This is a genomic window from Listeria farberi (assembly GCF_014229295.1).
Taxonomy (GTDB): Bacteria; Bacillota; Bacilli; order Lactobacillales; family Listeriaceae; genus Listeria; species Listeria farberi.
The window spans coordinates 54,281-111,951 of sequence record NZ_JAARZL010000004.1; the positions used below are offsets into that span (position 1 = coordinate 54,281).

A 57,671-nucleotide genomic window follows, 5' to 3' on the forward strand; every position below is an offset into this window, starting at 1 on the left:
AAATGAATAAAAAAAGTGGATTTTTTGTGGCTTTTTATTAGGAGAGTAAGGTGCATTTCGGTATACTGGTTTTAAAATATAAATTTGCGAAAATAGTGTATAATTCATTTAAGAGAAAAAGTTCACAAATAGTTTTCGTGAGGAGGGTTTTGTTTTGACAAAAACTTTACAAGACAGAATGGTATTACCAGGGAATGAGACAATTCCTTATATTGGGCTTGGCGTTTTTCAAGTAACTGAGCAAGAATTTATCGCTGGCGCTGTAGAGAAGGCCATTGAAGTTGGTTATCGGTTGTTTGATACAGCGGCAGTTTACAATAATGAAGCCATTGTTGGGCAGGCGATTGCAAGTAGTGCAGTCTCGCGAGAAGAATTATTTATTAGTTCGAAAGTGTGGAACGGGGATCTTGGCTATGATGAAACCTTATTTGCTTTTGAACGTACGCTTCGAAATTTGAAGTTGGATTATTTGGATTTGTATTTAATTCACTGGCCAGTAGCGGGTAAATACCGAGATTCATGGCGAGCTATGGAGCGACTTCATGATGAAAAACTTATTAAATCTATTGGGGTTGCGAATTTTAAACAACATCATTTAAGTGATTTATTGGTTGCCGCAAATGAAAAACCAGTTTTAAACCAGGTGGAAACGCATCCACTTTTACCGCAAAATGACCTTCGGAAATATTTGGCGGAACAGAATATCGCGCATGCTGCCTGGTCACCGCTCGCTAAAGGAATATTAATGCAAAATCCGGTTATTACAGAAATTGCGAAAAAACACCAAGCTTCTGTTGACCAAGTGATTTTACAGTGGCATTTGAACCGAAATACGATTATTTTCCCTAAATCGATTACGTCTAGCCGCATTGAAGAAAATTCGCGACTTTCATACTTCCAGCTGGATGCAAGTGATATGGAAAAGGTCGACCGACTAGAAACAGGTAAACGAGTTGGGCCAGACCCAGATGATTTAGAATACTTTTTAAGCAGTATTGAACGAGAACGTGCTTATTTAACAGGTAGGGAAACCGAATGACGACTATTCAAACGTTATTTCGTGCTAATCGTTCTGTAGTAGATGCCAAGCCAATGGAAGCATACATGAAAAACCAATTCTCATTTTTAGGAATTAGAGCCGCTGAACGAAAAAAATTAGTAGCTGATTTTTTAAGAGGAAATGGTATGCCGGATGATTTACTGGGACTTGTTGTGGAATTGTTTGCAGAAGAAGAGCGTGAATTTCAATACGCGGCAATTGATTTATTAAGTCGCTATGGGAAAAAGCAAGCCAGTGAAGCAATTGAAATCTATGAGCAATTAATTACGACGAAACCATGGTGGGATACGGTGGATGGCTTAGCTGGAACGGTTGTAAGTAATCATTTTAAACTATATCCCGATTTAATCCCTATCTATAATGAGGCGTGGATAAACGGAGATAATATTTGGCTAGCACGAACGGCCATTTTATTTCAATTAAAATATAAAGAAGAAACAGATGTAGATCTCTTATTCTCCAATTGTGAGAAATGGTTCGGTTCCAAAGAATTTTTTATTCAAAAAGCAATTGGATGGGCGCTTAGACAATATGCAAAAGTAGATAGTGAGGCAGTTCGCGACTTTGTAAACAGCCATACACTTGCACCACTTAGTCGCAGAGAAGCGCTTAAACATATTGGGGAGGCGTGAAATGTTACATCATGTGGAAATCTATGTAGCTAATATCGAAAAAAGCCGGCTATTTTGGTCTGAGCTGTTAGAAGAGCTTTCTTATGAATTAAATCAAACGTGGGATGAAGGATTTAGCTATAAATTTGGAGAGACGTATTTAGTCTTTGTGCAAGCCGAGGAACCATTTCTAGCAGAGGGTTATCATCGTAAGCGAATTGGGCTTAACCATTTAGCTTTTCACGGTGGTACAAAGGAACGCGTGGATGCCTTTCGAGCTAAATTAAAAGCAAAAGGAATCAAGCTTCTATACGAAGACAAGTTTCCTTTTGCTGGTAGTAAAAATCATTATGCTGTGTTTTTTGAAGATCCGGATGGTTTGAAAGTAGAGATTTGTACAGAAGTCACAATTTAATATTGTGGCTTTTTAAAATACCCAATCATCTCCAGCAGGTGCGGAAAAATTCATTTCTTTACCTTTGAAAGGATGATTAAGATGTAATTTCTCTGCGTGTAACATAATTCGATTTGCACGACTTGAACCACCGTAAAGTGTATCGCCAATGATTGGATGACCGATTCCGCTTAAGTGAACACGGATTTGGTGCGTCCGGCCAGTTTCAATTTGGCATTCTACAAGAGATGTGTTATTTTCATTGTTATTTTCTAGAACTTTGACGTGAGTCACGGCTGGTTGACCATAAGGACTGATTTGACGTCTTGATCCGTGATGTCGGTCTTCACCAATAGGTTTATTAATCGTCTGCATCACAAGTCCCCACGTGCCATCAACTGCAGCAAGATAAGTCCGGTGAATCGCTCTATTTTCCATTTGCCACGATAATCCAGCGATAGCTAACTTGTTTTTAGCAAAAAGGACTAAACCAGAAGTTGTTTGGTCAAGCCGGTGAACAGCTAAGGCATTTGCTTCTTGTCCTGTTTTTTCTAAATAATATTGCACTGCATTTGCGCACGTATTTGTTTCGTAGCTGTCATTTGCGTGAGTTTTCATCCCGGTAGGTTTATTAACTACTAGTAAGAAGGCATCTTCATAAATAATTTCTAAGTCATACTCGTAAACCGGGATTTTATCGTGCAAGATAATTGGTAAAGAAAGACTTGCGCCCACAAAAAGCGGGGTATTCCAGTCGTCTAGCGGTTTATTATTTAGTAAAACATCCTGAGACATTCTAATTTCATGTCGTGCTTTTTTTCCAAGGTGAAATTTTTCTTGCAAAATAGCTGTTAGAGTAAGACCTTCCCAGTCTTCTAAAATAGGTAAAGTTAAATGCGTCATATAAGTTTCATCCGTTCTAATTTATTTTTGTTCTTTTCGAAATTGGTTTGGCGATAAAGCTGTATGTCTTTTAAAAGTAGTAGAAAAATGGGAGGAATTAGGAAAGCCAGACATTTTTCCGATAAGTTCAATAGATAAGGTTGTGTTTTGGAGCTGATTTTTTGCATAGTCCATGCGAATATTGTCTAAATAAGTAATCGGTGTAATGTTAGTAATCCTTTTAAATGTCCGGTGCAGATGATAGGGACTACCATGACAATCTTCGGCAATAATTTGTAAAGTTAGTGGGTTTGCAAAATTTTCTTCAATATAAGCCTTGATGTTACCTACCCATTCTGCATCGGGCAAATTCTTCCCTCCAGATTTGCATCGTTTGCAAGGGCGATAACCATGAGTAATTGCTTCTTCTTTACTATGAAAGATAACAATATTTTCTTTTTTAGGTAAACGTGACTTACAAGAAGGAAAACAAAATATTTTCGTAGACTTTACACCATAGAAAAAACTACCATCAGCAGCGTGGTCATTCGTTGAAATTGCTTGCCATCTTTTTTTAGTTAAGTAATAATCTGTCAATGTAATCACCTCAACTTCTTCTTAATCATAAACGTTATAAAGTAAAATTGCGAGAAAAACTTTTCTAATCTTGCTATTATGGCAAGAATGCATAGGAAAAACAATCTGGTAAGCGTATAATTAATAATTGAAAGAGGTGAGGGAAATGGAGAAGTTCTATGATGATTCCATCCAGATTGCTGGAGAAAAAATTTATTTCGCCGCGACTGATAAAGGTTTGTTTTATGTTGGGAAAAATGAGGAAAACTTGCAATCAGCGACACATGACCCAGAGAAAATGAGGAAATATAAAGCAGAATTACTTGCTTATTTAAATGGAGAAAGTATTAATTTCACTTCCCCTATTGATTTATCCGGAACAGCATTACAATTAGAAGTTTTTGAAGCTTTAAAAAAGATTCCCTACGGAGAAACTAGGACATACACAGAAATAGCTGCACAAATTAACCGTCCAAAAGCAGTACGAGCAGTAGGAACAGCTATTGGAAAAAACCCTTTGCTTGTGGTTATCCCGTGCCACCGAGTCATCGGGAAAACCGGAAAACTAACAGGTTATAGTGGCGGTATTCCAATGAAACAAGCGTTATTAAATTTAGAAAAAACGAACGTAAATCAATTCCCTTTTTAAAAAGGGAATTGATTTATTTTTACATCTACTGTACTATTATAGCTAGTACAATTAGTTCTCTTTAGTTGAAAGACATGAAAGCGGGGGGAGAGATGTTTATTATTAATACAAAAAGTCAACTACCAATTTATGAACAAATCGTCCAAAAAATTAAAGAACAAGTTGTCAAGGGCGTACTTCAAGAAGGTGAAAAAATCCTCTCTATACGTGAGTTTGCCAGCAGAATAGGAGTGAATCCAAATACTGTGAGTAAAGCATATCAAGAATTAGAACGTCAAGAAGTAATCGTCACGGTTAAAGGAAAAGGAACATTTATTGCGGACCAAACGGAAAAAAATAGTTCGCCAAAAAAGTTAGCGGAAACTAAACTAAAGCTAAAAGAAATAATTTTAGATTTAGTTTACCTTGGAATTAATGTGGAAGAAATACATAAATTATCTGTTGAATACAGTCAAGACATCATTGGAGGTGACAAAAGGTGAGAGTTGATTCGCTAAGTAAAAAAATTGATGGAAAGCTTTTGCTTGATAAGATAACATTTGAAGTCAAGCCTGGTGAGATTGTTGGTATTGTCGGACGAAACGGCATAGGAAAAACAACCCTTTTTCGGACAATGATGGGCTTTTACATTCCAGATGAAGGAGACGTTTACTTAGATGAACCAATAAGTAAACACCCCGAATTAAAACAAAAAATATTTATGCTACAAGATAACTTAGGCTGCTGGGATGGCTATAAAATTCCCACGATAAAAAAATTCTATCAAAAAACGTATCCATTATTTGATGGAACTAAATTTGATTTACTAATGAAGCAAGTCAACCTTGCCACGGATGTTAAGTTTCAAACTTATTCTAAAGGAATGAAAGCACTTTTTGGTTTAGTTTTAGCGCTTTGTATTGGTGCAGATTTTATTTTGCTTGACGAACCTATGGAAGGCATAGATGTTATCGCTCAAAAGAAAATTACTGGGATTTTATTAGAAGAAGTAGAACAGCGGAAATTAGGTATTGTAATATCTTCACACCGCCTAAATGACTTAGAACCAATTGCCGATTATATCCATATTTTACAAGGAAATCGTATTAAAGAATCCTATCATCTAGAAACATTACGTGAACAAGCAGTCAAAATACAAATTGCGTTTGAAAATAAAAAATTACCGACTATTTTGCTTGAAAATGGTAAAGTAATTAATAAATATGGTCGAGTTTATACAATTTTATTCCAAGATATGAATACAGAATTATATACTGCTATAAAACGAGAAAAACCAATTTTCATGGATGAACTTGCGGTTACGTTAGAAGACTTGTTTGTTTATCATTTAGAGGAACAAGGGGGAGAAGAATAATGAGCACAGGGCTTCTCTATAAAGAATGGCGTCAAAACGCTTGGATCTTTTTATTTATAATTATTGCTTTTATTGGTTCTGAAGCAATGACAGCTACTAATTCAGTAGATATGTTTAATCAAAATTATAAGTATTATCAGTCGGAAGAGTTTCAAAAAGCGAATGTAGATGACCAACAACTAACGCCAAACGAAATTAAAAATGATTTAAGTTTAACTCCCTATGATTTTGAAGGGAATTTAGCATTATTTATTTATGTGTTTTTGTTTTTAGGATTAAAGCTGACAGTATTTGAAAAAAATAAACAAATGGATTATTTTACGTTTGGCTTACCTTATTCTAAAAAACAGATATTTTGGCATAAATTACTTATTCCGGCATTACTCATCTTTATTGCAGCTCCCATTATTATTTGCTTAAGATTTTTGTATGTATATCAGCAAATCCCGAATGTATATTTGCCGAGTATTTCGGATTCTGGTATGTATATTACCTCTTTTTTACTGTTATTTTTGTTCTCTTTCACAGTAGCAATAGCTGTTGGAAATCTTGTTGGAGAAATAATCGCTGCTGGTATCGTGGTTTTAGGTTCAGTGATGAGCTTTTTCTATATGTTTCCAGGTGCAACAACTAATTTGATAGTGGGTTTTAAAGCCTATTTAGAGGGCAAATCATTAGTTGATGTGGATGGTGGAGCAGTTATGCTTTTTTCAGCCCTACCAACTTCCTTTTTAAGTGGGAGTTTGATTATGGGCGAATTCATTGTACTGGTTGGCTTATCTATTTTAATGTTACTCATTGGCTGGTATGCGGTAAAAACGGCTTCTCTTGAAAACAATGGTAAATTCTTAATGAATAATAAATTACGTATGCCGATACTCATTATTGGTTCTATTTATACAACAATATGTTTGGGAGGACATTACGCTACCTTTAATTATGAAAACCTAATAACAACCACACAAGTTGTGACTTTGATTATTAAAATGATTTTGATTTTCATTATTACTGCAATAGCTTTCTGGTTTTTAATGTACAAATGGAAAACATTAAAAAAATCATAAAAAAAGTACCGAGGTAGAAACTTCCTACCTCGGTATTTTTTAAATATAATCACGTGCAAATTTTTTCTTTCTGGCAAATACGATTAATAAAAGAACTAATCCAAATAATGCGATACCAGCATTTAGTAAGAAAATAGCGGCAATATCGATTCTAGAAATAGCAGCAGCGACGAGCGGAATAACAAATACGGCAATACCTTCAGCGATAGTATAAAGACTAGTAACAAAACCTTTACCACGTGCAGAAACTTCAGCAAGCAAAGTTAACCCTAATTGGATAATGCCGCCAGCAGAGAAATAACCGAGTAAGAAAGCACCCACTAGACATACAATTTCAGTTGGGAATGCAAAAAGCGAAAAGGAAACTAACATTGTCATCGTTACATATGTTATTAAAATGTAAAGTGTTTTAACCCCACGATTTCCTAGAATAAATGTTACGCATACGCATAATATAGCGCCAACACTAGCATAGCTAACAAGTAATCTAGAAGCATTATCAGTCATATGAATAACTTCAGAACCATATTTTGCTATCCATTGACTCATAATATAAAGAAGCGTTTGAGCTACAAATCCAAAGAGAATCAAACAAATTTCATCAATACTAAAACGAAAGGTTTTTTTCTGTTCTTCCATTATTTCTTTCTCAAAATCGAGGGGCTTTCCAACTGTCATTGGTGGAAAAGTCCGAGTTAAAGTATACAGTAAATTAATAAGTAAAATCACAATTAACACGATAAAGCTCCAGCCGTACCATAAGTTATTTGCTAAAATAAAAGCAATCATAAATGGTAAGAGAAACTGCCCAGCTTGCACAAAAGCCTTTACAACAATGTTAGCTGATGCTGCTTTTTTAGGATAGGCTTCCATTAATGCAGGGTAAGTACCTGTATCAAGGAAAGAGTTTGCAATTCCTGCTGAAATACCGAATGCATAAGCTACGATAGTATTTGGACTTAACAGAATACCGCCTAAAAAGATAATATAGAAAAATACGCCGAGAATAACGGATAATTTACGCCCGAATTTATCTGATAGCTTTCCTGATATAAAAACAGCGAGTAATTTACCAATCCCAAAAGAAGATACCACACCAGCAGCACCAGCTAAATCTGTATGCCATTTTTGAGATAAAAAATCAATATTCTGTGCAATGATGATTAATGCCATACCATGAACGAAGTAGTTCATATAAAGCCCTAGTGAAGTAGATAAATACTTGTTTTTCATAGTCTACTCTCCTTTATGTAGTTACTTTGGAAGACCTTTTCATGAGAAATGCCCTTACTTTTAAAACTTTAGTATAGATAAAACTCATAAGTTTGTGCTTTAATTCACAAATTATATGTAGGTTCAACTGAACACATGAATGCTCAGTTGAAGGGTTTTTTATGGAGTTGTAATTTTAGATTCATTTTTATAACGCATATTGACGAAAATCGCTAGCAATATCCCTATAACTGTTATCGCTACATTGAATAATAACACATATTTCGGACCTTCGATACCTCCAGCTTTGGTAATATAGCTGGCAATATTTAAAACGATATAGTTTGCTAGACTGGATGAAATCATAACAATCGAAGTGATTTTTCCTTTGTTCGTAGGGAAAAATTCGTTGGCAGTTGATACAGCAAGTTGAAGAACTCCGCCGGCAGCCGCGTATCCAATAACAAATCCACCAATTAAGCATATAGTTGGCGTTTGTACGATGTAAATGATTAATAACATTAAAGTAGCAATTGCTGGATACAGGATGAGAATTCGTACTGGTAAAATAAATTTTTTCACGAGAACCGCGGTAATTAAAATAGCGCACATAGTTCCTAGTGAATAGAAAGATTGAATTTTACTCGGATCAGCCATGCCGTATAATTTTCCTAGTTCTTGGTTACAGTTTAACCAAAGTTGGAAAGTGGATGTACATGTGAAACCAATACCGATAATAGCCCAACTGGTTGCGTTGAATTTCATTTTTTCAGGCTTTACTTTTTCACCGCCTACATTATTATTCATTGGAGGGAAGGGCATAAATGCGATGATTAAACCGTCGATAACAATTAATGCCATCGTAATAATAAATAGTGTGCGGAATGACATATTCGCCGCCGCTACCATACCAATAGCAAAAGGTAATACGAATTGCCCGATAGAAATAGAGAACTTAGTAAACATATTGGCAATAGCGCCATTTTTAGTAAAAATTTCTAGCACTGATGGTGTTACAGCAGTGTCTAAGAATGAATTCGCCGCTCCTCCGATAAAAGCGAAAGCGTAAGCGATATACATATTTGGTGCAAATGCAAGACCGATGAAATAAACTGCGTATAAACCCACACCGATTAATGCGGAAGGTTTACGCCCGAATTTATCTGAAAAAGGTCCGGAAATTGGTAATGTAAGTAAACGTCCTAGGCCGAGAGCTGCGATAACAGCAATGACCATACTGACATCAAAGGTACCGTCAGAAAGCTTATCTGCTCCCCATACTCCGGCGAAATCTTGTTTGTATTGGCCAAGAATGGATACCCCAATACCGTGAATAAAATAAGTGAAATAAAGTGCTATTGCTGTTGGATAAAATCTTTTTGCGTTCATTTTTTTCTCCTCTCGAAATCCTGATGAATTTATTAATTAAAATATAAATCTTTTACTTCTGAAACGGGCATATCTTTACCAGTGAACAGTTTATATGCTTCTGCGCCTTGCCATAAAAGCATGCCTAGTCCGCCTATTGTCTTTGAACCAGCAGCTTCTGCATCTAACAACAGCTTGGTTTTCTTTGGATTGTAAACAACATCGGTGACGATTAAATCTTTTCTAAAAACAGATGTATTTTTGACTGGTGTTTCGTTTTCGTGTGGATGCATCCCAACGAGTGTGGCATTTACTAAAATATTACTAGTTGCTATTTCCTCATATAATTTTTTTGTATCATTTAAGTCAAAAATATGTACGATGCAGTCAGGAACTTCTTGTTTAATAGAAGCAATCGTTTGTTTAGCTTTTTCATAAAAATCATCTTTAATATTAAAAATGGAGATTTCCTTGACCCCATCAAGTGCGCACTGAACTTGGATTGCTGTTGCTGCCCCACCAGCACCGATAATGGTCATTTTTTTGCCAGCCACATCTACACCTGAATCTCGTAAATTACTAGCAAAACCAAGCCCGTCTGTGATATGTCCGGTTAGTTTTCCATCTTCATTTATAATGGTATTTACAGCACCAATCATTCGTGCTGCAGGGGAAAGGTCATCCATGTATTTTAAAACTTCACTTTTACAAGGCATGGTTACGTTAGAGCCACGCAGATTAAAAGTCTTGATAGCAGCAATTGCATCAGCGACTTTACTTACAGGAATATCAAATGCAAGGTACGCATAATCTAAACCAGCTTTTTGAAAACTATAATTATACATGATGGGGGATTTTGAATGGTCTACGGGTGTCCCAATTAAACTTAGAAGTCGAGTTGATCCTGAAATTCTTTTTTCCACGTTCATTTACCTCCAAGCAGGTTTGTACTCGCTGTCCTAACAGCGAGTACAACCATAAATTATAATTGCAATACAGCATCTAACGCTTCTTTTGTTGCGTCTAATGCTCGGCGTGCACGGACTGCATCACCAATAACATAAGTTTCTGGAACAATTTTCTTGATGGATTCCTCAAGTGGGTTGTAAGCTCTTGAGCCCATTGCCAGTACGACTGAGTCAAATCCGTCGATTCGGTATTCTTTTTCGTCAGTTAAGGAGTATGTTACCCCATCTTCAAAGAAACTCGTTACCTTAGCATTAGTAATACTTTTAATTTTATACTCGTCAAAATCGCGCATAAGGAATTTTCGGTGTTCAGAAATAACATCCGCTCCGACTTCATCACGGAGTTCGACAACTGTTACATCATGACCCGCTTCACCTAAAAATGCAGCAGTCTCACTACCGACCATACCTCCGCCAACAACTAGTACTTTTTTGCCACAAGATTCTTTGCCATCAAGTAAGTCGACTGCGTGGATTAAGCCGGAATCTTCAATACCTGGAATTGACAAGACGAGTGGAGTAGCGCCAGTCGCAATAATAACAGCATCTGGGGCTATTTCTTGAATAAGTTCTGGCGTTACAGGTGTACTGGTTTTAATTTCCACATCGAATTGTTCACATTTTTTAATGTAACTGCGAACCATATTAGTTAGGTCGCCTTTTCCTGGGGGATAGGCAGCTAAGCGCATTTGGCCACCAATAATGTCTGACGCTTCGTAGACAGTAACATCATGACCTCTTGAGCCAGCCATCCAACCAGCATAAAGCCCACCAACACCACCACCGACCACAACAACTTTTTTACTAGGTGTTTTTGGTAAATAGGCTTCCGATTCGCGGCCGAGTAGAGGATTTACTAAACAAGTAATAGGTTTTCCAGCATACATGTTAGCGACACAACCTTGAAGGCAAGCGATACAAGGAAGTAATTCGTCTAGTTTTCCAGCAGCAGCTTTATTTGGTGTTTCTGGATCGGCTAACGATTGCCGTCCGAAAGCAACTAAGTCAGCACGACCTTCGCGAACCATTAGTTCAGCATAATGCGGCTCGGTGAAACGCCCAACCGTAATTACTGGGATAGAAACTGCGCGTTTAATTTGTGTTACAAGATCAGAACTAAAACCAGCGTGTAATACGGTGGGAGCCCACATGTATTCATCGCGAATATGAACACTTCGAGAAACATGCAAACCATCTAAACCACAATCTTCTAAATAAGCAGCTACCGTCGCACTATCTTGGACACTTAGTCCGCCGTCCACACCATCCGTACTGTTAATTCGACATAGAATTGCGATGGAATGACCAACACGTTTTCGAATGCTTTCGATGATAAGTCTTGGTAATCTCATTCTATTTTCAAAACAGCCGCCGAATTCATCCACACGCTTATTTGTGCGTCCAGATAGGAAACTACTTACTAAATAACCATGAGCGCAGTGAACTTCCACAGCATCAGCCCCAGCTTTTTTTGCTCGTAAAGCCGCTTCTCCGTAAAGTTCGATTAATTCATAAAGTTCTTCCCGTGAAATAGCTTCCGGTGTATTTCGTCCTTCTGCTGAAGCGATGGCGGAAGCTGCTTTTAAAGGATAACCAGAAACTTTAGAATTTCCTTCAGGTCCAGCGTGTTGTAATTGAACAGAGATTTTGGCACCTGCGTCATGACAAGCATCTATCACTCGTTTAAAACTGGCAATTTGATGATCGCTATAAAGACACGCTTTATTTGCGCCGCCTTTTGCCCGAACATCTACAACTGTCGCTTCAAAAGTAATTAGGCCAAAACCACCAAGCGCACGTTCTTTATAATAAGCTAATGAAGTATCTGTTAAAGTGCCATCTGTATTCGCATAGTTATTACACATTGGAGATACAACAAAACGATTTGGTACTCTCATAGGTCCGATATCAATCGGTGAGAACATCGAATGAAATTTCAAAAAAAACACTTCCCTTTCAAAATTGAATCTTTTAATTAAGTTATTATTTTCACATATCTGTTTGTGTTTTTATTTTGGAGAGATTTCTGGCCATGCTTCGTCTAGTACTTTTTTCGTTGCATTATATACTTTGATAGCAGCATATTCTAAACCAGTTTCTACCATAGAGTCTGATATAACTTCAACGCCCATAACACGAGGATTTACGCCGTGTTCTTTTAAGATTCGAGCAAAACCGACTGTATCGCCGTATCCTTCGTCAGGAGCAAGTCGGTCATGGAGAGATTCTTTCCGAAGTTCTTTGTAAGGTGTTTCATGTACGTCACATAATTGAATGGAAACAATCCGGTCAGCTGGAACATTTTTGATTGATTCTGCTGTTTGGTTTGCTCTAGCCCAGTGCCAAGTGTCGCAGATTAATTGTGCATTATCTCTGCCACATGCTTCAGCTACGCGCCAAGCTGCTGCTAAGTCTGCTACACCACTATATGGCATAAATTCTAAACCGATAATTAATTCTTTAGCTCGGTCACACAGTTCACCAAGTGCTATAATGATTTGTTCTTCAGGGATTTTTTCAAGCAAACCGCAGTTAATATGTTTGACACCGAATAGGCGTGCCATGTGAAAAGTGGTTTGTTCTTTCTTTTGTTGTTCAGCAGTGCGGTCCTCGGCGGTTCCCCACTGAGTTATGTATTCTACTTCTGTTACTTTGATGCTATGCTCATCTAAAATCCGCAACATATCTTCATCAGTTAATCCAGTGGCTAATGCGTCTACATAGTTTTCCGCGCGTAAGCCAATTCCATCAAAACCATTTTGGGCTGCGATTTTCACTCTTTCTGGAAAAGATACCTCCGTTCCGAGTGTGTAAGAGCTAATCGTGATGGGGCATTTTTTTAGGTTGCCATTTGCATTTGTCATAAAAATTATCTCCTCTCTAGAATAAAAATTACAAGAAACTTTGATAATATTTTCACAAACACCAGTAAAAAAATAAAATTCCATTCATTAATAATCGCTGCTGTGATAACGCCTTCAATGTTTGAAATTTCAACTGGACAGTTAACGTATTCTACCGTATATTGGTTTTTAAGGAATAGTTTGTTCTGCTGGTGTAACTACAGTCTAATTGTATTATGACTATTCCATAAAAACAAATTGGTATTATTCTATTAATTGATAGATAAATTGCATAGATAATTTTTAGTAAGGAGAGAAGTCATGAATCTACACCATTTACGTTATTTCGTCACATTGGCGCACATGGAACATTACACAAAAGCAGCTGAAAAATTACTCATTACCCAACCAAGTTTAAGTCATGCAATTTCCTCACTAGAACAAGAGTTAGGTATACCTTTATTTGAAAAAGAGGGTAGAAACATTGGATTAAGTAAGGCTGGGAAGGTATTTCTGGATTATATAGAAGAAGCTTTGGACATGATTGATGCCGGAGTAGCCACTACCCAAAAAGCCGCAAATGGAGAAGGACAAATTGATTTAGCATTTTTGCAAACGCTTGGAACCTCACTCGTGCCTAAACTTGTTCAAGAATTCTTACAAACAGAACCAGAAAAGAAAATTGATTTCGTTTTTCATACGGGTGTTTCGATTGACATTATTCAAGGACTGAAAGAAAAGAAATTCGATATTGGCATATGCTCTAAGCTCGAGAATGAACGGAATATTCATTTTACGCCGATTGCTAAACAAGAATTAGTGCTCATCGTACCAAAAAGTCATCCATTAGCTGAAAAAGATTGGATTGATTTAATTGAAACCGTGTCGTATCCGCATATTGCCTTCTCGAAAAAAAGCGGTTTACGACCAATTATCGATGATTTATTCAGAAAAATTGGTAAGGATTACAAAATAGCCTATGAAATCGAAGTAGATCAAGTAATTGCAGGAATGGTTGCGCAAGGTTTTGGGATAGCCGTTGTTCCTAATATGCCCATATTAAATTATATAGACGTCAAAGTATTGCCAATCAGAAGCCCGAACTGGGAACGTTTCTTTTATTTAGCAGTTGTAAAAAATCAAACTTTAACTCCAGCAGCAGAAAGGTTCAAACAATTTATGTTAAATCATCGCATTTAAAAAAGTAGCTATCCAAGTGAGAGGAGGATAGCTACCTTTATTATTAATCATTTGTTTTTTTGATAATCTCGATATACTCAATATGGTGGGGTTCACCTTGTTTTACGCGGAAAATAAAGCCATCGTAATCAATTTCATCCCCGACTTCCACTTCATAATTTTGCGTTAAGAACCAACCACCAATTGTGTCAACTTCTTCTTCCTCAATTTCAGTACCTAAAATATTATTGACTTCATCAATCAAAAGTTTTGCATCAACAATATAGTGACCGTCTTTGATTTTTCGAATTTCTGGAATTTCGTCAGCATCAAATTCATCGCGAATATCACCCACGATTTCTTCCACAATATCTTCTACCGTAACGAGCCCGGAGGTACCACCATATTCATCAAGTAAAATGGCAATATGAGAACGTTCACGCTGCATACGGAAAAGTAATTCTTTAATAGGAATCGTCTCAATCACTCGGATAATTGGTTTTACGTAAGGATCAATACTAAAGCTTGGACTCGATCCATGTTCGACATATGCTGACAAAATTTCTTTTAAATTAAGTACACCAATGACATGGTCTTTATCGCCATCAATAACTGGGTAGCGTGTATAACGTTCATTTTGCATAATGTCGGACAACTCTCCGATAGTAGAGCCGGTATCAACTGTGACAATCTCAGTCCTTGGAATCATAACCTCTTTCGCCATACGTTCATCAAAATCAAAAATCTTATTCACATAACGGAATTCTGATTGATTAATTTCTCCACTCTTATAACTTTCACCAACGATTATTTTTAACTCATCTTCTGTATGAGCGATTTCATGCTCAGAGGCAGGCTCTAAGCCAAAAAGACGTGCGATGAAAACCGCAGAACCATTTAAAATCCAAATAAATGGGAACATTATTTTATAAAAAATATGCAGCGGACGAGCTACCGCAAGTGCAACTGTTTCTGTTTTATCGATTGCCAATGTTTTCGGTACAAGTTCGCCGACAACTACATGCAAGAAAGTGATAAATAAAAAGGCGATCGTGAAGGAAAGAATCGTAATAGCAGACTGAGGTAATTCCATTAAGCTAAACAATGGATGTAGAGCAGCTTCTACAGTAGATTCCCCTAACCAACCAAGCCCAAGGGAGCTAATTGTTATCCCAAGTTGGCAAGCTGATAAGTAAGCGTTCAAATGATTGTAAATATGTCTAGCGAGGACTGCACGTTTATCTTTCTCCGCAATTAATTGGTCTAAACGGCTCGGTCGCATTTTTACAATTGCAAATTCCGTTGCCACGAAAAACGCCGATATAGCAATAAGTAAAGCTATAATTAAAAATTTAATGGTTAATATCAATAAATCGCCTTGACAGAAATAGTTTCTGCTAAGGCAAACACCTCCTAATTTAATATAAATAAGCTTATGGTAAAACTATCTATATAGAAGAAAAGTCGCCATGGAAGAGAAAACCTCCAATGTGTTGTTGCATACTTTTCATTCTAGTTAGATAATTTATGTGAATTAGTTTCTCTGCCCCATTGAATATTCCCTCCCAGCAAATGATACTTTAATCTAAATTATAGTTGACTTTATGATTATTGACAATGAATATTATTCAAAAAATGGTTCAATATGAACTAACGTAAATGCCCCTTTATACTCATTTCGGATTTTTTGCTCAACAATTTCAGTGATTTCATGGCTTTTTACTACATTTAAATCAGGATCTACCGCGATAGTTGCATCAATCCAAATACGATTCCCATTCATCCGCGCTTTTATATCAATGACTTTTTTAACTTCAGGTACAGAAGCGATCAAATCATGAATTGTTTCGAGCTTGGATACATCGAACCCATCTGTTAATGTATGAGCTGCATCATAAAAAATTTTGACAGCTGTATAAACAATTAAAACGCCAACTAAAAAAGCTGTAACTGAATCGAGCCACGGAACTCCAAGAACTGCTCCAATTATACCAATAAATGCGCCAAAACTAACAAATGCATCTGAACGATTGTCATAAGCGGCTGCCCGTACTGCCTGACTGTCCAACTTTTTTGCAAGTCTGCGGTTATATAAATAAATAGCATACATGAATACACCAGAAAATAATGCTACAATAGCAGTTATCGTTGAAGGAGCAGTAAATTCTTTTTCAATAATATGAACAATAGAACTCCAAATGACTTGAACACCAACAAAAAACATAATAATAGATGCAATTAAGGAACTTATCGTTTCTGTTCGCCGATGTCCATAGGAATGATCTGCATCAGGTGGAATACGTGAAATTCTAAGGCCAATTAAAAGAGCAACTGATGCAATTATATCTGTTGTATTGTTTAATCCATCTGCAAGTAATGCGTCAGAATTTCCAAAATGACCAGCTGCAATTTTTAAAATGGAAAGAAATAGGTAAGCAAATATACTTAAAAAGGCGGCTTTTTCTGCTTTTTTTAAATCATTATATCCGTCCATAATATGTAAATACCCCTTTCTTTTAACATAAAAGTCCCGCCTACAAGTGGCGGGACAATGAAATCTAAGCCTCTATCAATACGTGCTCTAATTTTTTTACAGATAAGGCAATGTTATCGCACACTTCTTGATAACTCGCCCATTTTTTGGGTAACGCTATTTCTTGTTCTGGATCATCAATGTCCCAATAAATAATTTTTTCTTGTATTTCTAATGGGAAACTCGGTGCAGATTCATGTGCAGAATCATAAATTGTAACAATGAGATCAGCATCTGCCAGTAATTTTGAGCTAGGAGAATAAGACAAGCTTTCAGGTGGCTCAATCGCAAACTCATTCAACGCTTCTGCAATAAATGGAGTTGCTTTGGATTTATGCCAAGAACCGCTAATGAATTTGACATTGCTAAGTGAAAGTTTCTTTGCCCAAGCTTCAGCAATGGCACTTCGAATATGCGTTTGTGATAAAAAGTAGATTAGCTTTTGCGTCATATTCCAAATCCTTTCCGGCTTATTAATGAACCCATGTAAAACTTGCTGCCATTACTTGTTGTACACAGTATATAGGTGATTGTTATTACCAAAACACTAGTAATGGTAACAGTAATATCTACCCTTTTTAAAATACGGGAAACATCAAAATGAAGAAATTGTAAAAAAGAAGTAAATAAATATGTAGGAAATATGGATTATTACAAAATTATTACAAAAATCGGTCTAAAGTTGGTGGCATAAAATTGTGTTTTAACGTAAAATACGTGTATAACTGTGTTTACAGTTTTCTTTAATACCGTGTAGAAAGATAGGAGAGTTACATGGACAAATTAAAACAACAACTCATTAAATACATTAAATTATTCTTTGGATTCATTGGAAAATGGCTTGGTATTTTCTGGCGGAAATTTAGACGCTTTTGGAAAAACAAACATATCGGCAAGATTTTTTTACTTGCAGGACTCGTATTTTTATTAAGTTTTATTATTTATCTTGTTGTAGTAGCCAAGTCAGCAGATATAGATGCTTTGAAAAAAGGCTTAGAATCCGCCACAATTGTTTACGATAAAGACGGAGATAAAGCGGGAGAATTATCTTCAACAGATGCAACCTTCGTATCAATTGATAAAATCTCTAAAAATCTCCAGAATGCAGTGGTATCAATTGAAGACAGACGTTTTTATGAACATAAAGGCTTTGACTTAAAAGGAATTGCTCGTGCTGGAGTTAATCTTATTACAAACGGAGGGATTTCTGGCGGTGGTAGTACGATTACGCAACAGCTTGCCAAAAACGCCTTGCTAACCCAAGAACAGACCTTTACGCGAAAAGCGAAGGAAATATTTATGGCCCGAGAAATTGAAAAAACTTATTCCAAAGATGAAATTATGGAAATGTACTTAAATAGGTCTTATTTTGGAAACGGTGAGTGGGGTGTTGAGAACGCTTCTTTGAAATATTTTGGGAAGTCAGCAGCCGATTTAAATATTCCAGAAGCTGCGACTATTGCTGGCTTACTTCAAGCTCCGAGTGCCTATGATCCATATGAGCATATTGATAAGGCAACTAATCGTCGGAACATGGTATTAAATGCTATGGTTGAAACCGGTGATATAACCAAAGCAGAAGGTGACAAATATAAAGCGACCAAAATCGTTTTAAATGACCAATCAAAAGATCCGCTTGCGAACAAATATCCTTGGTATGTTGATGCTGTAATCAATGAAGCAGTAAATGAAGCTGATATTACTCAAGATGAAATTATGCAAAAAGGATACAAAATTTATACAGAATTAGATCAAAACTATCAAACATCTTTAGAAAAAGTATATAATAACGATTCTTTATTCCCGAACAATGCGAACGATGGTACGCTTGTTCAATCAGGTGCCGTTTTAATGGATCCAGCAACTGGAGGAATTAGAGCGCTTGTTGGCGGACGAGGTGAACATGTTTTCCGTGGCTTTAATAGAGCGACGCAAATGAAGGCTCAGCCAGGTTCCACGATGAAACCACTTGCTGTTTATACACCAGCACTTCAATCTGGTTATGATGTGGATTCGATGTTAAAAGATGAAAAAGTAACATACAAAGGTAACTATACACCAACTAATGTAGGTGGAATCTATAGTGGAGAAGTCCCAATGTATAAAGCAGTAGCCAACTCTATCAATGCCCCAGCGGTCTGGTTGTTAGATCAGATTGGTATTAATAAAGGCGTTAAATCTGTGGAGAAATTTGGCATTGAAGTACCAGAAAAAGACGAAACGCTTGGATTAGCACTTGGCGGTATGAGCAAAGGGGCATCGCCTGTCGAAATGGCCACTGCTTATGCTACATTTGCTAGTAACGGTGCAAAACCGGAATCACATATCATTACTAAAATTGTTGATCCATCAGGAAATACTGTTTATGAAAAAGTTCCAAAAACAAAACAAATTATCTCCAAAACTGTTTCAACTGAAATGACATCCATGTTACTAGATGTAATCAATACAGGGACTGGCCAGAGTGCAGCAGTTTCCGGTCACGAAATGGCAGGTAAAACTGGCTCGACTCAAGTTCCTTTCAATGATACTAGTGGGACAAAAGATCAGTGGTTTGTAGGTTACACGCCTAATTTAGTTGGTGCTGTTTGGATGGGGTTTGATAAAACAGATAAAGACCATTACCTCACTACAACGAGCTCTGCTGGGGTATCAAGCCTAGCTCATTATGTAATGAACAGTGGCTTACGTTACCAAAAATCTGCTGACTTTGATACTAAAAGTGCTGCACAAGAAACTGCTGCGAAAAAACAAGAAGAATCCGATAATAATAGTGGCAGTGACTTCTGGAGTGGCGTAAAAGACAAAGCAGATGAAGCAGGAGAAACGATTAAAAAAGGTGCTGAAAAAGTAAAAGAATTTGGTGGAAAAGTATCAGATGGTATTGGAAACTTAATTGATTCTATCGGCAACTAATAAAAAGCACATTTTACTTTATTCTCAGTAAAATGTGCTTTTTTGTATTGCTTTAATATTATAACTGTTATACAATGAATATAACAATTGAACGAGGTGAATACATTGGATAAAACGCAAATAGCATTATTAATTCCCGTATTAATTCTTTATTTAGCCTTACTTTTAACAGCGATTATAGATTTAGCTAAAAACTGGCAAACACGTAAAAACCCTATTATTTGGTTAGTTGTCATTATATTTATTAATATCTTTGGTCCAATTGTTTATTTTATTTTTGGGCGAAAAGAGGATGAAAGTTAATGAAAAAATTAGAAATCCAAGGACTAAAGAAAAAATATAACGGAAAATGGGTTATTAAAGGCATCAATCTAACTATAAATAATAAAGAATGTGTAGCTTTAATCGGACCAAATGGCGCGGGTAAGTCCACAATGATTAACATGATTGTCCAAATCTTAGCGCAAGACGAGGGTCAAATTAAACTAGATGGCCAAGAAGCAAAGTTAGTGCGTGATAAAATTGGCTTTTTGCCACAGTATCCAGAATTTTATGGGTGGATGAGCGCATTAGAATGTCTTCATTTTATGGGAAAGCTGTCTAACATGAAGAAACAAGATTTAGAAGAGCGAATCAAAGAGGTATTGCTACTAGTTGGCTTAGCAGATAGTACTAACAAAAAAATCAGCACTTATTCAGGTGGAATGCGGCAACGCCTTGGTATCGCTCAGGCTATATTACATCGACCAGAATTGCTTGTTTTAGATGAACCAGTTTCAGCGCTTGATCCAATTGGTCGTCGAGAAATTATCGTGCTTTTAGAGAAACTGAAAAGCGAAATGACAATTTTGTTCTCAACGCATATTTTGAAAGATGCGGAAGAGATTTGTGACCGTATTGCAATTATCAAAAATGGTGAATTAGTTGCGGATAAAACAGTTGAACAGCTTATGCAAGAAGAAAGCTCCCCGGTATTTGATGTTGAATTTATTGGAGATGAGGAAGCCTGGCTAGCACATCTTAATCAAAATCAGCATATTGAAAAAATCGAAAAGGTAGGCATGGTATACCAAGTGTACGCTATAGATAAAAAAGCTGGCTCAGAAGCTATTCTAGAAGCACTATTAAAAACGAAAGGTGAGCTGATTCGCGTAGAAAACAGACACCAAAGCCTAGAAGAAATTTTTATGGAGAAGGTGAGATAATGACGCATTTTAGTGCTTTACTTGGAAAAGAATGGTTAGAACAGCGGCGGAGTTTGAAAATCATTTGGATGCCAATTGTCTTTTCACTTCTTGGTCTTACACAACCATTAATGCTTTATTTTTTACCAGAAATACTTAAAGCGGTTGGAACTGGCGCAGAAACGGAGCAAGTAATCGCCTTGATGGGGAATCAATCAGCGCAAGAAGTAATGTCGCAAACACTTGGCTCTCAGTTTGATCAAATCGGAATTATCATTATGATTGTAGTAGCGATGGCATGCATTCAAAATGACCGGTCTAGAGGCATGCTTGCTTTTATTATGACTAGACCAGTATCAGCCGTAGAGTATGTCCTATCCAAGTGGGTTATGCAGTGTATTGTTGGATTAAGCTCATTATTCATTGGTTATATTTTAGCAGCATATTATACGTATTTTTTATTTGGTGATTTAGATATAAATTCTTTGATGGAAGGGTTTTTTGTCTACGCTCTTTGGTTTGTTTTTGTTATTAGTTTGGTCGTTTTTGCCAGTGCTGTATTTGATAGCAATGCTGTAGTTGCGATGATTAGCGTATTTACAGCTATTCTCTTAGGAGTCATTAGCGGTTTTGGCGGTTGGATACAAATGTTTAATCCTGCTTACTTAAGCAAGAATGCAACCATGCTAATAATGTCAGAAAAAACAATGGATTACTTTATACCAACACTGTTCATTTCAATAGCTTGGATTGCTTTATTAATAATTCTTACCATTTTAATGATTAAAATAAAACCACTTCAAAAAACGGAATAGCGAACATTATTTGTTGGTTTTGCGTAAACATCCGGAATATAATAAAATAGAATAAAAAGGGGTGGCAAAATGGAACGAATTGAACGTGATACACTTGGAGAAATTTCAGTTGATGCAGCTAAGTACTGGGGAGCCCAAACAGAACGAAGTAGAAGAAACTTTGCTATTGGTGATAATTATATGCCGAAAGAAATTATCTACGCTTTTGCTCAGTTAAAAAAAGCTGCTGCCATAGTGAATGCATCGGAAGGAAAGTTATCCGAATTGAAGTCGGTAGCAATCGGTAACGTTTGTGACCAAATCATTAAAGGCGAACTAGATGAACATTTTCCTTTAGTAGTTTGGCAAACAGGAAGCGGGACACAAAGCAATATGAACGTCAATGAAGTTATTGCGCACGTTGCCAATTTAACTTTAGGTGAGGAAAAAGTTCATCCAAATGATGATGTTAACATGTCGCAAAGCTCGAATGACACATTCCCAACAGCGATGCATATAGCTGCTTATCAAGCTTTAGTAACGAAACTTTTACCAGAAATAACTAAAATGGAAGAAGTTTTAACGATGAAGAAGAATAAATATATGCAGCTCGTTAAAATTGGTAGAACACATTTACAAGATGCGACTCCACTAACGCTTGGTCAAGAAATTAGTGGGTGGGAAGCATGTCTAACCAACAATAAAAACTATCTGGAATCTAGTATGAAAGCAATTTTACCACTTGCCATTGGCGGGACAGCAGTTGGAACGGGATTAAATGCCTCCAAAGATTTCGGTGATAAAGTTGCAGAAGAGTTAATGAAACAAACTGGATATCCTTTTACTTCCGATTCTAATAAATATTTTGCTTTAACGAGCCATAGTCCCATTAATTTCGTCCATGGAGCAATTCGCAGTCTTGCTTCTGATTTAATGAAAATTGCCAACGATATTCGGCTACTAGCAAGTGGTCCTCGTAGTGGCATTGGTGAACTAACAATCCCGGCTAACGAACCAGGCAGCTCCATCATGCCAGGAAAAGTGAACCCGACACAATGTGAGGCAATTACGATGGTTGCCGCTCAAGTAATGGGAAATGATACAACGATTAATATTGCTGCAAGCCAAGGTAATTTTGAATTAAATGTCTATAAGCCTGTAATTATTTTTAATTTCTTGGAATCTATCACATTGCTTTCTGATAGCATGCGTTCCTTCCGAATTCATTGTTTGGAAGGACTAACTGCAAATGAAAGTGTGATTGAAGCTAAAGTAAATGATTCGCTAATGCTAGTTACAGCTTTGAATCCACACATTGGTTACGAAAAAGCTGCCAGAATTGCTAAATTAGCATTCGATGAAAATACGACTTTAAAAGAAGCTGCTATTAAAACCGGCTTTGTAACAGAAGAAGAATTCGATTTATGGATAGACCCATTAAAAATGACTAATTTGTAATCTCATACTTTAGAATGAACTTCCCTAGAAATAATTGTTGTCTAGGGATTTTTCACGTATAATGAAAACACTTTTACTAGACAAAATATAGGAGATGCAAAACATGTCAGTATTATTTACAATACTTTTAATGGCGGTGATTGGCGGATTCATTGGGGCAATGACGAATTATATCGCCATCCGAATGCTCTTTCGTCCGTACAAGGCCGTTTATCTATTTAATAAACGTTTGCCATTTACACCCGGATTAATTCCTAAACGGCGTGATGAACTAGCGGAACATATTGGAAAAGTAGTGGTAAGTCACTTACTAACAGAGGATGCCATTCGCGCCAGACTCCTGGATGAGAATTTACAAAAAGAAGTAACAGAAACCATTGCAAAAATGTTTCGTGAAAAAATGAAATTAGAGACAACTCCAAACGAATTACTTCACCATTTAGGATACGATAATGCAGAAGTTCGTTCTATTTCATGGTTAGAAAGAACCCTAGAGACCCAAATTAGCCGCTTTTTAACAACAAAACAATCAACACAAATGAGCGAGTTAATTCCTTCCATGCTAGAAAACGAATTAACTAAAAAACTGCCCCATGTAACAGAAAGAATAACGAATAAAATGAGTGTTTTTATAGCGAGTGAAGCAGGCAAAATCCAGATTAAACAAATGCTTCAAAAATTCTTTGAAGAACATGGGAAAATGGGCAGCATGGCGAGAATGTTCATTAATATCGATAGTTTCTCAGAAAAAATTCAACAAGAAGGCTTAAAGCTTATTAGCCAAGAAGACACTAAAAATATCATCAACCAATTGCTATCAACAGAATGGCATAATTTTGAAGCAAAAGAACTCCAAGAACTTATTCCAACAGAAAAACAAGCACATTTGGCAGGACAACTTACTTCAGAAATTATTCAAGCTGTTCCACATGAGAAACTATTTAACCAACCTATTCAAGGCATACTACGCAATTATGAATCTGCCATTACAGAAAAAATGATTCCTTTTGCAGTAGAGCGAATGCTTGATTTTGTAGCGACTCATAGTGCAGAAATAGTGGAGCGAATGGACTTAGCAAAACTTGTTGAAACACAAATAGCAACTTTTTCATTACCTGAAATCGAAAAACTTGTTGTAGAGATTTCTGGTAGAGAGTTAAAAATGATAACCTATTTAGGTGGGATTTTAGGAGGCTTTATTGGAATCATTCAAGGAATACTCGCAATGTGGATTTAGTTCTTTTATACTGGAATAACCTATGACTTTTTGTTATAGTGAAACAGAAGTGACAAATACAGATATTTGGAGGATTTATCAATGGCAGTTAATATTTATGATGTAGCACATGATTTAGACAAAGGAATTCGTGAAACACCTGAATTCTTAAGCTTACAAGATGCATACCGCGAAGTAAACGAAAATGCTGATGCAAAAGCAAAATTCGAACGTTTTCGTGATGTTCAAGTTACAATCCAAGAAAAACAAATGACTGGTCAAGAAATTGACGATGAGACAGTAAATGTAGCACAACAAGTAGCACAAGAAGTTCAAGAAAATGAATTAATCGTTAAACTAATGGAAAAAGAACAAGCGATGAGTACAATTATTAATGATTTAAATCGCATTATTATGACACCATTACAAGACCTATATAACGTAGCAAACGACTAATTTTCATTAATCGAAGTGGTTCTATTATTTGTTATTTATTTAGCAAATAATAGAACCACTTTTTTATTTGAAATGCTTGTACGTAAAGTGATAGTAAGGTATAATAAGAACATATATTCGGTTTTTTAAGGAGGCGAAAGTCATGAAAGAAATCAAATTTTTACACATAGCAGATTTGCATCTGGATAGTCCTTTCATTGGGCTTTCGACATTACCACAACCACTTTTTTCTGCCGTGCAAGAAAGCACATTTCAATCGTTGGAACGTATTATAACGGTAGCAATAAATGAAGCAGTGGAATTTGTATTAATTGCAGGAGATATTTATGATAGTGAAGATCAAAGTGTACGTGCTCAAGCTCGTTTTTTAAAAGAAATGAAACGATTAGAAGCAGCTGGAATAAAAGCATTTGTTATTCATGGAAATCACGATTTTATAGATAAGCATAAGGAAAAATTGCAATTGCCTAAAAATGTCCATGTTTTTTCAGAACAAGTTGAAATGGTTACTATGGAAACAATGAATGGAGTTAATGTTCATATTTATGGCTTTAGTTACGGAGAGCGCCACGTTCGTGTTAGCCGCGTTAATGAATATAATAAACAAGGAGAGGCGAATTTCCATATTGGCCTTTTACATGGCTCTGAATTATCAAGCAGTGAGGATCATGATGTTTATGCTCCATTCCGAATCCAGGAATTAAGTAAAAAAGGATTTGATTACTGGGCACTTGGACATATCCATAAACGCCAGTTATTAGCCGAATCACCAACCATTTATTACCCAGGAAATATTCAGGGACGAAATCGCAAAGAATCAGGTGAAAAAGGAGCAAGCATTGTCACATTATCAGATTCAAATACAACAATTGATTTTATAGCAACTAATCCGATTATTTGGGAAGAAGTCATAATTAGTTTGCTTGAAAATAGTGAAATCAATACATTTTACAGGGAAATCACGAAACGCTTAGATGCCTATTATGGGCAGAGTAATTCGTTTTTTCTACATGTTATTGTTCAAATGCCTGATAAACAAAAAATAAATTCCGCGGACTGGCTACAAATGCTTCAAGAAGAAACCGACTTAACAAGCAATACTTTTGTTTGGGTCCATAAACTCACAATTGAACTGACGAATCAGAGCGACTTAAAGAACTGGCAGGAGCGTCATCTGGCGAGTAAAGAAATAACTCAAGCTTTCGAAAGGTTACAAGACGAATCAGTTTTCTATCAAACTGTGGAGGCACTTTATTTTGAAAGTGGTGTAAGTAGATATTTAGAAGACTTATCAGAAGAAGATCGTCAACAAATGTTAAAATCAGCTTTGACAGAATTAGGAACAACGCTTAAAGAAGTGGAAGGTGATGAAAAATGAGAATAACGTCCATTGATATAGTTGGTTACGGGAAATGGTCAGATGCTCATTTTAATCATGTTTCAGATTTTCAAGTTTTTTTTGGAGAAAATGAAGCAGGAAAATCGACCATTATGGCTTTTATACATAGTATTTTATTTGGTTTCCCAACGAGACAACAATCTATACCTCGTATGGAACCTAAAAATGGTGGACCATATGGTGGAAGATTAACACTGGAAGATACTCCAAAAGGTAAGGTCATTGTCGAACGTTTAAAAGGAAAAGCTACTGGAGATGTATGTATTTACTACGAAGACGGACAAGTAGCTGGAGAAGAAAAGTTAACAGAAATTATGGGAGAAATTGACCGAAATACTTTTGAAGCTATTTTTTCTTTTGATATTCATGGATTACAAAATATTCACCAATGGAAGAAAAAAGAATTTGAACGATATTTACTTGCTACGGGTACAACAGGGTCAGATGCGCTTTTAAAAACGGCTGAAATATTACAAAAAAAATTGGAAGTTCTTTTTAAACCGAGTGGAAGAAATCCAGCAATCAATCAACAACTAAAAAAAGTTAAAGATAGCCAATTGGCATTTCAAGAAGCAAAAAAACTAAATGCAAAATATGAGCTGCTTTTGGCTGAAAAAGAAGAAGAAAAAGTGAGACAAATTGAATTGCAAGAAGAAAAAACTGCTATCCGTGTTGAATTAGATTCACTAAATACATTGTTAGATTTATGGCCTATCTATCAAGAATGGAAAGCTCTTAATGAAAAAGCAACACATTCAACCGAAGCTACTTTTCCACCCGATGGTATTATCCGTTTGGAACATTTACAACTAAGAGAAAAAGAATGGCAAAACCAATTAATTCAATTAGAAGAACGTCAAAAGAACTTAATTAGTAAAAATAATTTTGAACATACTTCTTTTTTTACTGAAAACGAAGCAGAAATAACCTTTTTAATTGAAACTTATGGGGCTTATACTGAGCGTGAATTACAACAAAATAGTTTGGAGAAAGAAATCAAGTACTACCAAACAAATGCTAAGCAAACACCAAAGAAATGGACAAAAGAGTTAGAACAAAAACTACTTCGAATAAAAGGGCTAGAACAAGGAAACAAACAGCAACAGCATGATATTCAACTAGAATTAAAGCTCCTTCAAGAAACTGAAGAAAAATTACAGAAAAAGATAGATCAAATAGAAAGCAATATGTGGGAAAACAAAAGATTTCAGCAAGAAAAAGAAAAAGTAAATTTAAAAGAAAAATCATCTTTAACTAAACCTATTGTAGCAGTTGGTATTTTTCTTGTGGCTTTAGTGATTTTGATGATTTTTCAATCAATTTGGAGTATGGCTTTTGCTTTCACAGCTGCTCTTATTGCTATTTTTTTATTCGTTACAACTAAAACATCCACATCTTCTAGCAACCAAGAAATTCTAACGTTTTTAGAACAAAAACAAATAAGGCAAGAATGGCAACAATTACTAAGTGAAATGGATGTTGTTGCTTCACAATTAGCGCAATTAAAAGAAAGACAAAATAGCATAATCAATGCCAAATACAACTATCAATCAAATCTAAATCAACTATTCACTGATTTAGAGATTAATGAAATCCCGGAAGAAGACTGGGAATTAATCATTCAAGACTATAAAGAAAATAGTGAAAAAAATCAATTAGCTGCTGAACTTATACGAAAATTAGAACCACTAGTAGAAAAGCAACACTCGTACCAAGTTAGATTAGAAAATCTGCATTTGCCTATAGAATCTAATAACATGGAAGAAAAAATATCTTTTTTGCGTCAAGGCTTGCTCTACTACCGGAATAATTTGACAGAAAATGCTAAACTAGCTGAAAAAATGGAACAAATTACAATGCAGCTAGAGTTAGTGAAGCACGATCTATTGCTTGTGAACGGAGAAAAAAAAGACTTATTAAAACAAGCTAAAGTAAATAATGAAGACGAATTCCGTTTGGTAGCAATGCGAGTAAAAGAAGAGCAGCAATGGCGAGAACGTCTAATTCTACTAGAAGCGCAACTCGAACCAGAAAAACGACTAGCTTTAAGTCAATTTTCAGCGCAAGAAGTCATTAAAGAAAAAGAACTTCAACTAGAAGAAAAACTTCGCAAAATAGAACTGGAACAAGAAAATATTCATGCCATGTTAGCTTCAAAAAATCATGAAATAGCAACTTTAGAAGAAGGCGGTACGTTTTCTACACTAATGCAAGACTTCTATTCAGAAAAAAGTCAATTGCAGCAAATGACTCGGGAATGGACAGAAACTAAGTTAGCGCTTCAAATACTTCAAGAAACAATGCGGAGTTTACAAGAAGGGAAATTACCTAAAACTTTAACTTTAGCAACTGACTATTTCAACCACCTAACAAACGGAAACTACACAAAAGTATATTTACAAGAAAACCGGATTCAAGTCGAAAGTAAAGATGTCATTTCATTTTTCCCTGAAGAACTAAGTCAAGCAACAAAAGAACAATTGTATTTAGCAATCAGATTTGCGTTAATTGATGTTATTCACAAAGATTTTCCATTACCTATAATTATTGATGATGGCTTTGTCCATTTTGACTCTGCTAGGATGATCCAAATGATGCAGCTGCTCAAGAAAAGAAAAAGTACAAATCAGGTTATTTTTTTCACCTGTCATCAAGAAACTCGCAAATATTTTTCCAGTGAAGACATACGCATGCTATAATAGTTGGAGAAACTTCTTACTACAGAAAGAAAGAAGGCGATACAATGGAAAAAAGATTATTAGACTACGAAGTTGGAGAAACAGTAGAACTATTCTTGCTGATTAAATCAAGTGTAAAAGGAACAGCAAGTAACGGAAAACCATTTTTAAGTCTTGTTTTACAAGATAAATCAGGTGAATTAGAAGCAAAACTTTGGGATGTAAAAGAAAGTGATGAAGTCAATTACGGAATACAGCAAATTGTTCATCTTATGGGAGATATACAAAACTATCGTGGAAGAAAACAATTGAAAATTCGCCAAATTAGACAAGCTTCACCACTTGATGGTGTTAGTGCTAGTGAGTTTATGGAGACAGCTCCAATCAATAAAGAAGAAATGGCTGACGAAATAACCCAATATATTTTCGAAATGAAAAATGCAAACTTGCAGCGGATTACGCGAGCTTTGCTAAAAAAATATCAAGATGATTTTTATGATTATCCAGCTGCTATGCGCCATCACCATGAATTTGTTTCAGGACTAAGTTTTCACGTTGTTTCTATGTTGCGTTTAGCTAAATCAGTGGCAGACTTATATCCGACAGTTAATCGCGACTTACTTTATGCTGGAGTTATTTTACATGATTTAGGAAAAGTAATGGAACTTTCTGGACCAGTTTCGACCACTTATACACTTGAAGGTAACTTGATTGGTCATATTTCCATCGTTGTAGAGGAAGTAAGTAAAATTGCTGAAGAATTATCAATTGACGGGGAAGAGGTAGTGGTCTTAAAACATGTGCTTTTATCCCATCATGGTAAAGGCGAGTGGGGAAGTCCAAAGCCGCCTCTAGTCCGTGAAGCTGAAATTTTACATCAAATTGATTTAATGGATGCTTCCCTTAACATGATGGACAAAGTATTAAAACATACAAAACCAGGCGAATTTAGTGAAAGAGTATTTGGATTAGATAATCGCTCCTTTTATAACCCAACTTTTGAATAATAGAAAACTGTTCAGTGAAATCTACTGAACAGTTTTTTCTCAAAAAAACACGTTTGGAAGTAATCTCCAAACGTGTTTTTATCTTACTTATTTAGATGATTCTTTTGAAGAAGAGCCATCAAAATCTTTAAAAGCATCTTTCAAGTCTTTGTCTTCAACTTTTACATTAGCATCTTTGTATTCTTTCTTCAATGTTTTTTGCATGTTTTCTGTAGTAAGTTGAGATTCAAGGTAAGACTCTTTTACAGCTTTCTTATCTTTTTCAAAAGTTGTTTTTGTAGCTGGTTTTTCCATTTGAATAATGTGGTAGCCATATTGTGTTTTTACTGGAGCGCTAATGTCACCTTTGTTTTTAAGGGCATAAGCTGCTTTTTCAAATGCTGGGTCCATTTTGCCAGGACCGAATGGAGCTAATTGACCACCATTTTCTTTTGTTGCTGTGTCAGTGGAATATTCTTTAGCTAAATCTGAGAATTTTGCGCCATCTTTCAGTTTTTGTTCAACTTCTTTAGCTTTATTCTCGTCAGCTACTAAAATGTGGCTTACTGTGATATTTGGTTGCCAAGTTTTGTAATATTCTTTAAGTGCTTTATCGCTAGTATCAGTATTAGCTTCTGTAGCTTCTTGAACTAACAAGTTGTACTTAAGTTGGCTTTTGAATGTTTTCTCTGTTAACCCGCTTTGAGCTAAAACAGCAGAAAATTGATCGCCGTATTGAGATTTGTACTCTTTGAATTTTTTATCAACATCTTCATCAGTTACCTTGTATTTATCACCAAGGATCTTTTCAAAAGTAAGTTGTTGTACGAACTCAGAACCGTATTTATCTTTCATTGCGTCATAAAGTTCTTCTTGCGTCACGTCGCCAGAATCTGTCTTAACGACATTACCGCCGCCACCGCACGCTGCTAGACTGAACAATGCCATTACCATGACAAGTCCAAGAATTAATTTCTTCTTCATTAAATAAAACACACTCCTTAGTTGTTGATGTAATTCCCGCTTAACACAATAACTATCATAACACAAATTAAAGATAAAAAGAAAAGATGAAAGAAATTTAATGATATTCTTATGGTTTAGTCAGAAATTAAAATAGAAAATCCACGTTCTGCACTTTCGACAAAACAATTTTTGGGCATTTTCCATAATTTTTTAATATGAGTAAAATCAGAGAAACTCATTCCAAAATGGACGGATAGCAATACAAGAAACATACCTGAATGACCAATAGGAGTTAAAAGCATTAATAGGATTAAAAAGCTGGAAATAACAGCAAAAGGCAAAATTAATGAAAATATATAATGCCATTTTGGAATTATCCGCTTAATATTTAATTTTATACAGGGAAGAATAAAGAAATGAATACGCCACTGAATTATAGTTCCCTCTCGGTATTTAAAACATCCAATGAGATGAAGTAATTTATGAATAGGGTAAATTAAAACAATACCAATAAGGCTAATTAGTTGATAGTCATTAGTGAGTTCCCCTGGATAAATTAAATGTTGTGTCAAAAAACATATGCATACGACAGCTAACCAGACGAGAATACCTTTTAGAAAAAGTCGATTGAATTCATCTCGTCGCTCTGTGTTGATTGATTTTAGGCAGCGCATTGTAAACTTTCCTCCAGTTAAAGCTAGAATAGTGTCTCATCAGAAGGCACCATAGTATTGTATGCTCAATTGCAACAGAATTCAACCTTTTTTAATAAAAAAATGGTCTGTTTTTGACATTTTTATGAAGCTGCATTCAAGTAAATAAAAAAACTGAGCATACGCCCAGTTTTCCGTTTTATTTATTATCTTTTTTCAATGTCTTTTCTAGGTCAGAAATTGTTTTTTGCATATCTTTAATTTCGTCCTTTAAGCGTTTCTTTTCAGGTTCCATTTCCTCATTCCACTTAGAAACAGATTCCATGATGTCAGAAGAAACGTCCTTAAGTAGTGTTGAGCCTTCTGTGCCAAGAACTTGAACTGATTGGATAAGTTCATTTGCATTATAGGCTAACTCTTTTAAAATAACACTTGCTTCCCCTGATTTAGCAACAATATCTTTTCGAAGTTCATTGCCGGATTTTGGAGCAAATAATACCGAGGCCGCCGCTCCAATTGCCCCACCAGCTAAAATACCAAAAATAAGTGATTTTTTATTCATTTATACTCCACTCCATCCATAAAGTCATTTTAGTCTACTTTTGCTGCAATAAGTTCAGCAATTTCTTGGTAACGTTCATGTGTATACCAGTCTGCGTTATCTTTCCATTTTAACCCAAAGTCGTCTGATTTGCTATACCTTGGTATTAAATGGACATGACAATGAAAGACAGATTGATAAGCTAATTCTTCATTATTATTTAAAATATTTAATCCTTGTAGCGGTAAAGCTTCTTTTAGCGCTTTTGCAATTTTAGGCACGCGGCGGAATAATTCAGCAGCGGTATCATCCGGTAAATCAAAAATATTCCTAGCATGTTTTTTAGGAATTACAAGTGTATGGCCTTCTGTGACTTGTCCTAAATCAAGGAATGCGTATACTTCTTCATCTTCATACACTTTGGCAGAAGGGATTTCACCGCGAACTATCTTGCAGAAAATGCAATCGTCCATTCAGTATGACCACCTTTCACAACATATTAATTATGTACTACTTTAATTTAACATAAAAACGAGGCAAAAGCATGTATGAGATAGTAAACAATGGATTATTTTGACAGTTCAAGGGATGAATATGCTATTATTAACTAAAGATATGTAAGGAGGTATTATAATGGCTTTAGTAGAAGTAGAACACCTAACGGGCGGGTATACGAAGCGACCAGTCCTAAAAGATATTTCATTTGCAATTGAAGAAAAGCAAATTGTTGGATTAATTGGTTTAAATGGAGCAGGAAAAAGTACTACCATTAAACATATAACCGGCTTAATGCATCCGAAACAAGGAACAATTAAAATCAACGGTCACCAATTAGTGGAAGATACAGAAACATACAGAAAGCAATTTTCTTATATTCCAGAAACTCCAGTATTATATGAAGAATTAACATTAAAAGAACATTTAGAATTGACCGGAATGGCTTATGGTCTTTCACAAGAAGAATTGCAAGAAAGAATGCCCCCGCTTTTAAAAGAGTTTCGTTTAGAGAAAAAACTGAACTGGTTTCCAGCGCATTTTTCTAAAGGAATGAAGCAAAAAGTAATGATTATGTCGGCTTTTTTAATTGAGCCTAAATTATATATTATTGATGAACCTTTTGTTGGACTTGATCCGCTTGGAATTCAGTCGCTACTTAATTGGATGGATGAAATGCGAAGTGAAGGGGCAAGTATTTTAATGTCAACGCATATTTTGGCGACTGCTGAAAAATATTGCGATACGTTTATCATTATTCACCAAGGCGAGATTCGCGCAGAAGGAACCTTAAAAGACTTACAAACGAACTTTAAAATGCCAGGAGCTTCACTTGATGAAATTTATATTCAGTTGACAAAGGAAGAGGAAGCTGATGAAAATGATATTTGATAGCAAAGCGCTTTGGAAGGAACGTTTTAGCGCTTATACTACAGAAGTAATGCGCTATCTCCGTTATATGTTTAATGATCATTTGCTTTTTGTTCTTATTATTGGACTTGGTGCTGGTATTTTTTATTATGCCGGTTGGGTAAAATCGCTTGAGCCTAGTTTTCCGGTTATCCCACTTATGGTTATTTTACTTACAGCTTCTATAGCAATTAGCCCAGTCGCGACGCTCTTACAAAAACCGGATGTAGTTTACTTAATTGTCCAAGAAAAAGCGATGGATGCTTATTTTTCTCAAGCTAAAATTGCGAGTTTCTTTATGCAACTTTATGTATTCGTAATTGTTCTTGGTATTTGTATGCCTATGTATGTAGAAGTAACAGGAATACCTTATAGTCAGTTCTTTACATTATTTATAGTACTTGCTTTACTTAAAGCTTGGAATATTTATTTTGGTTTTGAAAGTATGAAATTGGAAGACGCTGATACAACGTGGATGTTTGTTCGCGTTATTGTAAATGCCATTTTAATTTATATTTCGTTAATTTCTGCACCGTATATTTCGATTCCGATTGTTCTATCTGTGATTTTAGCAAGTTACTACTGGATTAAGAAGAAAACTTCTAAAGTGACTCTTAGATGGGAATATTTAGTAGACAAAGAAGAAGCACGAATGAATCGGTTTTATCGTTTAGTTAATTTATTTACAGATGTGCCCCACCTACGCGGCACAGTTCGTAGACGGAACTATCTAGATTTCCTTTATCGACCAATTCCTTATGCGAAAAGAAAAACTTTTGCTTATTTGTTTAGCCGCACCTTTGTAAGAACGAATGAATATATAGGACTTTACGCTCGACTTACTGTAATCGCTGTTATTCTACTTGTTTTTGTACAAGGTTTTTATTTGAATATTATTTTTTCATTGTTATTTTTATATTTAACAGGTTTTCAATTTATCCCGATGTTAAAACATTATGATGCACAAATTATGCTGCGTCTTTACCCGATTGATGATGCTTATCGTCATCGTAGTTTTATTCACTTTTTACGAATTTTGCTACTTGCACAAGCATTACTCTTTAGTATAATTGGAATTTCTCAAAACGGCACAATTGGTGGGATGGTGATCTTAGGAATAAATTTAGCATTTGTAGTGATTTTTACTTTTCTTTATGCTCCAATCAGAATGAAAAAAATGTACGAATAAAAAAAGCGATTTGGATTTTTGGTCCAAATCGCTTTTTCCTATTTAGCATCATGCGAGAATTCTGGATAATGATAAATATCTTCATGTGAGAAACCAACTTGCGTATTATTTTTTTTCATAATACTTGTGATTTCTTTGTGCAAAGGAGTTTTTTTCCATTCTTGAAAGAAAACTTCGGAATCCCAAAAAGAAATAATTAAAAACTTATTTGTATTCATTGCTTTGGTAAGTTTTGTGCTCTGTAACCCAGGTGTTTCACTAAAATGTAAACTAGCATGTTGATACATTTGTAAGAAAATCGGAATCTCTTCATCGCGAAGTTGAATATATTCAAACACAACAATGCCAAAACCTTTTAAAGAACCACTACTTTGTAAAACTCGATACGCTTTACCTTCTTGGAAAAGTTTTTCTCCAGTTGACTCTTGATACAAAAGAGATTGCGAAAAGTTTTGCAGAAGTGTCACATTCTCGCCAATATAATTTTCCATTAGTTGACGAAGATAATGCTCTGTTCCAGTTGTGATAAATACTTTTTTCATGATAAGTCCTTCTTTCGGTTTTATTCAATTAAGATAAATGATTACACCTGTGTTTTCCACGTTTTTCATAATTGAAACAGTAGATAGGCAATTTGTTTGGTTTTATACAAGATTTCTAGTATCCTTTTATCTGGAGAAGTTATTTATTGTTCTGTTGCCTATTGTGTGTAAATGAACAAAGAAGGGAAGTGACTTGATGACAAAAATAACGAACGATTTATTTTTAAAAGCAGCGCGAAAAGAACAAGTAGACCGAATTCCGGTTTGGTATATGAGACAAGCTGGGAGATCTCAACCAGAATATCGTAAATTAAAAGAAAAATACTCGCTATTTGAAATTACCCATCAACCAGAAATATGTGCTTATGTCACTAAATTACCAGTAGATCAATACGATGTTGATGCAGCGATTTTATACAAAGATATTATGACACCACTTCCGGGGATGGGAGTAGACGTTGAAATCAAATCTGGTATTGGTCCAGTCATACATAATACAATTAGAACTTTCCAAGATGTTGAGAAACTGACGATTTTTAAACCGGAAATTGAAGTGCCTTATGTACTTGATACGATAAAACTACTAGCGGATGATATGTTAGATGTACCTTTAATTGGATTTGCTGGAGCACCTTTTACGCTTGCAAGTTATATGATAGAAGGTGGTCCATCAAAAAATTATCACCAAACAAAAAGTTTTATGTACCGTGAACCAGAAGTTTGGGCTATTTTAATGGAAAAACTTGGACGCATGACTGCGAATTATTTAATAGCGCAAATTAACGCCGGAGCTTCTGCTGTTCAATTATTTGATTCTTGGGTAGGGGCACTTAACCGAGCGGATTATGCCGAGTACATCCGACCTGTCATTGAAATGATTGTTAAAGAAGTGAAAGCTGTTCATCCAACAACACCAATTATTATGCAAGCGGTTGGAGCTAGCCATCTTTTAACAGAGTGGGAAACAATGCCACTAGATGTAGTCGGTGTTGATTGGCGTGAAACCATCACAAGTGCTCGGAAAAAAGTTCCAACAAAAGCAATTCAAGGAAATCTTGACCCGTCCACACTTCTTGCACCAGAGAAATGTATAGCAGAAACGGAACGAATTTTACAAGAAGGTGTACTAGAAACAGGATACATTTTTAACTTAGGGCACGGTGTTTTTCCAGAGGTACCACCAGAAATGCTAAAAAAATTAACTAAGTACATCCACGAAAGAAGCGAAATTCTATTAAAAAAAGGATGATGAAAAATGACTAAAAAAGTAGGTTTACTTGTAATGGCATACGGGACTCCGTATAAAGACGAAGATATTGAACGTTACTACACAGATATTCGTCACGGACATAAGCCAAGTGAAGAAATGATTGCAGATTTGCGCGGAAGATACCACGCTATCGGAGGTCTTTCACCGCTTGCGAAAATCACTGAAGCGCAAGCCTATGGACTAGAAAAAGCATTAAACGACGCGCAAAATGAAGTAGAATTTAAAACGTACATCGGTTTAAAACACATCGAACCATTCATTGAAGACGCGGTAGAAGCTATGCACAAAGATGGTATAGAAGAAGCCATTTCCATCGTTTTAGCACCGCATTATTCTAGTTTTAGCGTCGAAGCATATAACAAAAGAGCAAAAGATGCAGCTGATAAATTGGGTAATATTCACATTAAAGCGGTTAATGATTGGTATAAACAACCAAAATTCATTCAAATGTGGGCTGATAGAATTAATGAGACAGCGAAACAAATTCCAACAGACGAATTAATAGACACTGTGTTAATTGTTTCCGCACACAGTTTACCAGAGAAAATTAAAAAACATAATGATCCTTACCCAGACCAACTACAAGAAACAGCAGATTTAATTTTTGATAAAGTAGTGGTACCTCATTATGCGCTAGGTTGGCAAAGTGAAGGGAAAACCGGTGAACCTTGGCTTGGACCTGATGTACAAGATTTAACAAGAGAACTATACGGCCGGGAAAAATACAAACATTTTATTTATACACCAGTTGGTTTTGTCGCAGAACATTTAGAAGTACTTTATGATAATGATTATGAATGTAAAGTAGTAACAGATGAAGTAGGTGCAGCTTACCACCGACCTCCAATGCCAAATGCTGACCCTGAATTTTTAGAAGTTTTAAGAACGGTCATTTGGGATGCATACACAAAATAAAAATATGTGCTGGGATACTTGTTATTCCAGCACTTTTTTATAATAAAAGAAAACGGTTTCAATATTTTTAGCTAAATACTATGAAGTTTTAATCAGATTCTCATCTTTGCCGGGCATAATGATAACTATAGAAAGACAGGAGGTTCACCCAAATGAAAAACAAGGCAGAAAAACAAAGAATTGCCACTAATTTGTCACTTTATATGAAAATAAATGGATATACTCATAGAACATTCGCGCTTGCTGTTGGGGTTTCCCAAAGTACTTTAAAAGCATTAATGATTGGGAGAATGAGAAGCGAAAATAAATTCCAAAAATACATAACACAAATTACAGAAAGTTTGGCATTAGAAGAAAAATTCTTTGAACAACCGAAAGAAACTATTACAGCCGCACCTATCACTTTTCAAGATACAAACAAAATGCATCTTGGAGACGAAAAATTCAATGCTATCAGCTTAATGTTAAAAATTGGCGAAATTCATTACGAATCATAAAAGCTTGGGACTAATTGTCCCGAGTTTTTTTATGTGTTACAAAATAGAAAGATTCGGGGCTTGACGAACCTACTTAAGTCACGTAAAATGAAGACAATTTTCCAAATAGGAGTGTGGCACATGATTAGAAAACTAACAGTATCTGATAATGAAGAAGTAATGACACTTTTAAAACCCGAAGCAACCCTAAATTTATTTATTATTGGGGACATCGAAAATTTTGGTTATGAAAGTGATGTGCAAGACCTTTGGGGAGAATTCGATTCAGCGGGTAAATTACACGCATTGTTACTTCGATTCGATACGTTTTTCTTACCTTATTCAAAAAACGCTAATTTCGATGCAAAAGCTTTTTCGGAAATTATTGCTAAACATGATAATTATGAGGTTAGCGGCATTTCTCGTGTCACAAAGGAACTAGAACCATTTTTACCAGAACTTGCCAAAAAAAGACAAGATACTTATTTTTGTGAGTGCGAACATGTAAACCGTATTCCAGTAAATCAAGAGGTTATCGTCAGAACGGCAGTAGAAGAAGACGTGGCACCAATTATTAATATGCGCAAACATATTAAAGAATTTGGTTCGCGCGGTGAAAACGAAGAATTAATTATTCGCCAAATTGAAAAAGGCGTGAAACGAATTTATTATATTGAACAAGACCAAAAAATCGTTGCTGTAGCTGAAACTTCTGCAGAAAATTCCTTCTCAGCAATGATTACAGGTGTGGCGACAACTGATGGATATAGACAACGCGGTTATGCAAGTACGCTTCTCAAAAAATTATGTTGTGATGTATTAGCAGAAGGAAAGAAACCATGTTTATTTTACGATAATCCAGTCGCTGGCGAGATATACCACCGCCTTGGTTTTGAGCATACAGGAGATTTTGTTATGTACAAATAACCTTTACTTTGCATCCGTAAGATTGGTATGATGGATATATTATGTTAGTAAAGGATGAATAATGTGAAACCACGTGGAATTTGTTTTTTTGATATGGATGGAACACTTTTAAATAGTGAATCCAAAGTACTTGATAGTTCACTTCAAGCACTTGAAAAACTTCGACAAAATAATATTATTCCTGTTATTGCTACTGGACGAACATTTATAGAAATAAGTCATCAAATGAAAATTACCGGTATTGAGTCTGCAGTAATGATGAATGGACAAATGGCCATTTTTGAAGGGGAGAAAGTGTACGAAGATGTGATTAATGCTGATTTGCTTGAGCGTTTGACTGAAGAAGCGAAATTACAAAATGTCGAAGTCTGCTATTATAATGATAAAAGAATTGGCGCAACGGCGAATACACCAGTTGTAAAAGCGCATTATGATTTTTTAGGCGAACCAATGCCAGAAGTAAGACCTAATATGTATAAAGAAGAAACCATCAATATGGCACTTCTTTTACTTGAATCAGGGGATGATTATTTCCCAGAACGTTTTCCAGAATTGCAATTCGTTCGTAACACACCATTTAGTAACGACGTATTAAAAAAAGGCGGCTCTAAAGCTGTGGGTATTTCGAAACTGCTTGAAGTTATGGGGTATCAAGATGTTCCAACTTATGCTTTTGGTGATGGAATGAATGATTTAGAGATGTTTAGTGCGGTGGATAATGCTATTGCAATGGAAAACGCAGTACCCTTATTAAAAGAAAAAGCTACCTTTGTAACGAAAGATAACAACAGTGATGGCATAATGCTTGGCTTGAAACAATTTGATTTAATTTAAAGAAGTGCTTTAGGCACTTCTTTTTTTAAAATTTCCAACGTAAGACCGATAGAATTGTAATTATTAGTTTGTTATAATAAAACTAATCAACTGAAGAGGAGAAATGTTCATGAACGAAATCAACTCAACATCCGAACAAATAAATATAGAGAAAAGAACGAGTAAACAAATTATTATGCAAAAAATACTCAATTGGTTTGTATTTTCTTTGCTACTTGCAGCAGTCGGTGCTGCGATTGGGAGTAAATTAAGTCCAGAACTTTTTTTACCTCTTATCATATTAGAAGTAGCACTACTTGTTGTTGCTATTATTGTACGTCGTAGTAAAACAATTAATAAAGTTGTCGGGTATCCAGTTTTATTAGCGTTTGCCTTAGTTACTGGTTTGACGCTTGGCCCAACTTTGACATATTATTTTGGGGCTGGACTAGGTGCAGCAGTTCTGATGGCCTTTATAACAGCAGCGATTACTTTCACAACACTAGGTTTTGTTGGCGCAAAAATGAAGAAAGACCTTTCATTTTTAAGTAGTGCGCTATTTGCTTCCCTTATTATTTTAATACTATTCAGCTTTTTAGGTGTCTTTTTACCATTAGGTTCTATGCTGACAACAATTATTTCAGCTGGTGGAACAATTATTTTCTCATTATACATTTTGTATGATTTCAACCAAATTATGAAGCGCGATGTAGAACTTGCTGATGTACCAATGCTTGCGCTAAATTTATACCTTGATTTTCTTAACTTATTTTTATTATTACTCCGCCTATTCACAGGTCGTAATTAAGAATTTTGAAGATCTGCCAACCTAAAAATTGGTAGGTCTTTTTCTATAAAAAAGATGGTTTTTGATAGACAAAAGCAATTTAAAATTCTATAATAATATTAAGGTCAAAAAAGGTCAAACTTATTTTTTAAGGAGGACAAATAAATGGATTTACAAAAATTTACGCAACAAGTTCAGCAAACAATTGCGGACGCCCAAAATCTAGCTATTGCATCAGAGCACCAAGAAATAGATGTGGCACACGTTTTTAAAGTGTTATTAACAGAAAGTGACTTTGCAAAACGCGTGTATGATGTAGCAGAAGTTGACGTAGACTCACTTCAAAACGTAGTAGACAACATTTTAAGTAAAATCCCAGTGATTTCTGGAAGTGGAGTTAACTATGGTCAAGCAATGAGTCAAGCGCTTTTCCAATTAATGAGAGATGCAGAAAAAGAGCAAAAACAATTAGAGGATGACTTTGTATCAACTGAACATCTTATCTTAGCTGTAATGGACCAGTCTTCAAATCCTATTACAACCGAACTGAAAAAACAAGACAAATCTAAAAAACAAATTAAAGAAGCAATTTTAAAAATAAGAGGAGGGAAAAAAGTGACTTCTCAAAACGCAGAGGAAAACTATGAAGCATTAACAAAATATGGACGTGATTTAGTCGCGGAAGTAAGAAGTGGTAAACTCGATCCAGTTATTGGACGCGATGCAGAAATCCGCAACGTTATTCGAATTTTATCAAGAAAAACCAAAAATAATCCAGTATTAATCGGTGAGCCGGGTGTCGGTAAAACTGCTATTGTGGAAGGTTTAGCGCAACGTATTGTCAGAAAAGATGTTCCAGAAGGATTGAAAGATAAGACAATTATTTCACTCGATATCGGTTCCCTTATTGCCGGAGCTAAATACCGTGGGGAATTTGAAGAACGTTTAAAAGCAGTACTGCAAGAAGTTAAACAAAGTGAAGGTCAAATTTTACTATTTATCGATGAAATCCATACGATTGTGGGAGCGGGGAAAACAGATGGAGCTATGGATGCTGGAAACATGTTAAAACCTATGCTTGCAAGAGGGGAACTTCACTGTATCGGCGCCACAACTTTGGACGAATACCGCCAGTATATCGAAAAAGATGCGGCACTTGAAAGACGATTCCAAAAAGTACTTGTTCCAGAACCAACAGTGGAAGATACAGTATCCATCTTACGTGGTTTAAAAGAACGTTTTGAAATTCACCATGGAGTAAATATTCATGATAATGCTTTAGTTGCAGCAGCCAGTCTTTCCAATCGTTACATTACAGATCGTTTTTTACCAGATAAAGCAATTGATTTAGTAGATGAAGCATGCGCAACTATTCGTGTCGAAATTGATTCTATGCCGAGCGAACTTGATGAAGTGACAAGAAAAGTGATGCAATTAGAAATTGAAGAAGCAGCATTAAAAGAAGAAAAAGACCCAGCAAGTGAACGACGCTTAGAAATGTTACAACGAGAACTAGCTGACTATAAAGAAGAAGCAAACAAAATGAAATCTAAATGGGAAGCGGAAAAGAACGAAATTAGTAAAATTCGCGAGGTACGTGAACAAATAGATCATCTACGTCACGAGTTAGAAGAAGCTGAAAACAACTACGATTTAAACAAAGCTGCTGAACTTCGCCACGGTAAAATTCCAGCAGTAGAAAAAGAATTATTAGTGTTAGAAAATGAAAATCGTGAAAAAACAGCACAAGAAGATCGAATTTTACAAGAAGAAGTAACAGAAAATGAAATCGCAGAAATTGTCGGACGATGGACTGGAATACCTGTGACTAAGTTAGTAGAAGGGGAACGTGAAAAACTGCTTAAATTAGCAGATATGCTTCATCAAAAAGTAATTGGTCAAGACGACGCTGTTCAATTAGTTAGTGATGCAGTGTTACGTGCACGTGCGGGTATTAAAGATCCGAGACGTCCAATTGGTTCCTTTATTTTCTTAGGGCCAACCGGTGTTGGTAAAACGGAACTTGCCAAAGCATTAGCCTATAATATGTTTGATTCTGAAGATCATATGATTCGAATTGATATGTCTGAATATATGGAGAAACATTCAGTATCAAGACTTGTCGGGGCACCTCCAGGTTATGTTGGATATGAGGAAGGCGGACAACTTACTGAAGCTGTAAGACGCAACCCATATTCGATTATCTTACTTGATGAAATCGAAAAAGCTCATCCAGATGTATTTAATATCCTTTTACAAGTCCTTGATGATGGACGGATTACGGATTCTCAGGGGCGCTTAATTGATTTTAAAAATACTGTAATTATTATGACATCCAATATCGGCTCTAATCTATTACTAGAAAGAACCGAAGAAGGTGAAATCTCACCTGAGTTAGAATCAGATGTAATGCAAATTTTACAAAGTGAATTTAAACCAGAATTCTTAAATAGGGTAGATGATATTATTCTATTTAAACCACTTACACTCGCTGATATTAAAGGCATTGTGGAAAAATTAGTAGAAGAACTGCAAATTCGCCTTGCCGATCAAGAAATTACAATTACTATTTCAGATAACGCCAAAGCCTTTATTGCAGAAGAAGCTTATGACCCAGTATACGGTGCACGACCACTTAAACGTTATATCGTGCGTCATGTCGAAACGCCGCTTGCAAGAGAAATTGTATCTGGTAAAATCATGCCACATTCTTCCGTTAAAATTGATATACAAGATAAAGAATTTACTTTTAAAGTCACAGAATAATATGGAAAATGTTTGATTCACGACTCGAGAGGGAAAACTTTTGTTGGATTAGTCGTTTAGAAAATAAGCGAAAATGGAAGGATGAGGAAGATGAAATTAGTATTAATTCGTCATGGTCAAAGTGAATGGAACAAATTGAATTTATTTACTGGTTGGCATGATGTTGACTTATCAGAAGAAGGCGTTGTAGAAGCAATGACAGCTGGAAAACGAATTAAAGAAGCTGGCTTGGAATTCGATGTAGCTTTTACTTCTGTTTTAACCAGAGCTATTAAAACACTTAATTATGTTTTAGAAGAATCTGATCAAATGTGGGTTCCAGTCCATAAATCATGGCGTTTAAACGAACGGCATTACGGAGCGCTTCAAGGACTTAATAAACAAGAAACGGCTGAAAAATACGGCGCAGACCAAGTACAAAAATGGCGCAGAAGCTATGATACTCTTCCACCATTATTAGAAGAAAACGACGAAAGACAAGCGAAAAATGATCGCCGTTATCAACTTCTTGATACCCATGCAATTCCATCGGGCGAAAACTTGAAAGTAACCTTAGAACGAGTTATTCCTTACTGGATGGATACCATTGCACCTGAAATTAAAGCAGGACGTCGTGTTGTTATTGCAGCTCATGGTAATAGTTTACGCGCCTTGGTAAAATTCTTAGAAGGTATTAGTGATGATGAGATTATGGAGCTCGAAATCCCGACAGGTGTACCGCTTGTTTATGAACTAAATGATGAATTAAAACCAGTAAACAAATATTACTTGGATAAATAAAAAAAACCTCTTTCCACCATGTGGAAAGAGGTTTTTTTGAGCTGCACTCGAAAAGTGAGTTCTCGCTATCAGAAAGTTGGATGTTTACTTAAAGTCATAAACTTCGCTATCTTTAGGCATCAAGAAAGTGATTAAAATAATGAAGAAGGATAACCCTACTGTTAAAATAATAGCCCGCGTCATATCAAATGATACATATAACATGGAAGAAAGAACGAATTCCGCCATTAAAGAAAGTAAGAATACCCAAAACACAGTCACTACGTAACGCATCCTTACACCCCATTTCATCTATTTCATTATACATTTTAGCACATAAAAATAGATTATCCAATCATATATCTTTTGAAAATACGATTATCGTAAAATAGGGAGGAATAAAATCTAGAACAGAGAATACTAGTGTATAGAGGATTAAATGGAATGACATAATATTGTCAAATGTAAATAGGTATTCTCAAACCCTTTGAAATAGCCATTTACTAACTTTTATGATAAGTTTTTCATCAAAAAGTTAGTAAGATCTCAGAATGAAAATGCTAGAATGGAGAAGGTTAACAGAGACAGAGCCATTTAAATTGGGGAATTAACTAATTTGGATAGGAAGTGCCAACTGATAATGAAAAAGAAATTCACGCAGATTTTACTAGCAAGTGCTATCGTAAGTTCTACTTTATTACCTTTTGCTAATACAGGAGCGGTAGAGGCAAGCGCAACCGCAGTGAGTCAGGCAGGAATGACTTTATCACAACAGCAATTTATACAATCTATTGCTAGCGATGCACAAGATTTACAAAAAGAAGAAAAAATATTAACGAGTGTTACTTTAGCTCAAGCTATCTTAGAATCCAACTGGGGTCAAAGTGGCTTATCAGCTTCTGCTAATAACTTGTTTGGAATTAAAGGTAGCTATGAAGGAAATTCAGTTTCAATGGGTACACAAGAATTTAGCAATGGAAAAGCTTATCATACCCAAGCAGATTTCAGAAAATATCCTGATAAAAAATCATCTTTAGTCGATCATGCACAACTTTTTATTAATGGAGTATCTGGAAATTCAGATTTATATTCTGCGGTTATCGGAGAAACAGACTATAAAAAAGCAGCCCATGCAATTCAAGACGCTGGCTATGCAACTGACCCGAATTATGCAGAAAAACTAATCTCTACTATAGAAACATATAATTTAGATGACTATGATCAAGTATACGACTCAGTAACCTCAACGGAAAAACAATTGGCTTATGCTGAAATTACAAATCCTGCTAGCGAAATTATTTGGACAAAACCATATAACACAGAAGGCGCAGAGCAAGTAGGAAGTGCTAAAGATTTCCAAAATAAAACGCTACGAATAACACAAAAAGCGGTTACCGAAAAAGGAACTTGGTATCAACTTCAGGATCAAGGTAAAACAATTGGATGGATAGATAGTGATGCAGTAACTATTTTTTACACCCCTAAAAATGAAACAAATATGAAACTAGATAAATATGTAACAGACTCAGACCAAAAAATCTATGCGTATCCAGTAGAAGATAATTCTAAAGTAGTAGCAGATTTAAATAATTATTTAGGAAAAGAAGTGGACATTGACCGTCGAGCAGATGTGAAAAATGAGTACTGGTACCGTATAACATCAGATGACGGTAAAATAATTGGTTGGTCTAAAGCAGACGGTTTTGCTGAAAATAATCCGAATAAGGCACTTGAAGTAAAATAAAAAGTAGCAATCCAATTGCGTAATTGGAGTTTCTCTGTTAAAATTAGTACCAGGTCATAAAAATAACCAGGAGAAGAACTTTTATCCTGATATAGTTTGATATGGAGGAGAACACATGAACGCAGGAATTTTAGGAGTAGGTAAATACGTACCTGAAAAAATATTAACAAACTTTGATTTAGAAAAAATGATGGAAACGTCGGATGAGTGGATTCGTACTCGTACTGGAATTGAAGAAAGAAGAATTGCTCGTGATGATGAATATACACATGATTTAGCATATGAAGCAGCAAAAGTAGCTATTGAAAATGCTGGACTTACACCAGATGATATTGATTTGTTTATTGTTGCAACAGTGACACAAGAAGCAACCTTTCCATCCGTTGCTAATATTATCCAAGACCGCTTAGGAGCAAAAAATGCTGCAGGCATGGATGTTGAAGCAGCTTGTGCTGGATTTACATTTGGTGTTGTTACTGCAGCTCAATTCATCAAAACAGGCGCTTATAAAAATATTGTCGTAGTTGGTGCAGATAAATTATCTAAAATAACTAACTGGGATGACCGTTCTACAGCAGTATTATTCGGTGACGGAGCAGGAGCAGTTGTTATGGGCCCTGTATCAGATAATCACGGTCTACTTTCCTTTGACTTGGGTTCGGACGGTTCAGGAGGTAAATATTTAAACTTAGATGAAAATGAAAAAATCTATATGAACGGACGTGAAGTATTCCGTTTTGCTGTTCGTCAAATGGGTGAAGCTTCATTACGTGTATTAGAACGTGCTGGACTTGAAAAAGAAGAGTTAGATTTACTAATTCCACACCAAGCTAATATTCGTATTATGGAAGCTTCCCGTGAACGTTTAAATCTCCCAGAAGAAAAACTAATGAAGACAGTTCATAAATACGGAAATACATCATCATCCTCTATTGCACTTGCATTAGTAGACGCGGTTGAAGAAGGACGTATTAAAGACAATGATAACGTGTTACTTGTCGGCTTTGGGGGCGGCTTAACATGGGGCGCCCTAATCATTCGTTGGGGTAAATAAATAGCATACTTCAAATGAAAAGTTGCCCTAACGTTTATTTTAGTTAGGGCAACTCTTCTTTATTTATGTTATAATAGAGCAGGCTTTTGGTTTATTTTGTTTGTGCAATATTTTTATTTTAAATAAAGCCTTAATTTTATACTAGCTGCTGTCGTTTAGACAGAAGTTGTTTTTTATGAATTGCAAAATAAGGAGATGAGTAAATGGATAGAAGAAGAGTAGTTGTTACTGGAGTTGGAGCAGTTACACCAATTGGGAATGATGCAGAAACTTCGTGGGAAAACGCTAAAAAAGGTGTCAATGGTGTTGCAGAAATGACAAGACTTAATCCGGATGACTTTCCGGTTAAAATTGCAGCAGAATTAAAAGATTTTGATGTAGAAAAATATTTAGAGAAAAAAGAAGCTCGTAAAATGGACCGTTTTACCCATTATGCCATTGCAAGTGCAGAAATGGCTGTGCAAGATTCTGGTTTGATTATTGATGATTCCAATGCAACTCGTGTTGGGGTATGGATTGGATCCGGTATCGGTGGAATGGAAACATTTGAAACTCAATACGAAGTTTTCCTAAATCGTGGACACCGCCGTGTTAGCCCATTTTTTGTACCAATGATGATTCCAGATATGGGTTCAGGACAAGTTTCGATTCGTTTTGGAGCAAAAGGGATTAACTCTACTACAGTAACAGCATGTGCCACTGCAACCAACTCTATTGGTGACGCATTTAAAGTTATCGAACGAGGCGATGCAGATGCAATGATTACTGGTGGAGCCGAGGCGCCAATTACAAAAATGTCATTAGCAGGTTTTACAGCAAATAAAGCTTTATCATTAAATCCAGATCCAGAAACAGCATGTCGTCCATTTGATAAAGACCGTGATGGTTTTATTATTGGCGAGGGAGCAGGAATTGTAATTTTAGAAGAATATGAACATGCAAAAGCTCGTGGTGCTAAGATTTATGCGGAAGTTGTTGGTTACGGTGCAACAGGTGATGCTTATCATATTACTGCACCAGCGCCAAATGGAGAAGGGGCAGCACGTGCAATGAAAATGGCGATTGACGATGCGGGACTTACTCCTGACAAAGTTGACTACATTAACGCGCACGGAACAAGTACTCCATACAATGATGAATACGAAACACAAGCGATTAAAACTGTGTTCGGTGAGCATGCGAAGAAATTAGCTATTAGCTCTACTAAATCAATGACAGGACATACTTTAGGTGCGTCAGGCGGTATTGAAGCTATTTTTGCTTTATTAAGTATTCGTGATAATATTATCGCACCAACAATCCATTTGGAAAATCAAGATGAAGTTTGTGACTTGGATTATGTTCCAAACAAAGCACGTGAAGCAGAAGTAAATGTCGTAATGTCTAACTCTTTTGGCTTCGGCGGCCACAATGCGACACTAGTATTCAAAAGAATAGAAGACTAAAATAACTAAAGCCTTGTTTCCTAAAATGGAAACAAGGCTTTTTTTGAGCAAAAAACTAGCTTTAATCAATAAAGTTGTATAAAATTAAATTGCACACAACTTAAAAGGAGGAGAACATGGTGGACACGAACACGCGTATATTAGAGGAACAGCTTTGTTTTTCTGTTTACAATGCATCCAAACAATTTACCAAACTCTACCGCGAAGCTCTGGATCCGTTCCAACTTACCTATCCACAATATATTACTTTACTTGTTTTATGGGAAGGGCAGAAACAAACGGTTACTGATCTTGGAAAAAGATTAGTTTTAGACAGCGGAACATTAACACCAATGTTAAAACGAATGGAGAATTTGGGATATGTAACGCGGAGCCGTCATCCGGAAGATGAACGCCGTGTCTATATTGAGCTAACGGAAAAAGCAATAGAAATTCAACCAGCTGTGTTAAAAAGCGTGGACACTTGCCTTCAATTACTAGGTTTCGAGGAACAAGATTACACACAATTACTTACTAAATTACAAGCACTTACTAATCAATTAGGAGGAATAGGAAATGAAAAAACTTTATGAAACAACGGTTATTAACACTGGTGGAAGAAGTGGGGAAGTACATTCTCCAGATAACGTATTTTATTTTGACATCTCAGCACCAACAGAACTTGGTGGAGACGGCGGCGGTGGAACAAACCCTGAACAATTATTTGCAGCAGGATATGGGGCTTGTTTCAATAGCGCATTAGAATTAGTACTTGGAAAAGCCGGAATTGAAGCTAAAAGTACTGTAACAGCGACTGTTAGCTTGTATAGCGACCCGGAAGACAATGGTTTCAAAATCGGAGTGTTATTAGAAGGAACTATTGAAGGGCAAGATAAAGAAAAAACAGAAGAACTTCTTAAAAAAGCACATGAAGTTTGCCCATATTCTAAAGCTACTCGCGGTAATATTGATGTGGAAATTAAAGTAGGTTAATTAATAGTAAAAAGGCGAATACTTGGGTAACCAAGTATTCGCCTTTTATTTATTTTCTGCGTTTGCGTCCTAGTCCGACACCATTTTCCATTTTCTTCAATGTTTTATTAGCAACACGAGCCGCTTTTTCTGCTCCTGCATCTAAAATATTATCCAGTTCTTCAGATTCTAAGTAAGCGTAATATCTTTCTTGGATTGGCTCAAGCTCAGCAACAACTAACTCTGCTAAATCTGTTTTAAAGTCGCCATAGCCTTTACCAACATATTTTTCTTCTATAGTAGCAATTGTTTCACCAGTGATAACAGAATAGATAGTTAGTAGGTTAGAGACACCAGGTTTTTCTTCTTTATTATATTCAATGATACCACTAGAGTCAGTAACTGCGCTTTTGATTTTTTTTCTGATTGTAGCAGGTGGGTCTAATAAGAAAATCGCATTTTTTAAGTTTGCATCAGATTTACTCATTTTTTTCGTTGGATCTTGAAGGGACATAACTCTAGCGCCTTGTTTAGGGATAAATACTTCAGGCATCGTGAAAATATCCGCATGTTTTTTATTGAATCTTTCTGCTAAATCACGAGTTAACTCAATATGTTGTTTTTGGTCTTCACCAACAGGTACTAAGTTTGTTTGGTAAAGTAGAATATCCGCAGCCATTAATGGAGGATAAGTCAAGAGTCCAGCACTTACACCGGCTTTACCATCTGATTTATCTTTAAACTGTGTCATACGTTCTAATTCGCCAATATAAACGTTACATTGTAAAATCCAAGCAGCTTGTGCGTGGGCTGCAACCTCAGATTGAATAAATAACGTTGCTTTTTCAGGATCAAGTCCAACGGCTAAATAAAGAGCGGCAAGGCTTCTTGTTTGTTCGCGTAATTTTAGTCGATTTTGAGGTACCGTAATCGCATGTTCGTCTACAATACAATAAAAACATTCATATTCATCTTGAAACTGTCCAAATTGTTTTAAAGCTCCGATATAATTCCCTAAAGTTAATTGTCCACTAGGTTGAATGCCGGAAAATATTACTTTTTTCATTTTGTATTCCTCCAATTTTTTCACTGATTGCGAAAATAAAAAAACCGTCCATCCCAACATATAAATGTTTAGGGACGAACGGTTATCCGCGGTGCCACCCTAAGTACCTCTTAAAGGCTCTTAGTAATAGAAAAACTCTATTAAAGAAGATAACGGTCTTTAGCCGCTGCTTGCTACTTTTGTTTCACAAACAGTCCTCAGAAGTCCATTCGATTTTGCGCTTTATCTGTTTTCACCAACCACAGACTCTCTATTATAAAGCTACAAAATGTACTATTCTTCCTATTAACGCATCAGTTATATTATATTCATTTTATCAGTTTACAAAACGGCTTGTCAATCATAAAAACATACAGAGAATACTGGAGAGCATAACAAGCAGTGCACTAATTAAAATTCCGGCATACTGTAGCCCAACAAGTTCTGAAAGGAGCATATCCGAGAACTCACTTTCTTCTTCGCGTTTGATTTTACGAGAAATGTTTCGGAAGCCGTTATGAACTCGGTCTAAAAAACCGCTCCTCATAATATAAACTAACAAACCTATTAATAATGTAATGAGTGATACAAGGAACGAGACGTCTATATAACCGCTTAAACTTACACCATTTTTTCCAAAAAGCAAAATCCCAAATACGATACCTTCTTGAATAAGTGTATAAATAGTAATTCGTAAAAACATAACTTCACCTCTACTTAAAATTCATAATTCACTTTATCACAATTCTAACAGAAACACTATATGATAGAAGGAAGCTATCATACAATGTTAGAAATTAGATCTTTTTCGCAAAAAAATCGCCAAACTGTCTTTACATATTATTAACAAAAAAATCCCACTATACCAACGTTTTTCGAATTTATTACAAAATTTAATTAAATTTTTGATATTTTTATCTAGACAACAGCTCAAAAAAAGTATATAAATATAATAATCCTTTAAATTTTAAAGGGGTTCGATATTTTTTCTTATACAAAAATAGATGGCTTCGTTGAGTTTATACATAACTGGCATAATCGATTGTAAATTTACCAATTTAAATGGTTATGTTTTCTGAAAACTTAATCAAAAGGTTTTGCAAAGTATACATAATTTATTTAAGTTATTGCAAAATAGCGGATAGCGTAACAATCTCTGTTCAGATTTTTCACGCAATTTCAATTTTGCCTTAATATTTTAATAACTTGTATCTTTCATCCTTGTTTTCATTTATCTTGTAAAAATAATTTACAAAGCCAGAATTCTTAGAGTATAATAGGTATCGAAACAATTTTTCAGAAAAATAAAAAAGGGAGGTCTACTTAGTGAAAAAATCTAAATTATTTCTTACACTTGGATTAACACTATTACTAAGCTTAGTCTTGGTAGCATGTGGAGGCGGATCAGATTCCAAATCCGACGACAAAAAAGGCTCAAACTCAGGAAAAGCTTCAGGAGAGCAAGTACTTAACTTGACAGAAAGTGCATTAATTCCTTCTGCAGACAGCACAAAAGCGGATGACCAAGTTGGTTTAAACGTAGTAAACCAAACAAACGAAGGTCTATATGCGCTTAACAAAGATGGTATTCCTGCCATTGCCGGTGCTGCTGAAGAGCCAAAAATTAGCGATGATAAAACAGTTTATACTATCAAACTTCGTGAAGATGCAAAATGGTCTAACGGAGATCCTGTAACTGCAAATGACTATGTTTACTCATGGCGTCGTGCGGTTGACCCTAATACTGCAGCAACTTATTCTTACCTATTTGATGCAATCAAAAATGGTGGCGATATCGTAGCTGGCAAGAAAAAACCTGAAGAATTAGGAATTAAAGCAGTAGATGATTATACTTTAGAAGTTACTCTTTCTAAACCAACTGCTTACATTAACTCACTATTCGCATTCCCAACTTTCTTCCCACTTAACGAAAAATTCGTTACGGAAAAAGGCGAAAAATATGCACAAAATAGTGACAACATGTTATTCAACGGACCTTTCCAACTTAAAGATTGGACTGGAACAAATAAAAAATGGACTTACGTAAAAAATGATAAATATTGGGATAAAGATAAAGTTAAGTTGAAACAAATCAACGTACAAGTTGTTCAAGACTCCGGTACTGGACTTAACTTATACAACACTGACAAAGTCGACCGCACAGTATTAAGTGCTGATTATGCAGCTCAAAACAAAAACAATAAAGACTATGTAACAGTGAATGATTCTTCTACTTTCTACATTAAATTTAACCAAAAACGTGCTGGCAAAGACACAGTATTTGCTAACAAAAACATCCGTAAAGCACTTGCACTTGCGATTGACAAACAATCGTACACTGACACAGTTCTTAAAAACGGATCTAAACCTGCAAACAATCTTGTACCAGAAGGCTTCACTTTTGATCCAGGTAACAAAGAAGACTATACAAAAGAATCTGGTCCACATTTAGAATATGATGTAAAAGAAGCACAAAAAGCATGGAAAGCTGGTTTGAAAGAACTTGGAGTTTCCGAAATTACAGTTGAATTCACTAGTGATGATACTGAAAATGCGAGAAAATCCTCTGAATTCATTCAAGACCAATTACAAAAGAACTTAGATGGTCTTACAGTTAAACTGAAAAACGTACCATTTAAAGTTCGTTTACAAAATGACCAAAACCAAGATTACGACTTCTCTATGAGCGGCTGGGGTCCTGACTATCAAGATCCATCCACTTTCTTAGATCTATTCGTAACTGATGGTGCACAAAACAGAATGAGTTATTCTAACAAAGACTATGACAAGATTTTAAATGATGCATCTGTAACTTATGCAGCTGAAGATCAAAAACGTTGGGATGAAATGGTTAAAGCAGAAAAAATCCTTCTTACGGATGATGTAGCTGTTCAACCACTTTATCAACGTTCTACTGCATACCTACAAAAAGACTACATTAAAAACTTGCAAAAAAATCCATTTGGTCCAGACTACACTTACAAAGAAACATACTTGACTAAATAAAATATTAGTCTTTAAGAAATGCTTGACGGAAAGAGAGAGTATATTTCGATATGCTCTCTCCTTTTGCTGATGATTTTGATGTGTTATAATTAAAAATTAAAGTATCCTTTTCTAGTTTATCTAGAACCTAACATTCGAAAAATGAAGTTTTTTTCCTAACTAATTTGCACTTATGCAATAAAAGTTTAGAAATGAAGAAAAAGGCTCACTAAACTTGCGAATTTGGTTAGGGATAACTTTTTTATATATTTATTAAAACTGGGAGGTGTAGAGATAGATGGTTAAATATACGTTAAAAAGAGTATTATATATGCTTATAACGTTATTCATCATTGCTTCGGTTACGTTTGTTCTTATGAAATTCTTACCTGGTACGCCTTACCGTAATCAGGAGAAACTATCTGACGAACAAATTCACATGATGAATGAAAAATATGGACTAAATGATTCAATTCCAGTCCAATACTTAAATTATATGACAGGTTTGGTAAAAGGAGATTTAGGAGTTTCCTTCCAACTTGATAATAGACCAGTGTCTGAGATTTTAGGTGCACTGATTGGTCCATCTGTCCAATTAGCACTTGAGGCAATGGTTTTTGGTGTTATATTTGGTATTTTACTTGGGGTCGTAGCGGCCATGTATCAAAATAGGTGGCCGGATTATACGAGTACATTTATAGCAATATTAGGTAAATCAGTTCCATCATTTGTATTTGCGACTGTGTTGCAATATTGGTTAGGAGCTAAATTACAAATTTTCCCAGTAGCAGGTTGGGGGACTTTTGCAGATACAATTTTACCAGCGTTCGCACTTGCTATGTTCCCACTTGCAACAGCAGCTCGTTTTATGAGAACAGAATTAATCGATGTATTTGCATCTGATTATGTTCTTCTTGCAAAAGCAAAAGGAAATAGCAGAACTGAGGTAGCAGTAAAACATGCGATTCGTAATGCACTTATTCCTTTAATTACTGTTTTAGGACCATTATCGGTTGCACTGATGACTGGTTCCCTTGTTATTGAAAACATTTATAGTATTCCAGGTATCGGAAGTCAGTTCGTTTCTTCTATTCAAATGAATGACTATCCAGTAATTATGGGAACTACATTATTATTTGCTGCTATGCTTGTATTTGTTATATTGGTAGTAGATATTCTTTACGGATTGATTGATCCACGAATCCGTGTGTCTGGAGGTAGAAAATAATGGCAGAACATAAAATTGCAAAAGAAAGATTCCAGCCAGCACACATCCTTGATGCAGAAGCGGAAAAAATTAATCGTCCAAGTTTAACGTTTATGCAAGATTCTTGGCTTCGTATTCGTAAAAATAAAGCGGCTTTAGTTTCACTTATTGTATTAGCACTTGTTATTATCATGGCGATTGTTGGGCCTTATCTATCACAAAATCTAGGACCAAAAAATGATATTAATAGACAAATTACTGAAAATGCAAGTCTTCCGCCGAAAGTTCAAGGCTTTGATAATATGCCATTTTGGAATGGTCATCAATCCATTGGTGGAGAAGATGTGGATATTTATAAACAAAATAACATTAAAGAGGGTACTTACTACTGGTTAGGTAGTGATACACTTGGACGTGACCAATTTGCTCGTATCTGGGCTGGTACACGTGTATCGCTTATTATTGCTGTTGTTGCAGCACTATGTGATTTAATTATTGGTGTAACTTATGGGTTGATTTCCGGTTATATTGGTGGTCGTGTGGATAATGTTATGCAACGTATTCTAGAAGTTATTGGTGCGATTCCAAACTTAGTTGTTGTTATCTTAATGATGCTAATACTTGATCCAGGAATTATTTCGATTATCATAGCAATTGCCATGACGAGTTGGATAACAATGGCTCGGGTAGTTAGGGGACAAGTCTTAAAACTTAAGAATCAAGAATTTGTTATGGCTTCCATGACTTTAGGAGAATCTACTCCGAAAATTCTTGTAAAACATTTAATACCAAATATTTCTGGGATTATTATCATTAATATTATGTTTAGTATTCCTAGTGCGATTTTCTTTGAAGCCTTCCTAAGCTTTATTGGGTTAGGTCTTCCAGCGCCAGCAGCATCTCTTGGTGTCTTGGTAAATGATGGATATAAAACATTACAAGTATTACCGTATATGATCCTTTATCCATGTATTGTACTTTGTATCATCATGATTGCATTTAACTTAATTGCAGATGGCTTGCGTGATGCCTTTGATCCTAAAATGCGCGATTAAAAGAGAGGTGAGGAAAAATGGAAAAGCTATTAGAAGTTAAAGATTTAAATATTTCATTCCACACATATGCCGGAGAAGTAAAGGCAATTCGTGGAGTTAATTTTGACTTATATAAAGGGGAAACCTTAGCGATTGTTGGCGAATCTGGTTCTGGTAAATCAGTAACGACAAAATCGATTATGCGTTTACTTCCAGAAGGTAACTCAGAAATTAAAAGTGGCCAAATTTTATTTAACGGAATGGATATCGCTAAAGCTCACGAAAAACAAATGCAAAAAATTCGTGGGAAAGATATAGCTATGATTTTCCAAGATCCAATGACATCCTTGAATCCAACGATGACAATTGGTAAACAAATTTCTGAACCACTTATTAAACACCAAAAAATTAGTAAACATGAAGCTCATAAAACTGCGCTTCGTTTACTTCAATTAGTTGGTATTGCAAATGCAGAAGAAAGAATTAAACAATACCCTCACCAATTTTCTGGTGGGATGCGTCAACGGGTTGTTATCGCGATTTCACTTGCATGTAACCCGCAAATTCTAATTGCTGATGAACCAACAACAGCATTAGACGTTACAATCCAAGCGCAAATTTTGGATTTAATGAAAGATTTACAGAAAAAAATTGATACGTCGATTATCTTCATTACCCATGACCTTGGCGTGGTTGCAAATGTTGCCGACCGTGTTGCTGTTATGTACGGTGGTAAAATTGTAGAAATCGGTACAGTCGATGAAATTTTCTATAATCCGCAACATCCTTATACATGGGGATTAATTAGTTCTATGCCTACTTTGGATACAGACGACGAAGAATTATTTGTTATTCCAGGTACGCCACCAGACTTACTTCATCCTCCAAAAGGGGACGCATTTGCTGCGCGTAATAAATATGCAATGCAAATTGACCTTGAAGAAGAGCCACCACTATTTAAGGTGTCTGATACACATTATGCGGCTACATGGTTGCTTCATCCTGACGCACCTGAAGTAACGCCTCCTGATGCTGTATTACGTCGCCAAGAACAGTTTGCGGAACTTCATCCTGGCATGCAAGCTGTCCATGCGAAAGGGGTAGAAGTAGAATGACGGAACAAAAAGAAAAATTATTAGAGATTCATAATCTAAAGCAATACTTTAACAAAGGTACTGCAAGTGAAGTACGTGCTGTTGATGATATTTCTTTTGATATTTATAAAGGTGAAACACTTGGTTTAGTAGGTGAATCTGGTTGTGGTAAATCTACAACTGGACGTACGATTATTCGTTTGTATGATGCAACTGGTGGAGAAGTTATTTATAACGGTAAAGATGTGCACGCACGTAAAAGCCGTAAAGAAATGCTTGAATTCCGTCGTAAAATGCAAATGATTTTCCAAGATCCATATGCGTCTTTAAATCCGCGTATGAAAGTGAAAGATATCATTGCTGAAGGTATTCGTATTCATGGCCTTGCTAAAACGCCTGAAGAAACGAACCAACAAGTATATGAGCTACTTGAAACAGTTGGACTAAGCAAAGAACATGCAGGTCGTTACCCACATGAATTTTCCGGTGGTCAACGTCAACGTATCGGTATTGCCCGTGCGCTTGCAGTTCAACCAGAATTTATAATTGCCGATGAGCCTATTTCTGCACTTGATGTATCTATCCAAGCACAAGTAGTTAACTTATTACGTCAATTACAAAAAGAAAAAAATCTAACTTATCTATTCATTGCCCACGATTTATCAATGGTTAAATACATTAGTGATCGTATTGGTGTAATGTACTTCGGTAAATTAGTAGAGCTAGCGCCTGCAAATGATTTATATCATGCACCGCTACATCCTTATACTGAGTCACTTCTATCCGCTATCCCACTGCCAGATCCAAATTATGAACGGACTCGTGTGCGTAAAGCATATGATCCAACTATTCATAATTACAAAGATGGCGATGAAATTAAAATGCGTGAAATTGCTCCTGGACATTTTGTTTATTGTTCAGAAGAAGAAGAAGTTATGTACAAAGAAAAGCATGCAAAACTAACTGCTGAAGCAGCTGTTAAGTAATAATAAAAAACATCAACCAGGATAAAACTTGGTTGATGTTTTTTTATAAAATTAAAATTCTCATGAAATTCTCATAAAAAAGCTGTTTTTTTCATGTGATTTTAGTTTAAACAAGTTATAGTAGGGGTATCATATACATAACGGCTTGCTAACAATGGTTTTACATATTTGGAAAGAAAAATTTTAAAATTAGTATATAGAATTTCACAAAATTAGTGTATAATGAAGTGTAAGTTCTTTAATGAATTTTCCAAATAGAGATATTGCTAGAATTTCGTTATATGAATGAAACAATACCCGATAAGGAGTGTGAATGTCTAATGGTAACGTTATACACT

Annotated in this window: 57 protein-coding genes and 1 other annotated feature (1 of these 58 cut by a window edge); of the genes, 39 read left to right on the forward strand and 18 right to left on the reverse strand. The window is 35.7% G+C overall.

The features are described 5' to 3' along the window. Nucleotides 1–154: 154 nt before the first annotated feature. From HCB38_RS11275 to HCB38_RS11285, 3 genes are read left to right on the forward strand one after another with little or no spacing between them, the layout of a single operon-like run. Nucleotides 155–1,039, forward strand: a complete 885-nt coding sequence (locus HCB38_RS11275; protein ID WP_185607822.1) for an aldo/keto reductase — start codon at nucleotides 155–157, stop codon at nucleotides 1,037–1,039. Continuing rightward, complete coding sequence (locus tag HCB38_RS11280) at nucleotides 1,036–1,692, forward strand: DNA alkylation repair protein (RefSeq protein ID WP_185319396.1); 657 nt, start codon at nucleotides 1,036–1,038, stop codon at nucleotides 1,690–1,692. The genes HCB38_RS11275 and HCB38_RS11280 overlap by 4 nt, the downstream gene beginning before the upstream one ends. Before the next feature lies 1 nt (nucleotide 1,693). Continuing rightward, nucleotides 1,694–2,086 carry a VOC family protein gene (locus HCB38_RS11285; RefSeq protein ID WP_185638587.1) on the forward strand — a complete coding sequence of 131 codons (393 nt, stop codon included), beginning with the start codon at nucleotides 1,694–1,696 and terminating at the stop codon, nucleotides 2,084–2,086. A gap of 12 nt (nucleotides 2,087–2,098) precedes the next feature. Here the strand turns inward: HCB38_RS11285 and HCB38_RS11290 are convergent, their stop codons facing one another. Both HCB38_RS11290 and HCB38_RS11295 read right to left on the reverse strand, forming a co-directional pair. Beyond that, on the reverse strand, nucleotides 2,099–2,968 hold the full coding sequence (locus HCB38_RS11290; protein WP_185638589.1) for an RluA family pseudouridine synthase: 870 nt from the start codon (nucleotides 2,966–2,968) through the stop codon (nucleotides 2,099–2,101). Between the two features lie 21 nt (nucleotides 2,969–2,989). Beyond that, entirely contained in the window at nucleotides 2,990–3,544 is a 555-nt protein-coding gene (locus tag HCB38_RS11295; protein WP_185319393.1) for a bifunctional transcriptional activator/DNA repair enzyme AdaA, read from the reverse strand. A gap of 145 nt (nucleotides 3,545–3,689) precedes the next feature. Here HCB38_RS11295 and HCB38_RS11300 point away from each other — a divergent pair, with 145 nt between their 5' ends. The 4 genes from HCB38_RS11300 (at nucleotide 3,690) to HCB38_RS11315 (ending at nucleotide 6,590) form a co-directional block, all read left to right on the forward strand. After that, a complete protein-coding gene (locus tag HCB38_RS11300; RefSeq protein WP_185319392.1) occupies nucleotides 3,690–4,172 on the forward strand; it encodes a methylated-DNA--[protein]-cysteine S-methyltransferase in 483 nt (160 codons plus the stop codon). Nucleotides 4,173–4,264: 92 nt separating this feature from the next. After that, nucleotides 4,265–4,654: a GntR family transcriptional regulator gene (locus HCB38_RS11305; protein ID WP_185607826.1), complete on the forward strand. Its 390-nt coding sequence runs from the start codon at nucleotides 4,265–4,267 to the stop codon at nucleotides 4,652–4,654. Then, on the forward strand, nucleotides 4,651–5,526 hold the full coding sequence (locus HCB38_RS11310) for an ATP-binding cassette domain-containing protein (protein ID WP_185607827.1): 876 nt from the start codon (nucleotides 4,651–4,653) through the stop codon (nucleotides 5,524–5,526). Before HCB38_RS11305 ends, HCB38_RS11310 begins: the two co-directional genes overlap by 4 nt. Continuing rightward, the gene (locus tag HCB38_RS11315) at nucleotides 5,526–6,590 is read left to right on the forward strand and encodes a hypothetical protein (RefSeq protein WP_185319389.1); all 1,065 of its coding nucleotides are present in this window, start codon (nucleotides 5,526–5,528) and stop codon (nucleotides 6,588–6,590) included. Before HCB38_RS11310 ends, HCB38_RS11315 begins: the two co-directional genes overlap by 1 nt. A 39-nt stretch (nucleotides 6,591–6,629) precedes the next feature. On the opposite strand, the gene HCB38_RS11320 is transcribed toward HCB38_RS11315, so the two are convergent. The 5 genes from HCB38_RS11320 to HCB38_RS11340 form a co-directional block, all read right to left on the reverse strand. After that, nucleotides 6,630–7,823, reverse strand: coding sequence for an MFS transporter (locus tag HCB38_RS11320; protein WP_185319388.1), 1,194 nt, complete (start codon nucleotides 7,821–7,823; stop codon nucleotides 6,630–6,632). Nucleotides 7,824–7,982: 159 nt separating this feature from the next. After that, nucleotides 7,983–9,191, reverse strand: coding sequence for an MFS transporter (locus HCB38_RS11325; protein WP_185319387.1), 1,209 nt, complete (start codon nucleotides 9,189–9,191; stop codon nucleotides 7,983–7,985). Nucleotides 9,192–9,223: 32 nt separating this feature from the next. Further along, nucleotides 9,224–10,093 carry a shikimate dehydrogenase gene (gene aroE / locus HCB38_RS11330; RefSeq protein ID WP_185319386.1) on the reverse strand — a complete coding sequence of 290 codons (870 nt, stop codon included), beginning with the start codon at nucleotides 10,091–10,093 and terminating at the stop codon, nucleotides 9,224–9,226. A 59-nt stretch (nucleotides 10,094–10,152) separates the two neighbouring features. Beyond that, nucleotides 10,153–12,078, reverse strand: a complete 1,926-nt coding sequence (locus HCB38_RS11335; protein WP_185619683.1) for an oxidoreductase — start codon at nucleotides 12,076–12,078, stop codon at nucleotides 10,153–10,155. A gap of 69 nt (nucleotides 12,079–12,147) precedes the next feature. After that, nucleotides 12,148–13,002 carry a sugar phosphate isomerase/epimerase family protein gene (locus HCB38_RS11340; RefSeq protein ID WP_185638591.1) on the reverse strand — a complete coding sequence of 285 codons (855 nt, stop codon included), beginning with the start codon at nucleotides 13,000–13,002 and terminating at the stop codon, nucleotides 12,148–12,150. A 300-nt stretch (nucleotides 13,003–13,302) separates the two neighbouring features. Between HCB38_RS11340 and HCB38_RS11345 the strand changes: the two genes are divergently transcribed. Continuing rightward, a complete protein-coding gene (locus HCB38_RS11345; protein ID WP_185638593.1) occupies nucleotides 13,303–14,181 on the forward strand; it encodes a LysR family transcriptional regulator in 879 nt (292 codons plus the stop codon). Nucleotides 14,182–14,224: 43 nt separating this feature from the next. On the opposite strand, the gene HCB38_RS11350 is transcribed toward HCB38_RS11345, so the two are convergent. The 3 genes from HCB38_RS11350 to HCB38_RS11360 all read right to left on the reverse strand — a co-directional run bounded on the left by HCB38_RS11350 (nucleotide 14,225) and on the right by HCB38_RS11360 (nucleotide 17,144). Beyond that, nucleotides 14,225–15,529, reverse strand: coding sequence for a hemolysin family protein (locus HCB38_RS11350; protein WP_185319382.1), 1,305 nt, complete (start codon nucleotides 15,527–15,529; stop codon nucleotides 14,225–14,227). Between the two features lie 255 nt (nucleotides 15,530–15,784). Then, on the reverse strand, nucleotides 15,785–16,654 hold the full coding sequence (locus HCB38_RS11355) for a cation diffusion facilitator family transporter (protein ID WP_185319381.1): 870 nt from the start codon (nucleotides 16,652–16,654) through the stop codon (nucleotides 15,785–15,787). Nucleotides 16,655–16,718: 64 nt separating this feature from the next. Further along, nucleotides 16,719–17,144, reverse strand: a complete 426-nt coding sequence (locus HCB38_RS11360) for a low molecular weight phosphatase family protein (protein ID WP_185319380.1) — start codon at nucleotides 17,142–17,144, stop codon at nucleotides 16,719–16,721. 323 nt (nucleotides 17,145–17,467) lie between these two features. On the opposite strand from HCB38_RS11360, the gene HCB38_RS11365 reads away from it, so the two are divergent. The 10 genes from HCB38_RS11365 (at nucleotide 17,468) to yhaM (ending at nucleotide 29,801) form a co-directional block, all read left to right on the forward strand. Continuing rightward, nucleotides 17,468–19,609 (forward strand): penicillin-binding protein 1A, encoded by a 2,142-nt coding sequence (locus HCB38_RS11365; protein ID WP_185638595.1) that lies wholly within the window; start codon nucleotides 17,468–17,470, stop codon nucleotides 19,607–19,609. 105 nt (nucleotides 19,610–19,714) lie between these two features. Then, the gene (locus HCB38_RS11370) at nucleotides 19,715–19,912 is read left to right on the forward strand and encodes a PLD nuclease N-terminal domain-containing protein (protein ID WP_185319378.1); all 198 of its coding nucleotides are present in this window, start codon (nucleotides 19,715–19,717) and stop codon (nucleotides 19,910–19,912) included. Then, complete coding sequence (locus HCB38_RS11375; protein WP_185319377.1) at nucleotides 19,912–20,814, forward strand: ABC transporter ATP-binding protein; 903 nt, start codon at nucleotides 19,912–19,914, stop codon at nucleotides 20,812–20,814. Before HCB38_RS11370 ends, HCB38_RS11375 begins: the two co-directional genes overlap by 1 nt. Further along, entirely contained in the window at nucleotides 20,814–21,608 is a 795-nt protein-coding gene (locus HCB38_RS11380; protein WP_185319376.1) for an ABC transporter permease, read from the forward strand. Before HCB38_RS11375 ends, HCB38_RS11380 begins: the two co-directional genes overlap by 1 nt. A 69-nt stretch (nucleotides 21,609–21,677) precedes the next feature. Continuing rightward, nucleotides 21,678–23,045, forward strand: a complete 1,368-nt coding sequence (gene fumC / locus HCB38_RS11385; RefSeq protein ID WP_185319375.1) for a class II fumarate hydratase — start codon at nucleotides 21,678–21,680, stop codon at nucleotides 23,043–23,045. 103 nt (nucleotides 23,046–23,148) lie between these two features. After that, nucleotides 23,149–24,282 carry a DUF445 domain-containing protein gene (locus HCB38_RS11390; protein WP_185619687.1) on the forward strand — a complete coding sequence of 378 codons (1,134 nt, stop codon included), beginning with the start codon at nucleotides 23,149–23,151 and terminating at the stop codon, nucleotides 24,280–24,282. A gap of 81 nt (nucleotides 24,283–24,363) precedes the next feature. Continuing rightward, complete coding sequence (locus HCB38_RS11395; protein ID WP_185319373.1) at nucleotides 24,364–24,717, forward strand: YlbF/YmcA family competence regulator; 354 nt, start codon at nucleotides 24,364–24,366, stop codon at nucleotides 24,715–24,717. A gap of 142 nt (nucleotides 24,718–24,859) precedes the next feature. Further along, entirely contained in the window at nucleotides 24,860–26,095 is a 1,236-nt protein-coding gene (locus HCB38_RS11400; RefSeq protein ID WP_185638597.1) for a metallophosphoesterase family protein, read from the forward strand. Further along, the gene (locus HCB38_RS11405; RefSeq protein ID WP_185607829.1) at nucleotides 26,092–28,815 is read left to right on the forward strand and encodes an ATP-binding protein; all 2,724 of its coding nucleotides are present in this window, start codon (nucleotides 26,092–26,094) and stop codon (nucleotides 28,813–28,815) included. Before HCB38_RS11400 ends, HCB38_RS11405 begins: the two co-directional genes overlap by 4 nt. Before the next feature lie 44 nt (nucleotides 28,816–28,859). Beyond that, nucleotides 28,860–29,801, forward strand: coding sequence for a 3'-5' exoribonuclease YhaM (gene yhaM, locus HCB38_RS11410; protein ID WP_185319370.1), 942 nt, complete (start codon nucleotides 28,860–28,862; stop codon nucleotides 29,799–29,801). Between the two features lie 87 nt (nucleotides 29,802–29,888). On the opposite strand, the gene HCB38_RS11415 is transcribed toward yhaM, so the two are convergent. From HCB38_RS11415 to HCB38_RS11430, 4 genes are all read right to left on the reverse strand, one after another. Further along, entirely contained in the window at nucleotides 29,889–30,764 is an 876-nt protein-coding gene (locus HCB38_RS11415; protein WP_185638599.1) for a peptidylprolyl isomerase, read from the reverse strand. A gap of 116 nt (nucleotides 30,765–30,880) precedes the next feature. Further along, the gene (locus tag HCB38_RS11420; protein WP_185319368.1) at nucleotides 30,881–31,420 is read right to left on the reverse strand and encodes a DUF3267 domain-containing protein; all 540 of its coding nucleotides are present in this window, start codon (nucleotides 31,418–31,420) and stop codon (nucleotides 30,881–30,883) included. A 178-nt stretch (nucleotides 31,421–31,598) separates the two neighbouring features. After that, nucleotides 31,599–31,961: a YtxH domain-containing protein gene (locus HCB38_RS11425; protein WP_003720598.1), complete on the reverse strand. Its 363-nt coding sequence runs from the start codon at nucleotides 31,959–31,961 to the stop codon at nucleotides 31,599–31,601. Nucleotides 31,962–31,990: 29 nt separating this feature from the next. Beyond that, a complete protein-coding gene (locus HCB38_RS11430; protein WP_185319367.1) occupies nucleotides 31,991–32,413 on the reverse strand; it encodes an HIT family protein in 423 nt (140 codons plus the stop codon). 160 nt (nucleotides 32,414–32,573) lie between these two features. Between HCB38_RS11430 and HCB38_RS11435 the strand changes: the two genes are divergently transcribed. Then, nucleotides 32,574–33,326, forward strand: a complete 753-nt coding sequence (locus HCB38_RS11435) for an ABC transporter ATP-binding protein (protein ID WP_185638601.1) — start codon at nucleotides 32,574–32,576, stop codon at nucleotides 33,324–33,326. After that, on the forward strand, nucleotides 33,310–34,533 hold the full coding sequence (locus HCB38_RS11440; protein WP_185319365.1) for an ABC transporter permease: 1,224 nt from the start codon (nucleotides 33,310–33,312) through the stop codon (nucleotides 34,531–34,533). Before HCB38_RS11435 ends, HCB38_RS11440 begins: the two co-directional genes overlap by 17 nt. A gap of 38 nt (nucleotides 34,534–34,571) precedes the next feature. Here the strand turns inward: HCB38_RS11440 and HCB38_RS11445 are convergent, their stop codons facing one another. Further along, a complete protein-coding gene (locus HCB38_RS11445; RefSeq protein ID WP_185319364.1) occupies nucleotides 34,572–35,075 on the reverse strand; it encodes an antibiotic biosynthesis monooxygenase family protein in 504 nt (167 codons plus the stop codon). 196 nt (nucleotides 35,076–35,271) lie between these two features. Between HCB38_RS11445 and hemE the strand changes: the two genes are divergently transcribed. The 8 genes from hemE to gpmA all read left to right on the forward strand — a co-directional run bounded on the left by hemE (nucleotide 35,272) and on the right by gpmA (nucleotide 43,809). Next, on the forward strand, nucleotides 35,272–36,324 hold the full coding sequence (hemE, locus tag HCB38_RS11450; protein WP_185638603.1) for a uroporphyrinogen decarboxylase: 1,053 nt from the start codon (nucleotides 35,272–35,274) through the stop codon (nucleotides 36,322–36,324). Between the two features lie 6 nt (nucleotides 36,325–36,330). Continuing rightward, nucleotides 36,331–37,260, forward strand: coding sequence for a ferrochelatase (gene hemH, locus HCB38_RS11455; RefSeq protein WP_185619691.1), 930 nt, complete (start codon nucleotides 36,331–36,333; stop codon nucleotides 37,258–37,260). Between the two features lie 152 nt (nucleotides 37,261–37,412). Continuing rightward, entirely contained in the window at nucleotides 37,413–37,757 is a 345-nt protein-coding gene (locus HCB38_RS11460) for a hypothetical protein (protein WP_185319361.1), read from the forward strand. Between the two features lie 120 nt (nucleotides 37,758–37,877). After that, nucleotides 37,878–38,663: a GNAT family N-acetyltransferase gene (locus HCB38_RS11465; protein ID WP_185619692.1), complete on the forward strand. Its 786-nt coding sequence runs from the start codon at nucleotides 37,878–37,880 to the stop codon at nucleotides 38,661–38,663. Nucleotides 38,664–38,726: 63 nt separating this feature from the next. Beyond that, nucleotides 38,727–39,497 carry a Cof-type HAD-IIB family hydrolase gene (locus tag HCB38_RS11470; protein ID WP_185638605.1) on the forward strand — a complete coding sequence of 257 codons (771 nt, stop codon included), beginning with the start codon at nucleotides 38,727–38,729 and terminating at the stop codon, nucleotides 39,495–39,497. 109 nt (nucleotides 39,498–39,606) lie between these two features. Further along, nucleotides 39,607–40,284: a Bax inhibitor-1/YccA family protein gene (locus tag HCB38_RS11475; protein ID WP_185319358.1), complete on the forward strand. Its 678-nt coding sequence runs from the start codon at nucleotides 39,607–39,609 to the stop codon at nucleotides 40,282–40,284. 144 nt (nucleotides 40,285–40,428) lie between these two features. Further along, entirely contained in the window at nucleotides 40,429–43,029 is a 2,601-nt protein-coding gene (gene clpB / locus HCB38_RS11480; protein WP_185638607.1) for an ATP-dependent chaperone ClpB, read from the forward strand. A gap of 90 nt (nucleotides 43,030–43,119) precedes the next feature. Then, nucleotides 43,120–43,809 carry a 2,3-diphosphoglycerate-dependent phosphoglycerate mutase gene (gene gpmA / locus HCB38_RS11485; RefSeq protein ID WP_185319356.1) on the forward strand — a complete coding sequence of 230 codons (690 nt, stop codon included), beginning with the start codon at nucleotides 43,120–43,122 and terminating at the stop codon, nucleotides 43,807–43,809. 84 nt (nucleotides 43,810–43,893) lie between these two features. Here gpmA and HCB38_RS11490 read toward each other — a convergent pair whose 3' ends face one another. Beyond that, on the reverse strand, nucleotides 43,894–44,082 hold the full coding sequence (locus HCB38_RS11490) for a YjzD family protein (RefSeq protein WP_003763532.1): 189 nt from the start codon (nucleotides 44,080–44,082) through the stop codon (nucleotides 43,894–43,896). 322 nt (nucleotides 44,083–44,404) lie between these two features. Here HCB38_RS11490 and HCB38_RS11495 point away from each other — a divergent pair, with 322 nt between their 5' ends. The 5 genes from HCB38_RS11495 to HCB38_RS11515 all read left to right on the forward strand — a co-directional run bounded on the left by HCB38_RS11495 (nucleotide 44,405) and on the right by HCB38_RS11515 (nucleotide 49,003). Beyond that, nucleotides 44,405–45,532, forward strand: coding sequence for a GW domain-containing glycosaminoglycan-binding protein (locus tag HCB38_RS11495; protein WP_185638609.1), 1,128 nt, complete (start codon nucleotides 44,405–44,407; stop codon nucleotides 45,530–45,532). A gap of 115 nt (nucleotides 45,533–45,647) precedes the next feature. Further along, nucleotides 45,648–46,586 (forward strand): 3-oxoacyl-ACP synthase III FabH, encoded by a 939-nt coding sequence (fabH, locus tag HCB38_RS11500; protein ID WP_185319354.1) that lies wholly within the window; start codon nucleotides 45,648–45,650, stop codon nucleotides 46,584–46,586. A gap of 203 nt (nucleotides 46,587–46,789) precedes the next feature. Further along, complete coding sequence (fabF, locus tag HCB38_RS11505) at nucleotides 46,790–48,031, forward strand: beta-ketoacyl-ACP synthase II (RefSeq protein ID WP_185319353.1); 1,242 nt, start codon at nucleotides 46,790–46,792, stop codon at nucleotides 48,029–48,031. Nucleotides 48,032–48,150: 119 nt separating this feature from the next. Continuing rightward, nucleotides 48,151–48,603: a MarR family winged helix-turn-helix transcriptional regulator gene (locus HCB38_RS11510; protein ID WP_185619695.1), complete on the forward strand. Its 453-nt coding sequence runs from the start codon at nucleotides 48,151–48,153 to the stop codon at nucleotides 48,601–48,603. Next, nucleotides 48,587–49,003, forward strand: coding sequence for an organic hydroperoxide resistance protein (locus HCB38_RS11515; RefSeq protein WP_003767979.1), 417 nt, complete (start codon nucleotides 48,587–48,589; stop codon nucleotides 49,001–49,003). Before HCB38_RS11510 ends, HCB38_RS11515 begins: the two co-directional genes overlap by 17 nt. Nucleotides 49,004–49,052: 49 nt before the next feature. Here HCB38_RS11515 and trpS read toward each other — a convergent pair whose 3' ends face one another. Together trpS and HCB38_RS11525 are read right to left on the reverse strand one after the other, a co-directional pair. Then, a complete protein-coding gene (trpS, locus tag HCB38_RS11520) occupies nucleotides 49,053–50,048 on the reverse strand; it encodes a tryptophan--tRNA ligase (RefSeq protein ID WP_185619696.1) in 996 nt (331 codons plus the stop codon). A gap of 67 nt (nucleotides 50,049–50,115) precedes the next feature. Next, nucleotides 50,116–50,346 (reverse strand) — a binding site (T-box leader). Nucleotides 50,347–50,388: 42 nt separating this feature from the next. After that, nucleotides 50,389–50,730 carry a DUF3899 domain-containing protein gene (locus HCB38_RS11525; protein ID WP_185319351.1) on the reverse strand — a complete coding sequence of 114 codons (342 nt, stop codon included), beginning with the start codon at nucleotides 50,728–50,730 and terminating at the stop codon, nucleotides 50,389–50,391. A gap of 623 nt (nucleotides 50,731–51,353) precedes the next feature. Here HCB38_RS11525 and HCB38_RS11530 point away from each other — a divergent pair. The 6 genes from HCB38_RS11530 to spxA all read left to right on the forward strand — a co-directional run. Continuing rightward, nucleotides 51,354–53,033 carry a peptide ABC transporter substrate-binding protein gene (locus HCB38_RS11530; protein WP_185638611.1) on the forward strand — a complete coding sequence of 560 codons (1,680 nt, stop codon included), beginning with the start codon at nucleotides 51,354–51,356 and terminating at the stop codon, nucleotides 53,031–53,033. A 277-nt stretch (nucleotides 53,034–53,310) separates the two neighbouring features. Beyond that, nucleotides 53,311–54,240 (forward strand): oligopeptide ABC transporter permease, encoded by a 930-nt coding sequence (gene opp3b, locus HCB38_RS11535; protein WP_185319349.1) that lies wholly within the window; start codon nucleotides 53,311–53,313, stop codon nucleotides 54,238–54,240. Further along, nucleotides 54,240–55,274: an oligopeptide ABC transporter permease gene (opp3C, locus tag HCB38_RS11540; RefSeq protein WP_185319348.1), complete on the forward strand. Its 1,035-nt coding sequence runs from the start codon at nucleotides 54,240–54,242 to the stop codon at nucleotides 55,272–55,274. Before opp3b ends, opp3C begins: the two co-directional genes overlap by 1 nt. A 17-nt stretch (nucleotides 55,275–55,291) precedes the next feature. Continuing rightward, nucleotides 55,292–56,368, forward strand: coding sequence for an ABC transporter ATP-binding protein (locus tag HCB38_RS11545; protein ID WP_003722316.1), 1,077 nt, complete (start codon nucleotides 55,292–55,294; stop codon nucleotides 56,366–56,368). Beyond that, complete coding sequence (locus HCB38_RS11550) at nucleotides 56,365–57,333, forward strand: oligopeptide ABC transporter ATP-binding protein OppF (protein ID WP_003763514.1); 969 nt, start codon at nucleotides 56,365–56,367, stop codon at nucleotides 57,331–57,333. Before HCB38_RS11545 ends, HCB38_RS11550 begins: the two co-directional genes overlap by 4 nt. Nucleotides 57,334–57,653: 320 nt before the next feature. Beyond that, nucleotides 57,654–57,671: the 5' portion of a transcriptional regulator SpxA gene (gene spxA / locus HCB38_RS11555; RefSeq protein ID WP_003720569.1), read on the forward strand. The gene runs 378 nt beyond the window's last position; the window shows 18 of its 396 coding nt (coding positions 1–18); the start codon lies at nucleotides 57,654–57,656; its stop codon lies off the right edge, out of view.

Excerpts from the sequence above, each read along its gene's own strand:
- HCB38_RS11290 (WP_185638589.1), bottom strand. The coding sequence starts at position 2,968 with ATGACGCATTTAACTTTACCTATTTTAGAAGACTGGGAAGGTCTTACT.
- opp3C (WP_185319348.1), top strand. The coding sequence starts at position 54,240 with ATGGCAGAACATAAAATTGCAAAAGAAAGATTCCAGCCAGCACACATC.
- HCB38_RS11320 (WP_185319388.1), bottom strand. The coding sequence starts at position 7,823 with ATGAAAAACAAGTATTTATCTACTTCACTAGGGCTTTATATGAACTAC.
- HCB38_RS11285 (WP_185638587.1), top strand. The coding sequence starts at position 1,694 with ATGTTACATCATGTGGAAATCTATGTAGCTAATATCGAAAAAAGCCGG.
- HCB38_RS11550 (WP_003763514.1), top strand. The coding sequence starts at position 56,365 with ATGACGGAACAAAAAGAAAAATTATTAGAGATTCATAATCTAAAGCAA.
- fabH (WP_185319354.1), top strand. The coding sequence starts at position 45,648 with ATGAACGCAGGAATTTTAGGAGTAGGTAAATACGTACCTGAAAAAATA.
- HCB38_RS11465 (WP_185619692.1), top strand. The coding sequence starts at position 37,878 with ATGATTAGAAAACTAACAGTATCTGATAATGAAGAAGTAATGACACTT.
- HCB38_RS11525 (WP_185319351.1), bottom strand. The coding sequence starts at position 50,730 with ATGTTTTTACGAATTACTATTTATACACTTATTCAAGAAGGTATCGTA.
- HCB38_RS11440 (WP_185319365.1), top strand. The coding sequence starts at position 33,310 with ATGAAAATGATATTTGATAGCAAAGCGCTTTGGAAGGAACGTTTTAGC.
- HCB38_RS11340 (WP_185638591.1), bottom strand. The coding sequence starts at position 13,002 with ATGACAAATGCAAATGGCAACCTAAAAAAATGCCCCATCACGATTAGC.
- hemE (WP_185638603.1), top strand. The coding sequence starts at position 35,272 with ATGACAAAAATAACGAACGATTTATTTTTAAAAGCAGCGCGAAAAGAA.
- HCB38_RS11390 (WP_185619687.1), top strand. The coding sequence starts at position 23,149 with ATGTCAGTATTATTTACAATACTTTTAATGGCGGTGATTGGCGGATTC.
- HCB38_RS11445 (WP_185319364.1), bottom strand. The coding sequence starts at position 35,075 with ATGAAAAAAGTATTTATCACAACTGGAACAGAGCATTATCTTCGTCAA.
- HCB38_RS11400 (WP_185638597.1), top strand. The coding sequence starts at position 24,860 with ATGAAAGAAATCAAATTTTTACACATAGCAGATTTGCATCTGGATAGT.
- HCB38_RS11420 (WP_185319368.1), bottom strand. The coding sequence starts at position 31,420 with ATGCGCTGCCTAAAATCAATCAACACAGAGCGACGAGATGAATTCAAT.
- HCB38_RS11305 (WP_185607826.1), top strand. The coding sequence starts at position 4,265 with ATGTTTATTATTAATACAAAAAGTCAACTACCAATTTATGAACAAATC.
- HCB38_RS11435 (WP_185638601.1), top strand. The coding sequence starts at position 32,574 with ATGGCTTTAGTAGAAGTAGAACACCTAACGGGCGGGTATACGAAGCGA.
- HCB38_RS11545 (WP_003722316.1), top strand. The coding sequence starts at position 55,292 with ATGGAAAAGCTATTAGAAGTTAAAGATTTAAATATTTCATTCCACACA.
- clpB (WP_185638607.1), top strand. The coding sequence starts at position 40,429 with ATGGATTTACAAAAATTTACGCAACAAGTTCAGCAAACAATTGCGGAC.
- trpS (WP_185619696.1), bottom strand. The coding sequence starts at position 50,048 with ATGAAAAAAGTAATATTTTCCGGCATTCAACCTAGTGGACAATTAACT.
- HCB38_RS11375 (WP_185319377.1), top strand. The coding sequence starts at position 19,912 with ATGAAAAAATTAGAAATCCAAGGACTAAAGAAAAAATATAACGGAAAA.
- HCB38_RS11415 (WP_185638599.1), bottom strand. The coding sequence starts at position 30,764 with ATGAAGAAGAAATTAATTCTTGGACTTGTCATGGTAATGGCATTGTTC.
- HCB38_RS11300 (WP_185319392.1), top strand. The coding sequence starts at position 3,690 with ATGGAGAAGTTCTATGATGATTCCATCCAGATTGCTGGAGAAAAAATT.
- HCB38_RS11460 (WP_185319361.1), top strand. The coding sequence starts at position 37,413 with ATGAAAAACAAGGCAGAAAAACAAAGAATTGCCACTAATTTGTCACTT.
- HCB38_RS11490 (WP_003763532.1), bottom strand. The coding sequence starts at position 44,082 with ATGCGTTACGTAGTGACTGTGTTTTGGGTATTCTTACTTTCTTTAATG.
- HCB38_RS11380 (WP_185319376.1), top strand. The coding sequence starts at position 20,814 with ATGACGCATTTTAGTGCTTTACTTGGAAAAGAATGGTTAGAACAGCGG.
- yhaM (WP_185319370.1), top strand. The coding sequence starts at position 28,860 with ATGGAAAAAAGATTATTAGACTACGAAGTTGGAGAAACAGTAGAACTA.
- HCB38_RS11355 (WP_185319381.1), bottom strand. The coding sequence starts at position 16,654 with ATGGACGGATATAATGATTTAAAAAAAGCAGAAAAAGCCGCCTTTTTA.
- HCB38_RS11475 (WP_185319358.1), top strand. The coding sequence starts at position 39,607 with ATGAACGAAATCAACTCAACATCCGAACAAATAAATATAGAGAAAAGA.
- HCB38_RS11425 (WP_003720598.1), bottom strand. The coding sequence starts at position 31,961 with ATGAATAAAAAATCACTTATTTTTGGTATTTTAGCTGGTGGGGCAATT.
- HCB38_RS11315 (WP_185319389.1), top strand. The coding sequence starts at position 5,526 with ATGAGCACAGGGCTTCTCTATAAAGAATGGCGTCAAAACGCTTGGATC.
- HCB38_RS11280 (WP_185319396.1), top strand. The coding sequence starts at position 1,036 with ATGACGACTATTCAAACGTTATTTCGTGCTAATCGTTCTGTAGTAGAT.
- fumC (WP_185319375.1), top strand. The coding sequence starts at position 21,678 with ATGGAACGAATTGAACGTGATACACTTGGAGAAATTTCAGTTGATGCA.
- hemH (WP_185619691.1), top strand. The coding sequence starts at position 36,331 with ATGACTAAAAAAGTAGGTTTACTTGTAATGGCATACGGGACTCCGTAT.
- fabF (WP_185319353.1), top strand. The coding sequence starts at position 46,790 with ATGGATAGAAGAAGAGTAGTTGTTACTGGAGTTGGAGCAGTTACACCA.
- HCB38_RS11325 (WP_185319387.1), bottom strand. The coding sequence starts at position 9,191 with ATGAACGCAAAAAGATTTTATCCAACAGCAATAGCACTTTATTTCACT.
- HCB38_RS11345 (WP_185638593.1), top strand. The coding sequence starts at position 13,303 with ATGAATCTACACCATTTACGTTATTTCGTCACATTGGCGCACATGGAA.
- HCB38_RS11365 (WP_185638595.1), top strand. The coding sequence starts at position 17,468 with ATGGACAAATTAAAACAACAACTCATTAAATACATTAAATTATTCTTT.
- HCB38_RS11360 (WP_185319380.1), bottom strand. The coding sequence starts at position 17,144 with ATGACGCAAAAGCTAATCTACTTTTTATCACAAACGCATATTCGAAGT.
- gpmA (WP_185319356.1), top strand. The coding sequence starts at position 43,120 with ATGAAATTAGTATTAATTCGTCATGGTCAAAGTGAATGGAACAAATTG.
- HCB38_RS11515 (WP_003767979.1), top strand. The coding sequence starts at position 48,587 with ATGAAAAAACTTTATGAAACAACGGTTATTAACACTGGTGGAAGAAGT.
- opp3b (WP_185319349.1), top strand. The coding sequence starts at position 53,311 with ATGGTTAAATATACGTTAAAAAGAGTATTATATATGCTTATAACGTTA.
- HCB38_RS11430 (WP_185319367.1), bottom strand. The coding sequence starts at position 32,413 with ATGGACGATTGCATTTTCTGCAAGATAGTTCGCGGTGAAATCCCTTCT.
- HCB38_RS11395 (WP_185319373.1), top strand. The coding sequence starts at position 24,364 with ATGGCAGTTAATATTTATGATGTAGCACATGATTTAGACAAAGGAATT.
- HCB38_RS11405 (WP_185607829.1), top strand. The coding sequence starts at position 26,092 with ATGAGAATAACGTCCATTGATATAGTTGGTTACGGGAAATGGTCAGAT.